This window comes from Variovorax sp. GW458-11-26-14-LB1 (genome assembly GCF_059423965.1).
This window is the reverse complement of record NZ_JBWKYW010000025.1, coordinates 1-55,632: the sequence shown is the minus strand read 5'-3', so window position 1 is coordinate 55,632 and position 55,632 is coordinate 1. Positions and strand designations below refer to the sequence as shown.

Genomic DNA, 55,632 nt, shown 5'->3' with positions numbered 1-55,632 from the left:
GCATCCTGGTGCTGGCGCTGGGGCCGGCGCCCGCACGGGCGGACAGCGTGGGCTCGCTCGCCGAATGGCGCCATACCGAAGCCCGCGCGCGGCCCTCGCAGGCCGACCCCGAAGGCCGCCGCACGCGCCCCCTGAATCCGCGCAAGGGCATGAGCGAGGCGCGATGCGCAGGGGGTGTCGCATGACCCTCTTCACGCCGCTCATGTTCGGGCCGGCCTCGCGCCAGGTCTTCGGCGCGTTCCACGCCGCCGACGACCACCGGGGCGAGCCCACCGCGGTGCTGCTGTGCCCGCCTTTCGGGCAGGAGGGCCTGCGCACCCACCGCTTCTTCAAGGTGCTGGCCGAACGCCTCGCGCGCGCCGGCATCGCCACGCTGCGCTTCGACTTCTACGGCTCCGGCGACTCGCCGGGCGACGAGAGCGAGGGCGAGCTCGACGGCTGGCGCCGCGACCTCTGCGCGGCGCACGAGGAGCTGCGGCGGCACGCACCCCATGCCGCCATCGTGTGGATCGGCGCGCGGCTGGGTGCCACCCTGGCCGTGCTGGCCGCGCGCAACGGGCGCTGCGACCCGGCGCGGCTGGTGCTCTGGGAGCCGGTGATCGACGGACCGGGCTACGCGCGCCTGCTGCGCGAGCGGCACGTCGAGGCGATCGACACGACCTTCTGCATTCCCGACCTGTCCTGGCGCCGCAGCCTCGCGCGGGAACCGGACGCGCTGCCCGAGGAGGCGCTGGGCGTGCGTCTCTCGCCGGCGCTGCAGGCGCAGTTGCGCGCCCTCACGCCGCAGTCGCTGCCGCTCACGGCCCTGCACGACACCCTGGTGCTGGCCCCGCCCGACGACACGTCCACCGCGCAATGGGCGGCCGAGCAGCAGTCGCGCCACATGCCGGTGCGCCTGGCCTACCTGAGCCACCCGCTGGACTGGACGTCCGACCCCTTTCCCCACAGCGCGATGGTGCCGGCCGATGCGCTCAACCGCCTGCAGGGAGCCATCCATGAATGACATGACGCAGACCCCGGTGTGCTTCGGCCCCGGCAACGCACTGATGGGCATGCTCACCGTCCCCGCGCAGCGCGCGGCGGCGCCGGTCGCCTGCCTGATGTTCAACATGGGCGCGAACCACCGCGTCGGGCCGCGCCGCATCAACGTGAAGCTGGCGCACCTGCTGGCCGCGCGCGGCGTGGGCAGCCTGCGCTTCGACCTGGGCGGCATCGGCGACAGCGAGGCGCTGAACACCGGGCCCGACCTGCAGACGCGCGCGGTGCACAGCCTCCAGGCCGCCATGGACCTCGTGCAACGCATGCAGGGCATCGGCCAGTTCGCGACCGTGGCCATGTGCTCGGGCGTGGAGCACGCCATGTCGGCCGCCGCGGTGGACGCGCGCATGGTGGCGCTCTCGCTGTTCGACGGCTTTGCCTTCCCGCAGCGGCGCACGCGCTGGGAGCTCACGGTGCGCCGCGCGCTCGCGGCGCCGCTGCACCCGTCGTTCCCGGGCAAGGCGCGGCGCTGGGTGCTGCGCCATCTGCCGGGCAGCACGGTGGGCAAGCCGCTGCCGGGCTACTTCGTGGACCGGCGGCCGCCCAACGTCAACGCGATCTGGTTCGAAGCCACGATGAAGCGGCTGGTCGAACGCGAGGTGGCGGTGCAGCTGCTGTATTCGGGATCGCTGCATGTCTGCGACCGCGACCGCGACCAGCTCGGCGCCCTGCGCCGCGAACCGTTCATGCAGGGCCTGCAGTACGAGTTCATGCGGGACGTGGACCACACCGTCTGCACGGTGAAGGGCCAGCAGCTCTTCCTGCAGTCCGTCGGCGACTGGGTCGTCGAGCACTGTCTGGCCACCGGCAGCCCGCAGCGGCAGGACCGCCCGGCGACAGGCACCCCGCGCGCGATCCCGGCCACGCTCGCCGCGCCCTGAAACAACAACCGAAGCCAAGGAGATTGCCATGACATCCGCAACCCCAGCGAACCCGCGCGGCGAGCGCCTCCTCGCCACCGAGGGCGCCCGCGCCCTTCCCGGTGGCCGCTTCCGGTCGCGCGCCATGGCGCTGCTGCTGTCGCTCGGCTTGTGCGGCTGCGCACCCGGCTTCGGCACGCCGGGCCCGCTGCAGTCGGCCGACGGCACGGCCGGCGGCAGGATCGCGGCCATCACGCCGGAGCTGGTCCGTGCGCAACTCGCCGGCAACACGGGCATCCCGCCCGACGTGAAGGCGCTGTTCGGCCGGCCCGCGCCCTACACCATCGGGCCGGGGGACGTGGTGGGCATCACCGTCTACAACAATCCCGAGCTGCAGCCCAACCTGGGCGCGGTGATCGCGCAGCAGAGCGACCCGACCGGCGTCACCGTGGCGCCGGGCTTCATCGTCGATGCCGCAGGCGAGATCAGCTTTCCCTACATCGGCCGCACCCGGCTGCAGGGCCTGACGGAAAGCGGTGCGTCCGAACTGATCGCCAAGCGCATCGGCAGCATCATCAAGGCACCGCTGGTGAGCGTGCGCATCCAGTCGTTCCGCAGCCAGCGCGCCTATGTCGAGGGCGAGGTCCGCACGCCGGGGCTGCAGATCTTCACGGACATCCCGATGACGCTGTCCGAGGCGCTCAACCGCGCGGGCAGCATCACCGCCGGGGGCGACCGTTCGCATGTGACGCTCACGCGCGGCGACCGCACGGTGGTCATCGACCTGATGCAGCTCAAGCGCTTCGGCGCCGACGCCAACAACATTCCGCTGCGCAACGGCGACATCGTGTACGTCGGCAGCCGGGACGACAGCCGCATCTACGTGATGGGCGAGATCCTGCGGCCCTCGGCGCTGCTGATGCGCAACGGCCGCATGAGCCTGAACGAGGCCCTCGGCGATGCGGGCGGGCCCGACCTGCTCACGGCCGACCCCGGGCAGATCTACGTGATCCGCAACTCGCCGCAGACGCCCGACACGCCGCAGATCTTCAGCCTGAACGCGAAGAACCCGGCCGCGCTCGCACTGGCCGACCGCTTCGAGCTGCGGCCGCGCGACGTGGTCTACGTCGACCGCGTGCCGCTGGTCTCGTGGAACCGGGTCGCCAACCTGATCCTTCCCGCCGCCCAGGTGATCAACCTCGCGCGCGACACCGCCCGCAGCAGGTAGGCCGCGCAGCCCCGGCCCGAACACGACAAAGAAGGTGAAGCCCATGAATGCGCGTTGGTACCCCCCGCTTCCCGCACCGTACAGCCCGGAACCCGAGCGCCCGCACTCGCGGTTCAAGGAATACGTCGACCTGATGCTGGACAACCGATGGCTGATCGCCTCGGTCACCGCCGCGGTGCTGGTGCTGGGCGCGGGCTACGCGCTCTTCGGGCCGCGCGTGTACGAAGCGAACGTGCTGATCCAGCTCGAGGACGCCGAACGTTCGCCCGGCGGCGCGGGCGATGCCGCGGTCAACGGCGTGGGCGTGAAGACGCCGACCTCGGGCGAGGCCGAGATCCTGAAGTCGCGCATGGTGCTCGGCCAGGCGATCGAGAACACCAAGCTGTTCATCAAGGCACGGCCGCACTACATCCCGGTCGTGGGCGCCTTCATCGCACGGCATTCGAAGACGCTGTCCAGGCCGGGCTTCCTCGGCATGCGCGGCTACGTGTCGGGCACCGAGCGGATCGCGGTCGCGCAGATGGACGTGCCGCCGGCCCTCGAGGGCAAGAAATTCCTGCTGACCACTGGCAAGGACGGCACCTACACCCTCACGCACCCCGACCTCGACACCCCGCTGCACGGCCGGGTCGGTGAGCCGCAGGACAGCTCGGTGCCGGGCGGCACGGTCCACCTGCTCGTGGCCTCGATCGACGCCCGGCCCGGCGGCGCCTTCGAGCTGACGCGGCATTCCACGCAGCTCACCATGCTCGAGCTGCAGCGCGAGCTGCGCGTGATCGAGAAGGGCAAGCAGTCCAGCGTGATCGACGTGAGCTGGCAGACCGACGACCGCGAGCATCTGGCAAACCTGCTCAACGAAGTGGCGCGCCTGTACATGCGCCAGAACATCGACCAGAAGACCGCGCAGGCCGAGCGCACGCTGAACTTCCTGGGCACCGAGCTGCCCAAGTTCAAGCAGCAGCTGGAACAGTCTGAAGAGGCCTACAACCAGTACCGCAACCAGAACGGAACCATCAGCCTGGACGACGAGGCGCGCAACGCGCTGTCGCAGAACGTCGACCTGCAGGCCAAGCTGCTCGACGCGCGCCAGAAGCGCCTGGACCTGGCGAGCCGCTTCACCAGCCAGCACCCGATGCTGATCACGCTCGACGCGCAGATCGCCTCGTTGCGCAAGGAGCTGGGCGGCGTGGACAACCGCATCCGCCGCATGCCGATGCTGCAGCAGAACTCGCTGCGCATGCAGCGCGACATCAAGGTCAACACCGAGCTCTATTCATCGCTCTTGAACAGCTCGCTGCAGATGCGCCTGGCCCGCGAAGGCCGCATCGGCAACGTGCGCGTGCTCGACCAGGCACTGTCGCCCGAGAAGCCGGTGCGGCCCAAGGCGGTGATCGTGATGGCGCTGGCGCTGGTCGTGGGGCTGTTCCTGGGCGCGGTCACGTCGGTGCTTCGCAAGGTGCTCAAGAACACGGTCGCCACCCCCGACGAGATCGAGATGCGCACCGGCCTGAACGTCTACAGCACGATCGCACTCAGCACGCGGCAGGGCACGCTCGACCGCGCCATCCGCCAGGGCAAGCCCGGCGTGAAGCTGCTGGCGGCCTCGCACCCGGACGACCCGGCGCTCGAAGGCGTGCGCAGGCTGCGCACCGCGCTGGGCTTCCTGATGGCGGGCGCGCAGAACAACCGCATCCTGCTGACCAGCGCCACGCCGGGCGCGGGCAAGACCTTCCTGTCGGCGAACTTCTCAGCCGTGCTGGCGGCCTCCGGCAGGCGCGTGCTGCTGATCGACGCCGACATGCGCCGCGGCAAGCTGGCGAGCCAGTTCGGGCTCAAGGCGACCACCGGCCTGTCGGAGCTGATCGCCGGCACCGCCACGCTCGCGCAAGCGGTGCATGCGCAGGTGCTGCCGCACCTGGACGTGATCACCACCGGCAAGCTGCCGCTCGATCCGGCCACGATGATGGGTTCCAGTGCGTTCACGCGGTTGCTGGAGACCCTCTCGGCGCTGTACGACGCCGTGGTCATCGATGCGCCGCCGATCCTGCTGGCGACCGAGACCGTGGCGATGTCACCGGACGTGGGCACCCTGATGCTCGTGGCCCGCGCCGGCGACAGCGAACTGGGCGACCTGGTGGAGAGTGCCAAGCGGCTGGCGCACGTGGGCGCGGCGTTCCACGGCGTGGTGCTCAACGCGCAGGACGCGCGGCAACGCCACAACGCCTACGGCTACGACTACGGGCCCTACGGCCTGCCGCCGAACATCTATCCGCCCGCGCTGGGGCACACCCCCCGCGCCGAACCGGAGCGCGCGACATCATGAGCACGCACCTTTCACGCACGCCGCACCGCAGCGCCGCCCGCCCCGTGCCGGTGGGCGGCTCGCGGCTCCTGCAGGCCGCCAAGCGCGCCATGGACATCCTCCTGGCGGGCGCCTTCTTCCTGTTCCTGGGTTGGGCCTACGCGCTGATCGCCCTCGGCGTGCTGCTGACCTCGGGCGGCCCGGCCATCTACGTGCAGCCGCGCTACGGCCGGGACGGGCGAATCTTCCGCTTCTACAAGTTCCGCACCATGGCGCCCGACGCCGATGCCCTGCTGGCCCGCCACCTGCGCGAGAACGACGCAGCGCGGCGCGAATGGGAGAAGTTCCAGAAGCTCGAGCACGACCCGCGGATCACCCGCTTCGGCGCCTTCCTGCGCCGCTACAGCATCGACGAGTTCCCGCAGTTCTGGAACGTGCTCAAGGGCGACATGAGCATGGTCGGCCCGCGCCCGTGCATGTTTGCGCAGAAGGAACTCTACGGCCCCTACTGGGCGTACTACTGCGCGGTGCGCCCGGGCATCACGGGCCTGTGGCAGATCAGCGGACGCAACGAGGTGAGCTACCGCCGCCGCGCCGCCATGGACGCCGAGTACGTCGCCACGCTGTCGCTGCTGCGCGACGTGGTGATCCTGCTGAAGACCTTCCGCGTCGTGCTCGGGGCGCGCGGTTCGCGCTGAGACCCGCAGTCCCCTCTTCCTTCACTGAAAGAACGCCATGCGAATCTATGTTGCAGGTCATCGCGGAATGGTCGGCCAGACGCTCACGAGGCGCCTGGGCGAACTCGGCCACGAGGTCGTGACGCGCAGCCACGCCGAGCTCGACCTGCTCGACCAGGCGGCGGTCGCGCGCTTCTTCGCGACCGAGCGCATCGACCAGGTCTACGTGGCGGCGGCCAAGGTCGGCGGCATCCACGCCAACATGACCTACCCCGCGCAGTTCATCTACGAGAACCTGCTGATCGCGGCCAACCTCACGCACCAGGCCTTTCTCGCCGGCGTCAAGCGGCTGCTGTTCCTCGGCTCGAGTTGCATCTACCCGCGCCTGGCCGAACAGCCGATCCGCGAAGAGGCCCTGCTCACCGGCAAGCTCGAGCCCACCAACGAGCCCTACGCGATCGCCAAGATCGCGGGCATCAAGCTGTGCGAGAGCTACAACCGGCAGTACGGCGCCACGCACGGCGTCGATTTCCGCAGCGTGATGCCGAGCAACCTCTACGGGCCCGGCGACAACTACCACCTGGAGAACAGCCACGTGGTGCCGGCGCTGATCCAGCGCTTTCACCTGGCCAAGATCAGCCGCACGCCGAGCGTGCTGATCTGGGGCAGCGGCCGGGCGCGGCGCGAATTCCTCTACGTGGACGACATGGTCGAGGGCTGCCTGGACGTGATGAACCTGTCGCGCGCCGCCTACGACCAGCACACCGATCCGATGCGCGGCCACATCAACCTCGGCACGGGCGAGGACGTCTCGATCGCCGAGCTGGTGGAGCACATCCGCGAGGTGGTGGGCTACGAAGGCAGCATCCACTACGACCTGGCACAGCCCGACGGCGCACCGCGAAAGCTGCTGGACGTGTCGCGCGCAGCCAGCTTCGGGTGGCGCGCCACGGTGCCGCTGGCCGAAGGGCTGCGCCGCACCTATGCGGACTACCAGACGGCGCGCCGGACCGCCGCCGAGGCTGAGCACGCCTGAAGCAGAAACGGACCTCGCCATGAGAACCCTCGTCTTCTGGTCCGGCATCGTCTGCGCCGCGCTGTGCGGGCTGATCGATCCTGTCTGGGGCTACGGGGTGGTGTTCGTGCTGACGGTGGTGCAGCTGTCGATGCTGGGCACCGCCAGCGACAGCGTGTTCCTGCTGATCCATTACACGGCGGTTCTCATCTACTTCTCGCTGGCGCCGGCGATGCAGATCGCGACCGACACCGACTTCTGGGAGGTCGGCATCGTCGGGCAGGCCGCGCACACGCAGGGGCTGATGCTCGTGCTGCTGTACATGGCCGGCGTGGAAGCCGCCCGGCTGGGCCTGCCCGAGCCGCCCGCCACGCCCCGGCCGGCGCAGCGCGCGCTCAGTGCCGGCGTCGCCCACCCCTTCCTGCTGCTGGCCTGCCTGGAGGTGGCGTTCGCCATGCTCTTCCTGCGCCCCGACATGAACTTCACGGCGCGCGGCGTGATTTCCGAAGAAGAAAGCGCGCCGGTCCAGTACATCGTCTATTCCACGCTGCCCAAGCTCATGGTGCTGCTGTGCTGCGTGGCGCTCGCGATCCACGCCACGCGCCAGCGCACGCTGTGGGCCTGGTGCGTCGCGGGCCTCGCCTTCGCGCTGGCCGCCATCGCCGCGAACCCGGTCAACACGGCGCGCCAGGTCATCCTGATCGGGCTGCTTCCGCTGCTCATCCACGCCCTGGGACGGCGCCACCGGTGGACGCTCGCCGCCGTGATCTTCGGCGCCATCGCGGGCCTGGGCCCGGTGCTGAACCTGATCTCGCGGGACGCCATGTGGGGCGCGGAGCTGGCGTCGTACCCCTTCAGCCAGGACTTCGACGCGATGTTCGTCGTCGCGGGCATCCTGGAGCGCGCGCCCTCGCCCGACCTCGGCTACGGGCGCTACCTGCTCTCGGCCTTCTCCTTCATCCTGCCGCGCGAACTGAAGATGTTCCCGGGCTACGACCCGCTCGGCTGGCCGGCCGTGCTGGGCAACTTCTCGCAGAGCAACCTGTCGCTGCCGCCCTTCACCACCGCCTACTTCGACTTCGGGCTGGCGGGCCCGGCCCTGCTTGGCTTCGCGGTCTCGGCGCTCTTTCGCCTCGTCGACAAGGCTGTCGACCCGCAACGCACGCTGACGGCCGGCTACCTGTGCGCGCTGGTGCTGCTGGCGGCCTACGTGCCGTTCCTGCGCGGGCCGATCCTGGGCTGGGGACCGTTCGCCGTCTCGGGGCTGGTCGCGGCCGTCGTCGCCGGCAGCCTCGCGGCGTGGTTCCGCAGGCCGGCCCCCCGCCCGGCGCGCGCCAGCCTGCCGACCGCATGAGAACGCACGCACGCAGGAGCGACCATGGCCACCTACCTCTTCTACGACACGATCCGGCTCAACGCGTCGGCGGGCGGGGTGCTGAACGTGTCCGAGGTGCTGCTCGAGAGCATGCGCGACGCGCCGGGCCACGAGGTGCAGCCGATCAGCGAGCGCCATCCGCACCTGTACGCGGCCGCACGGCGGCTGAAGATCAGCCGCTTCATCCTCGACACACTGCTCTACAACATCCACCTGATGCGCGGGTGGCTGCGCGGGGAGCGCGTGTACTCGCTGTTCCCGAACTACTTCCTGCCCTTCTCGCTGCTGGCGCCCTTCGGCCGCCACCGGGATTCGATCGTGGTGGTGCACGACGTGCAGTACAAGTCGTACCCGCAGTACTTCAGCGCGCGCAAGCGCCTCTGGCTCGACTGGAACCTGCGCCGCGTCGCGCGCAGCGCCGCCGACGTGGTCTTCATCAGCCGCAGCAGCCAGGAAGATTTCGAGCGGCACTTCAGGCGCTGCGAGCACCCGGCGGTGATCTTCAATCCCGTGGATGCGGGTGCCGTCGCCGCTAGCGCCGACAGCACGGCAGCGCCCGACGGGCGCTACCTGATCGCGGCCTACCACTACTACCCGCACAAGAACTTCGAAGGCATCCTGAAGCTCTTCGTGCGCATGAAGCGCCAGGGCCTGGTCGACTACCTCGACATCACCGGCAACGGCGCCAAGGAGGTCGAACGCATGATCTCGGCCATGGCGCCCGCGTTCCGCGGCTGCGTGCGACACCGCGGGCTGGTGTCGCGGGACGAACTCCTGCGGCTGTACCGGGGCGCGACGGCCTTCATCTCGCTGTCCACCTTCGAGGGCTTCAACCTGTCGGCCGCCGAGGCGGCCACGCTGGGCGTGCCGCTGCTGCTCTCGGACCTTCCGGTGCACCGCGAGCTCTTCGCGGGCTACGCGTTCTTCATCGGCAACGAATTCGTCGGCCTCGGCAGCATCGAGCGCTACCTGGCCGCGCACCAGCGCACACGCCCCGCATGGTCGCTCTCCCGGGCCTGCACGCCGGGCGCGGTGGCCGCGAGTTACCTCAGGCTGAAGCGCGGCGACGCGTCGCTGGCGAGGGCCACGCCATGACGAACCGCGCACGCTCCCTGCTTCGCGCGCTCGCGGCGCTGGCGCTCGGGCTGGCCGCGTGGGCGCGGCCGGCCGTCGCCGCACTGCCCGAAACGCAGGGCGTGCCGGGCTTCGGCGTGATGGTGCATTACCTGCCCGACAAGCAGTCCATCGCCGGCATCGGGCGCTTCGACGTCGACGCCTTCGCCGCCGAACTCGCCGGGATGCGCGCCAGCCATCTCATCCTCACGCTCGGACAGAACAACGGCCAGTTCATCGCGCCGAACGCCGCCCTCGAAGCGCTGTGCCCGCGCAGCGCCGCGCACCGTTCGCCGCGCGACCTGCCGATGGAGATCGGCCGCGCGCTGCGCCGCCACGGCATCGCGCTGATCCTCTACCTGCCGTTCCGTGCGCCGCAAGGGGATGCCTACCTGATGGAATGCCTGGGCGACGTCTCCGAGCAGCAGCCACCGCCGACGCGCTTCATCGCCGCCTGGTCGGCGGTGATCGACAGCTGGTCGCAGCACTACGGCCCACTCGCCACCGGCTGGTGGTTCGACGGCGTCTACAACACGACGGGCATGACGGCGCGCGACTGGGAGCGGTTCTGCGCTGCCGCGCGCAGCGGCGCACCCACCCGGTGGCTGGCCTTCAACGCCGGCGAGGGGGCGGCGCGCTTCAGCCTCAAGAGCGCGCCGTGCCAGAACCTCATGGCGGGCGAGTACCTGCAGCCCGCCGCACGCCTGGCCTCGCCGCCCTCCGAACTCCGGCTGCATGTGCTGACGCCGCTGGGCGCCTCCTGGGCCCAACCGAGTGCGCCGCGCTTCTCGGCCGCGCAGCTGCGCAGCTGGATCGGCGACGCGAACGCGCGGGGCGGAATGCTCACGCTCGACATGCCGCTGGACGCCGACTTCCACTTTCTTCCCGCCCACGTCGCGCTGGTACGCAGCGCCACCGCGCCGCGGCCCTGACCCGTACCAACCCGCTTGCCCGACCATGGACCACGCCCTCCCCTTCATCGTTGTGGAAGACCGCCAGAACACGGCCCTGCGCCTGTGCTGCGAATCCGCGGCCATGGCGCAGGAGCAGCTGGTCGTCCTGTCGGATACGGACGCTGGGCCCGCGTACGAACGCTTCTGCCAGGCCTACGTGCACCTGTCGAGCAACACGCCGGCGTTCGAGAAGATCTGCTTCCGGCGCTACTTCCTCCTGGCGAACCATCTCGCAGCGCACCCCGATTGCCGTGCCTTCGTGCTGATCGACAGCGACGTGCTGCTGTTCAACGGCGTCGGCGCCCACATTGCGCGCCTGGTGGGCAGTGCCGATTTCTCCGGCTCCAGCATCCTGCCCACGGACGGCTGGAACCCCTGCCAGATCTCGCCGCACGTGAGCTACTGGACGGCGGCCGGCCTGCAGGACTTCGTCGCCTGCCTCCTGCGCATGTACAGCACGCCCGCCGGCCTGCACCAGCTGCGCGAGATCGCCGAGCGCTTCGCGACCCGCAGCGTGCGCGGCGGGGTGTCCGACATGACGCTGCTGTACCTGTGGGCGCAGGCCAGCGGCAACACGGTGCCGATCAACCGGGTGTTCGACGGCCAGGTGATCGACCACAACGTCAACGGCGGCACCAACCACTTCGTGCGCGAGTTCCGCGTGCGCGGCGGCGCCAAGCGCCTGGCCTTCGTCGACGGCCAGCCCTGCCTGCAGACGCCGGCGGGCGACACGGTGCGCGTGCTCGCGCTGCACTTCCAGGGCGCCGCCAAGCTGGCGATGCAGCCCGCGCTGCATCGCCGCGTGTACACGGTCGCGGCGCTGACCTGGGCACTGCAGATGGCGCGCCGGGCCAAGAACAACGCGCACCGGATCGCCTCGCGCGCGCGCCGCATGGCCGACACCCTGGGCTTCGCAGACGCGCCGGCGGCCAAGCACCCTGCGGACGGGAGCACGCCATGAAGCCAGCCGCCGGCACCTCGTTCGCCCTGCCCGGCATCCGCCTGGCGCAGCGCCTGGGGCTGGGGGCGCTCGCGTCGCGGCTGTATGTGTACCTGTCGGGTTTCCTGGCGATCTTCCTGATCGCGGCGCAGGTGGCGCCCGCGCGCTTCGGCGAGTACTCCGTCTACCAGTCGGTGCTCGAAGTGGCGCTGGTCGTGGGCACGCTGGGCAGTTCGCTGCTGTTCTCGCGCAATGCCGCGAGCGTGCCGCCCCGCGTGACCCGCGGCGACCTGGTGCGCACGCTGGCGATCGGGCTGCCGCTGGCCGCACTGCTCGCGGCCGGCGTCGTGGGGGCGCAGCGCCTGCCGGTGGCCGGTGCGCCCTTCGTGCTGATCGTGCTGTCGCTCGCGGTCTTCGCCTTCAACAGCCTGCGCCTGTCGTACAGCCGGGGCCTGGGCCATGCGGGCCTGCTCAACCTGGAGTCGGGCGTGCGCGCGACCGTGCTGGTGCTGGGCGTGGCGACGCTCGCTGCGCTCGGCCTGGAGATCGGCGTGGCGCACCTGCTCGCCATCAACCTGCTGGCCTTGGTGCTCGTGGGCGCGGCCATCTTCCTGCCGGCGAACGGCGCGGCGCCGCCGGCCGGGCCGCCCGTGCTGGCGCTCGCGTCGCAGGCCAGCGCCACGGTGTATGCGCTGCTGACCTTCCTGCTGCGCAAGTCGGACCTGCTGCTCGTGGCGCTCTTCATGCCGCTGGGCTACGTGGGCGCGTTCAAGCTGGCCTTTCTTCTGGCAGAGGCGCCCTCGCAGTTCGTGCAGGCCTTTCTCGTCACGAAGACGCCGGCGATGCTGGACGCCAACGCGGGCAACCTGACGATCGAGAAGCTGCGGCTGGCGCGGCATTCGTTCCTGCTCGGCTGCGTGCTCTTCGTGGGGCTGGCGGGGCTGATGGCGGTGGCCGCGCCGCTGCTGAAGCTCGGCCCCGATGCGCGCGACATCTTCGTGTGCATCGCGCCGTACTTCCTGCTGAGGACCTACACGGTCCATCACGAAACGATGCTCGCGCTCAACGCCACGATGGGCTCGCTCGGGTGGTGGACGCTGCTGGAGTTCGCGCTGCGGCTGGCCTCGTATGGCGTCGTGATCTCGCTCTTTCCGGACAAGCCGCACTACGTCTTCTTCATCGCCTTCGTCACCGACTTCGTGCTGTACGAGCTGCGCATGCGCGCGCTGTTCGGCTTCTTTCCGATCGTGCGCCTGCTGCGCCCGGCCATGGGGAGGTCGCCGTGAAGATCCTGCTGTACTCGATGAACTTCGCGCCCGAGCTGGCCGGCATCGGCAAGTACTCGGGCGAGATGGCCGACTGGCTCCAGGCCCGGGGCCACGACGTGCGCGTGATCGCGGCGCCGCCCTTCTTCCCGCACTGGGCGGTGTTCGAGGGCCATTCGGCCTGGGCCTATCGCAAGACCACCGGGCGCAACGGCCTCACGGTCTGGCGCGCGCCCACCTGGGTGCCTTCGCAACCGCGTGCGCTGGCGCGCGTGGCGCACCTGTGCTCGTTCATGCTGTCGAGCATGCCGCTGCTGCTGGCGCAGGCGCGCTGGAAGCCCGATCTTGTGTTCGTCGTGGAGCCGCCGCTTTTCTGCGCGCCCGCGGTGCTGTGCTTCGCGAAGCTGCTCGGCATCAGGTCGTGGCTGCACATCCAGGACTTCGAAGTCGATGCGGCGTTCGGCCTGGGCCTCGTGCGCGGCGCGGGCGTGCGGCGTGTCGCGCTGTCGCTGGAGCGATGGCTGCTGGCGAGGTTCGACCGCGTTTCGACCATCTCGGCGGCCATGGTCGACAAGGCCAGGAGCAAGGGCATCGGCGAAGGCCGGCTCGTTCTCTTTCCGAACTGGGTGGACGTCTCGGCGATCCGTCCCGCCCCCCGCGCGGCCGATGGCTACAGAGCCGAGCTGGTGGGCATTGCGCCCGATGCCGTGGTCGTGCTCTATGCGGGCAGCCTGGGCGCCAAGCAGGGCATCGAACTGCTGGCCGAGGCGGCGGGCCTGCTCGCCGACCGGCAAAACATTCACTTCGTCATCTGCGGCAACGGCCCGAGCCGCGCCTCGCTGATGTCGGCCTGCGCCGGCCTGGACCGCGTGCACTTCCTCGACCTGCAGCCCGCCGAACGGCTCAACGAACTGCTGGGCACGGCCGACATCCACGTGCTGCCGCAGCGCGCCGATGCCGCCGACCTCGTGATGCCCTCGAAGCTGGCCGGCATGTTCGCGAGCGGCAAGGCCGTGATCGCCACGGCGCACCCCGGCACCGAACTCGCCCGCGTGGTCGCGGACCGTGGCGTCGTGGTGCCCCCGGGCGATGCGGCCGTGCTGGCCGACGCGATCGCGCAGCTCGCGTGCTCGCCGGGCCTGCGCCAGGCGCTCGGTGCGGCGGGCCGCGCGTTCGCGCAGACGGAACTCGACCAGGACGCCATCTTGTCGCGCCTCGAACAAGAGCTGCTTCGCTGCGTGGCGGACCGAGGCACGGCCACGCCATCCCCACTGCGCGAGTCCCAACCATGACCCACTCAAAGATTCTGGTGACGGGTGGCGCCGGCTTCGTCGGAAGCCACGCCTGCGTGGCGTTGATCGCGGCCGGCTACCTGCCGGTGGTGCTGGACACGCTGGTCAACAGCGACCCGCGCTCGCTGGAGCGCGTGGCACGCATCTGCGGCGTGCAGCCGCAGCTCGTGCGCGGCGACGTGCGCGACGCGGCGGTGCTCGACCGCGTGTTCGCCGAGCACGGGGTCGACGCGGTGCTGCATCTGGCGGGGCTGAAGGCGGTCAGCCGCTCGGTGAGCGACCCGCTCGGCTACTACGACGTCAACGTGGCGGGCAGCCTCGCGCTGGCGCGGGCCATGGAGCGCGCCGGCGTGCGCACGCTGATCTTCTCGTCCTCGGCCACGGTCTACGGCGACATCCCGCGCTCGCCGATACGGGAAAGCGCGTCGTACGCGGCCGTGAACCCCTACGGGCGCTCCAAGGTGATGGTGGAGCGCATGCTCGCGGACCTCGCCCGCTCCGATCCGCGCTGGGGCATCGCGTGCCTGCGTTTCTTCAACCCCATCGGCGCGCACGAGAGCGGCCTGCTGGGCGAACACCCGCAGGGACCGCCCGACAACCTGGTGCCGTATGTCTCGCAGGTCGCGGTGGGCGAGCGCGGGCACGTCGTCGTGCACGGCAACGACTACGAGACGCACGACGGCACCGGTGTGCGCGACTACGTGCACGTGATGGACGTGGCCGAAGGCCATGTGGCGGCCCTGCGGTACGCGACGCTGCATCGGGGCCTGCTCACCGTGAACCTGGGCACGGGACACGGCGCGTCGGTGCTCGACGTGATCGCGGCCTTCGAACGCGCATGCGGGCACCGCATCGCGGTGCACATCGGTCCGCGCCGTCCCGGCGATGCCCCGGCCTACTGGGCGGACGTGCAGCACGCCCAGGACCGGCTCGGCTGGCGCGCGCAGCGCAGCCTGGACCAGATGTGCGCCGACAGCTGGCGCTGGCAGCTGGCGAACCCGCGCGGCTTCGACGAACCGGTGCCGGGCTTCCCGGTCCGCGCCGCCGACGGCACCGCACCGACCGCCGTTCCTCACTTACTTCAACCGGGGCAAGAACATGGCTGAAAACACGCTCACACCCTCTGGCGACCCCACCCCCGCCGTGATGGCGCCGCGCCGCCCGGGCCCGTCCGCCCCCGTATGCGCGCCCGCCGCGAGGCTATGGCCGGACTTCATGACGGGCCAGGAAAAATCGCCGGTGCGCGTGCTGCTCATCGACGACGACGAGTACATGCGCCGGGTGATCGCCCAGGAGTTGCTGTCGGACCTGCGCATCCAGCTCGAAGGCCAGGCCGACAGCATCCGCGAGGGGCGCAAGCTCTTGGCCACGCATGCGTTCGACGTGCTGATGGTCGACCTGCGGCTCAGCGACGGCATGGGCTTCGAGCTGATCGCCGAGGCGCGCCGTCACCATGGCAACGGCGAGATCATCGTGATCTCCGCGCTCGAGGACGATGCCCACGTGCTGCGCGCCTTCGAGCTGGGCGCCACGGGCTATCTGCTGAAGAACGCCTGGCTGCAGAGCTTTGCCGATGCCGTGCTGCACGTGGTGAACGGCGGCGCCGTCATCACGCCGCGGCTCGCGCGGCGCCTGCTGCACCGCCTGAACCACCAGCCCCGCGAGCCGCAGCCCGCCGACGACGCATCGCCGCCGCGCGACACGACGCTGACACCGCGCGAGAGCCAGGTCCTTCGCCACGTGGCGTCGGGCTACGTCTCGGCGGAGATCGGCGCCAAGCTCGGCATCACGGGCCAGACGGTCAACGTGCACATCAAGAGCATCTACAAGAAGCTGCATGTGCATTCGCGCGCCCAGGCGGTGAACCTCGCCGTTCACACGGGCCTGATCTGAGCGGCACATCCACGAAGCGATCCGGTTCGTCACCCACTGCACACACAAAGGCTGGTCACCATGAACACCCCCACCATTCATCCCGTGGTCCTGTGCGGCGGCAGCGGCACGCGGCTGTGGCCGCTATCGCGCAAGGCCTTTCCCAAGCAGTTCGCACCGATCGTGGGCAACAAGAGCCTGCTGCATCTCACGCTCGAACGGCTCGCGACCCTGAACCGGACGATCACCTGCGTTGCGTCGGAAGAGCACCGCTTCCTGGTGCGCGAGGCGATCGAGAACGCGCACGCGCAGGGCCGCCAGATCCTCGAGCCCGTGCCCCGCAACACGGCCGCCGCGATGGCCGCGGCGGCCCTGCTGGCCGAGCCCGACGACCTGCTGCTCTTTGCGCCCGCGGACCACCACATTCCCGACGTGGCGCTGTTCGAAGCCACGATGCGCAGCGGCGTCGAAGCAGCCCTGGCAGGCAAGATCGTCACCTTCGGCATCGCGCCCAGCTTTCCGAGCACGGCCTACGGGTACATCGAGGCGGCCGGGGCCACGGGCCATGGCCCCAGCCACGCGGTGGCGCGCTTCGTCGAGAAGCCGACGGCGGCGGTGGCCGCGGCGCTGATCCTGCAGGGCAACTACTGCTGGAACGCGGGCATCTTCCTGGTCCAGGCGCGCACGCTGGTCGCGGCCCTGCGCACGCATGCGCCCGACATCCTCGCCACCTGCGAACGCGCGACCGCCGCGGTGTCGGTCGACGGCAGCTTCGTGCGGCTGGACCGTGAGGCCTTCGAAGGCTGCCGCAGCGACAGCATCGACTACGCGGTGCTCGAAAAGCACGCCGACGTCGCGGTGGTGCGCTTCGAAGGCGCCTGGAGCGACGTGGGCAGCTGGAACGCGGTGGCCCAGCTGCACCCGGCCGACGAGGCGGGCAACCGCGTGAGCGGCGCGGGCAGCGTGCTGAACTCGCGCAACACCTTCGTCCACGCGCCGCACCGGCCGGTGGTGGCGCTGGGCACCGAGGACCTGATCATCGTGGACACGCCGGACGCGGTGCTGGTCGCCGGCGCGGACTGCGCCGAACAGGTGGCCGAGGTGGTGCGCATGCTGGCGCGCGAGGGCACGGTCGAGGCCACCGAGCATCGCCGCGTGGTGCGGCCCTGGGGCGCCTACGACAGCATCGACACCGGCGAGCGCTTCCAGGTAAAGCACCTGACCGTCAAGCCCGGCGGCAAGCTGTCGCTGCAGATGCACCACCACCGCGCCGAGCACTGGATCGTCGTCAAGGGCACGGCCAAGGCCACGCGCGGCGGCGAAGTGCTGCTGGTGCGGGAGAACGAGTCGATCTACCTGCCCTCGGGCACCATCCACCGGCTGGAGAACCCCGGCAAGACGATGCTGGAAGTGATCGAGGTACAGACCGGCAGCTATCTCGGCGAAGACGACATCGTGCGCTTCGATGACACCTACGGCCGCTGCCCCGCGGCCGAGAAGCGCGAGGCGCTCGCGCTGCAAGCGGCCCTGCAGCCCGCGGCCGAGCGCGGCGTCGATGCGCCGGCCTGACCCGTCCCTTCCCTTCCTCTCACCTCATTGAAGCCATGAAAAAACGTGCTGTCGTCACTGGCATTACCGGACAGGACGGGGCGTACCTGGCCGAGCTGCTGCTGGGCAAGGGCTACACCGTCTACGGAACCTTCCGCCGAACCAGTTCGGTGAACTTCTGGCGCATCGAGTCGCTCGGCATCCAGGACCATCCGGAGCTTCATCTCGTGGAGTACGACCTGACGGACCTGGGCAGTTCGATCACGCTCATTCGCGATGCGCAGCCCGACGAGGTCTACAACCTGGCGGCGCAGAGCTACGTGGGCGCGAGCTTCAACCAGCCCGAAGCCACCACGAACATCAACGGACTGGGCACCCTCCACCTGCTCGACGCGATCCGCCTGACGGACCGCGGCATCAGGTACTACCAGGCCTCGACGTCGGAGATGTTCGGCAACGTCCAGGCCATTCCGCAGAAGGAAGACACGCCCTTCTATCCACGCAGCCCGTATGGCGTCTCCAAGCTCTTCGCCCACTGGATGACGATGAACTACCGCGAGAGCTACGGGCTCTTCGCTTGCTGCGGCATCCTCTTCAACCACGAGAGTCCGTTGCGCGGCCGCGAATTCGTGACACGCAAGGTCACCGACGCGGCGGCCAAGATCCGGCTCGGCAAGCTCGATGTGCTCACGCTGGGCAACATGGACGCCAAGCGCGACTGGGGCTATGCGAAGGAATACGTCGATGGCATGTGGCGCATGCTGCAGGCCGACAAGCCGGACAACTATGTGCTCGCCACCAACCGCACGGAAACCGTGCGGGATTTCGTCGACATGGCGTTCAGGGCCGCGGGCTACGAGCTCCGGTTCGAAGGGTCGGCGCAGGAAGAGGTCGCCATCGACCGCGAGACCGGCAAGGTCCTCGTGAGGGTCGACCCGAAGTTCTATCGCCCGGCGGAGGTGGAACTGCTCATCGGCGATGCGTCGCATGCCAGGAGGACGCTGGGCTGGGAGCCGCGGACGACGCTGGAGGAGCTGTGCGCGATGATGGTGGAGGCCGACTTGCAGCGCAACCGCGAAGGCCGCTCCTTCTGAGCGCGGCAGACCCGTCCTGAATGGCATCAGGATTTGCGCGGGACCCACAAAAACGGCACCCGAAGGTGCCGCCTGAAACGAAAACGGCACCTGATGGTGCCGTCTGTCGTAGGTCTGAAATGGTGGGCGGTGGAGGCTTCGAACCTCCGACCCCAGCAGTGTGAATGCTGTGCTCTACCCCTGAGCTAACCGCCCTGAGACACTGCTTTTGAGTTCAGTGTCTTGAACACGTATCGCGTTGTGCGAAGCCTCAGATTATGCCATAGCTTTTCAGCTGTTTTGGCGAAATAAAGTTTTTCCGCCGCTGGATTTGTCGAGTTGCGACAACACGGCCTCGTGCGCGCTGAGTTCATGCTCGGCCGCCGCGATCACCGGCAGCTCGAACTGGCTCAGGTCGATGGCCACGACCGTCGTGCCCTGCGCGGGCTCGTTCGAGGCCACGTCGATCAGCAGTGCGTCCTGCCCGCGCGTGAGGTTGATGTAGACGTCGGCGAGCAGCTGCGCGTCGAGCTTGGCGCCGTGGAAGGTGCGGTTCGAGCGGTCGACACCGAAGCGGTCGCACAGCGCGTCGAGCGAATTGCGCTTGCCCGGGTAGACCAGCTTGGCCATGGCCAGCGTGTCGGTCACTTCGCTCACGAAGGTCTTGAGCGGCGGCAGGCCGGCGCGCTCGAATTCCTTGTTGAGGAAGCCGACGTCGAAGGCCGCGTTGTGGATGATGAGCTCGGCGTCGCGCAGGTACTCGATGATGTCCTTGCCCAGCGTGGCGAACTTCGGCTTGTCGCGCAGGAAGTCGGTGGTCAGGCCGTGGACCTTGAGCGCGTCCTCGTGGCTCTCGCGCTCCGGGTTGAAGTAGATGTGCAGGTCGTTGCCGGTGAGCTTGCGCGCGAACAGCTCCACGCAGCCCAGTTCGATGATGCGGTCGCCGTTCTCCGCAGACAGCCCCGTGGTTTCGGTATCGAGAACGATCTGGCGCGACATCAGTGGTTTTCCTTGGCGTGGTTGATCGAGTACTTAGGAATCTCGATCGTCACATTCTCCTGCGCCAGGATCGACTGGCAACTCAGGCGCGATTGCGGCTCCAGGCCCCAGGCGCGGTCGAGCAAATCTTCTTCGCCCTCTTCCGCTTCGTTCAGCGAGTCGAAGCCCGCGCGCACGATCACGTGGCAGGTGGTGCAGGCGCAGCTCATCTCGCAGGCGTGCTCGATGTTGATGTCGTGGTCGAGCAGGGCCTCGCAGATCGAGGTGCCGGCGGGCGCGGTGATCTCGGCGCCTTGCGGGCAGTACTCGGGATGCGGGTAGATCTTGATCGTGGGCATGAAGGATTTGTTCTGTCTACAGGGATTCGACCTTGCGGCCCGCGAGCGCGCGTGCAATGCCCGCGTTCATGCGCTGGGCGGCGAAGGCTTCGGTGTCGTTGGCCAGTGCCTTCGTGGCGGCTTCGATCACGGCGGCTTCGTTGCTGCTCTTGGCAACTTCACGCAGCCGCGCCATCGAGGCGTCGATGGCAGCGCGTTCTTCGGCGCTCAGCAGGCCGCCGTCGGCATCGAGCGCGCTCTGCGTGGCCAGCAGCATGCGGTCGGCATCGACGCGCGATTCCACCAGCGCACGGGCCTGCATGTCCTGCTGGGCGGTGGAGAAGCTTTCCTGCAGCATGGTCGCGATCTGGTCGTCCGACAGGCCGTACGACGGCTTGACTGCCACGCTGGCCTCGACACCGCTGCCCTGCTCCTTGGCGCTCACGCTCAGCAGGCCGTCGGCGTCGACGGTGAAGGTCACGCGGATGCGCGCCGCGCCGGCCGCCATCGGCGGGATGCCGCGCAGCGTGAAGCGCGCGAGGCTGCGGCAGTCGGACACGAGGTCGCGCTCGCCCTGCACCACGTGCAACGCCAACGCGGTCTGGCCGTCCTGGTAGGTGGTGAAGTCCTGTGCCATCGCGGTCGGAATGGTCTGGTTGCGCGGTACGATGCGCTCGACCAGGCCGCCCATGGTCTCGATGCCGAGCGACAGCGGGATCACGTCGAGCAGCAGCAGTTCGCCCGCGCCGTTGTTGCCGGCCAGTTGGTTGGCCTGGATGGCGGCGCCGAGCGCGACGACCTCGTCGGGGTTCAGGTTGATCAGCGGCTCGCGGCCGAAATAGGCGGCCACCGCGCTGCGGATCTGCGGCATGCGCGTGGAGCCGCCGACGAGCACGATGCCCTGCAATTCCTCGGGCTTGAGCTTGGCGTCGCGCAACGCCTTGCGCACGGCCGCGAGGGTGCGGTCGGTGAGCGCCTGCGTGGCGGCAAAGAACTGCGCGCGCGTCAGCGTGAACTCGGCATGGCCGCCCGCCAGCGCGGCGCTGAAGAGGGTCGACTCGGCATCGGTCAGTGCTTCCTTGGCGGCGCGCGCGGCCACGAGCAGCGCGGCGCGGTCGTTGTCGCTGCCGGCCTGGCGACCGGTCTGCGCGAGCACGAAGTCGGCGATGGCATGGTCGTAGTCGTCGCCGCCCAGGGCCGAATCGCCACCCGTGGCAATCACTTCGAACACGCCCTGCGTGAGCCGCAGGATCGAGATGTCGAAGGTGCCGCCGCCCAGGTCGTAGACCGCGTAGACACCTTCGCTCGCGTTGTCCAGGCCGTAGGCGATGGCGGCGGCGGTCGGCTCGCTGATCAGGCGCAGCACGTTCAATCCCGCGAGCTGCGCCGCGTCCTTGGTCGCCTGGCGCTGGCCTTCGTCGAAGTACGCCGGCACGGTGATGACGGCACCGTAGAGCTCGTCGTCGAAGGTGTCTTCGGCGCGGTAGCGCAGCGTGGCCAGGATCTCGGCGCTGATCTCGACGGGCGACTTCTCGCCGGCCGAGGTCTGCACCTTGACCATGCCGCCGTCGTCACCGCCGATGCGGTACGACATGGCATCGCGGTTCGCGATGTCGGCCAGGCCACGGCCCATGAGCCGCTTGACCGAGGTGATGGTGTTGGCGGGGTCCTGTGCGCGTGCAGCCACGGCCTCGAAGCCGATCTGGCGGCGGTCGCCGTCGAGGTAGCGCACGGCCGAGGGCAGCAGCACGCGGCCCTGGTCGTCGGGCAGGCATTCGGCCACGCCGTTGCGCACCGAGGCCACCAGCGAATGCGTGGTGCCAAGGTCGATGCCCACGGCGATGCGGCGCTGGTGCGGATCGGGCGCCTGGCCGGGTTCGGAAATCTGAAGAAGAGCCATAAGGGCTTATTGTCCCAACTGATCGAGTTTTGTTTCGACGTCCTGGCTGAAGCGCTCAATGAACATGAGGGCTCTCACCTGCTGCACGGCGCCGGGGTAGTCGCCCTTTTCGTCGATCAGCCAGTCGAGCGACGAGAGTGCGCGGGCGCGCGTGGTTTCGACGTCCGCCTGCAGCACCTCGACGGCGGCGATGTCGCGGGCGTCGTCGAGCGCTTCGCGCCACTCCATCTGCTGCATGAGAAAGGCACCCGGCATCGCCGTGTTGTTCTCCGCATTCAGCGGTGCGCCGTTGAGTTCGCAGATGTAGCTCGCGCGGCGGATCGGGTCTTTCAACCGCTGGTAGGCCTCGTTGATGCGCACCGACCACTGCATGGCCACGCGCTGCGCGGCGGCACCCTGCGCGGCAAAGCGGTCCGGGTGCGCCTCGCGCTGCAGCTCCTTCCAGCGCGCGTCGAGCACGGCGCGGTCCTGCGCGAAGGTCGCCGGGACGGCGAACAGTTGGAAGTCGGTGTCGTTCAGGTTCATGGCAAGAAAAAACCGCCAGCACATGACATGGTGGCGGCTGTGGTCGCGGTCAGCGACGACGCATCAGATGCGAAAACTTTCGCCGCAGCCGCAGCGATCACGTTCGTTCGGGTTGATGAACTTGAAGCCCTCGTTCAGGCCTTCGCGCACGAAGTCGAGCTGCGTGCCGTCGATGTAGGCCAGGCTCTTCGGGTCGACCAGCACCTTCACGCCGTGGTCTTCGAACACCACGTCTTCAGGCGTGAACTCGTCGACGTACTCGAGCTTGTAGGCCAGGCCCGAGCAGCCGGTGGTCTTCACGCCCAGCCGCACGCCCACGCCCTTGCCTCGTTTGCCGAGGTAGCGGGTGACGTGGCGCGCAGCGGCTTCGGTCAGCGTGACGGCCATCTCAGTGAACAGCAGCTTCGGCGGTCGACTCGGGGGTCTTGGCGCCGTGCTTGGCCTTGTAGTCGCTCACGGCCGCCTTGATGGCGTCTTCCGCGAGGATCGAGCAGTGGATCTTGACCGGCGGCAGTGCCAGTTCTTCGGCAATTTGCGCGTTCTTGAGGGCCGCCGCTTCGTCGAGCGTCTTGCCCTTGACCCATTCGGTCACGAGCGACGACGAGGCGATGGCCGAGCCGCAGCCGTAGGTCTTGAAGCGCGCGTCTTCGATCACGCCGGTTTCGGGGTTGACCTTGATCTGCAGCTTCATCACGTCGCCGCAAGCCGGTGCGCCGACCATGCCGGTGCCCACCGAGTCGTCGCCCTTTTCGAAGGAGCCGACATTGCGGGGATTTTCGTAGTGGTCGATGACCTTGGAAGAATATGCCATGGTGTACCTCTCAAACTTTGTTCAATCGTGGAGCCTTGGGCTGGCCTGGGTCAGTGGGCCGACCACTGGATCGTGCTGATGTCGACGCCGTCCTGGAACATCTCCCACAGGGGGCTCAGCTCGCGCAGCTTGGCGACGTTGTGCTTGATGGTCGAGATGGCGTAGTCGATTTCTTCTTCGGTCGTGAAACGGCCGATGGTCATGCGCAGGCTGCTGTGGGCCAGCTCGTCGCTGCGGCCCAGGGCGCGCAGCACATAGCTGGGCTCCAGGCTGGCCGAGGTGCAGGCCGAACCCGACGACACCGCCAGGCCCTTGATGCCCATGATCAACGACTCGCCTTCGACGTAGTTGAAGCTCATGTTCAGGTTGTGCGGAACGCGGCGCTCGAGGTCGCCGTTGATGAAGACCTGCTCGACATCCTTCAGGCCGTCGAGCAGGCGCTTCTGCAGGCGGGCCGCATGGGCGATGTCGTCCTTCATCTCGAGCTTGGCGATGCGGTAGGCCTCGCCCATGCCAACGATCTGATGCGTGGGCAGCGTGCCCGAACGCATGCCGCGCTCATGGCCACCGCCGTGCATCTGCGCTTCGAGGCGGATGCGCGGCTTGCGGCGCACGTACAGCGCGCCGATGCCCTTGGGGCCGTAGGTCTTGTGCGAAGCCAGGCTCATCAGGTCGATGGGCAGCTTCGTGATGTCGATGTCGATCTTGCCGGTGGCCTGGGCCGAGTCGACGTGGAAGATCACGCCCTTTTCGCGGCAGGCATTGCCCAGCGCGACCACGTCCTGGATCACGCCGATTTCGTTATTCACGAACAGCACGCTGGCCAGGATGGTGTCGGGACGGATGGCCGCCTTGAACTTCTCGAGATCGACGAGGCCGTTTTCCTCGACGTCGAGGTAGGTCACTTCGAAGCCCTGGCGCTCGAGTTCGCGCATGGTGTCGAGCACGGCCTTGTGCTCGGTCTTCAGGGTGATCAGGTGCTTGCCCTTGCCCTTGTAGAAGTGGGCCGCGCCCTTGAGCGCCAGGTTGATCGACTCGGTGGCGCCCGACGACCAGACGATTTCACGCGGGTCGGCGTTGATCAGGTCGGCCACCTGGCCGCGCGCCTTCTCGACCGCCTCTTCGGCTTCCCAGCCCCAGGCGTGGCTGCGCGATGCCGGGTTGCCGAAATGTTCGCGCAACCAGGGAATCATGGCGTCGACCACACGCGGGTCGACCGGCGTGGTGGCGCCGTAATCGAGATAGATCGGGAAATGAGGAGTGACGTCCATGGCTGGCTCGGGCTGGCGTGGGGGGTTGTGTTCTGGGATCAGGGCAAACTCAGGGCGATGCCCGCAGACATCGCCGGACTCATCGGGGTCAGGACTTCGCGAAGACGTTGCCGAGGGCGAAGACCGAATTCGGTGCGTTCACGCGGATGGGCTTGACCACCGGCTGGGCCGAGATGGCGCGCTTGACGACCGGCTTGTTCTCGATCTGCACGCCCTTGGCGATCTGGTCGTCGACCAGCTTCTGCAGCGTGACGGAGTCGAGGAACTCGACCATGCGCTGGTTCAGCGAGGCCCAGAGTTCGTGCGTCATGCAGCGACCCTGTTCACCGAGGCAGTTTTCCTTGCCGCCGCACTGGGTGGCATCGATCGGCTCGTCGACGGACACGATGATGTCGGCGACCGTGATGTCCGCCGCCTTGCGTCCGAGGCTGTAGCCGCCGCCGGGTCCGCGGGTCGACTCGACCAGCTCGTGGCGGCGCAGTTTGCCGAACAGCTGTTCGAGGTACGACAACGAAATCTGCTGCCGCTGGCTGATCGCAGCCAGCGTGACCGGACCGGTGTTCTGACGCAACGCCAGATCGATCATTGCTGTGACCGCAAAACGGCCTTTGGTAGTGAGACGCATCGCAAGCTCCTTCAAGTGCTTACCGTTGAAATGACACCACAGCCTTGGGCCGCGGTGACTTCGTCTCCGCCCTGCCCGACCCCGACGCTGGTGAACCAGCCGGTAGGAGTCGGTCCTTCATCGCGAAGTTCTTTGTTGTTGAGTATTTCGGTCAAGTATAGCAGAAGCCCCTGAGATCTGCTCGGGTAAACCCCAGCGCGGTTCGCTTGAAGAAAGCGAACTTATGGCCTAGCCGAAATCAGGACGCCAAACCGGCGATGTTGTCGCCGCCCGACGCCCCGAAAGCCTGCTCGCGCAGCAGCGCCAGCTGGTCGCGCACCCGGGCCGCTTTTTCGAACTCGAGGTTGCGGGCGTGCTCCAGCATCTGCTTTTCGAGCCGCTTGATTTCCCGGGCAATGTCCTTTTCGCTCATGTCCTCGACCTTGGCGCGTTCCAGGTCGAGCTTGGCCATTTCCTTGCCGGTCTTCTCGCTGTAGACGCCGTCGATCAGGTCGCGCACCTGCTTCACGATGCTGCGCGGCGTGATGCCGTTCGCCTCGTTGTGGGCGATCTGCCGGTTGCGGCGGCGCTCGGTCTCGCCCATGGCCTTCTTCATCGACTCGGTCATCCGGTCGGCATAAAGAATGGCCTTGCCGTTCAGGTTGCGCGCCGCGCGGCCGATGGTCTGGATCAGCGAGCGCTCCGCGCGCAGGAAGCCTTCCTTGTCGGCATCGAGGATCGCCACCAGCGACACCTCGGGAATGTCCAGCCCCTCGCGCAGCAGGTTGATGCCCACCAGCACGTCGAAGGTGCCCAGGCGCAGGTCGCGCAGGATCTCGACCCGCTCCACCGTGTCGACGTCGCTGTGCAGGTAGCGCACCTTCACGCCGTTGTCGCCCAGGTAGTCGGTGAGCTGCTCGGCCATGCGCTTGGTCAGCGTGGTGATCAGCACGCGCTCGTTCTTGTCGACGCGGATGCGGATCTCACCCAGCACGTCGTCGACCTGGTGCGTGGCGGGACGCACCTCGACCTCGGGGTCGATCAGCCCGGTCGGCCGCACCAGCTGCTCGACGACGTTGCCGGCGTGGTCCTTTTCGTACTGCGCCGGCGTGGCCGACACGAAGATGCACTGGCGCACCCGCTTTTCGAACTCCTCGAGCTTGAGCGGCCGGTTGTCCAGCGCGCTCGGCAGCCGAAAGCCGTACTCGACCAGCGTGACCTTGCGCGCCCGGTCGCCGTTGTACATGGCGCTGAGCTGGCCGACCATCTGGTGGCTCTCGTCGAGGAACATCAGCGCGTCCTTCGGCATGTAGTCGGTGAGCGTGGGCGGCGGGTCGCCGGGCTGCGCGCCCGAAAGGTGCCGCGTGTAGTTCTCGATGCCCTTGCAATGGCCGATTTCGGCCAGCATTTCCAGGTCGAAGCGCGTGCGCTGCTCCAGCCGCTGCGCCTCGACCAGCTTGCCGGAGCCGGTCAGTTCCTTGAGCCGGCCGGCCAGCTCGATCTTGATGGTTTCGACGGCCGCCAGCACCTTGTCGCGCGGCGTCACGTAGTGGCTCGACGGGTACACCGTGAAGCGCGGCACCTTCTGGCGGATGCGCCCGGTGAGCGGATCGAACAGCTGCAAAGATTCGATCTCGTCGTCGAACAGCTCGAAGCGGATCGCCAGTTCGCTGTGCTCGGCCGGAAACACGTCGATGGTGTCGCCGCGCACCCGGAACGTGCCGCGCGCAAAGTCCTGCTCGTTGCGCGTGTACTGCATGCGGATGAGCCGCGAGATCAGGTCGCGCTGGCCGACCTTGTCGCCGACGCGGGCGATCAGCCGCATCTCCATGTAGTCCTCGGGCGTGCCGATGCCGTAGATGGCGCTCACCGTGGCCACGATGACCGTGTCGCGCCGCTCCAGCACGCTCTTGGTGGCCGACAGGCGCATCTGCTCGATGTGCTCGTTGATCGAGGAGTCCTTCTCGATGAACAGGTCGCGCTGCGGCACGTAGGCCTCGGGCTGGTAGTAGTCGTAGTAGCTCACGAAGTACTCGACGGCGTTCTTCGGGAAGAACTCGCGGAATTCGCTGTACAGCTGCGCCGCCAGTGTCTTGTTGGGCGCGAACACGATGGCCGGGCGCCCCAGCCGGGCGATCACGTTGGCCATGGTGAAGGTCTTGCCCGAGCCGGTCACGCCCAGCAGGGTCTGGAACACCTCGCCGTCGAGCACCCCGGCCACCAGGCCGTCGATGGCCGCGGGCTGGTCGCCCGCCGGTGGATAGGGCTGGAACAGCTCGAACGGCGAATCGGGGTAGCGGATGAATTCGCCCTGCTTCGCCGGCCCGATGGGGTCGAGTTTCTTCAGGTCTGCTATGGCTTCGGTGTTCTCTGGCATGGCTGTTCCCGACAGGTGGCGTGGCGCCGGTAAAATTCAAGGCAACCGGAAAGGATAAAGCCTCCTCCGGTTGCCAGCGAAGCTTTCATCCCAAAGGACCTTTCCATGTCTATGTTCACCGCGGTCGAAATGGCGCCGCGCGACCCGATCCTCGGCCTCAACGAGCAATTTGCAGCCGACACCAACCCCAACAAGGTCAATCTCGGCGTCGGCGTGTATTACGACGACAACGGCAAGCTGCCCCTGCTCCAGTGCGTGCAGGCCGCAGAGCAGAACATGATGAAGGCCCCCTCGGCCCGCGGCTACCTGCCGATCGACGGCATCGTGGCCTACGACAACGCCGTCAAGGGCCTGGTCTTCGGCCCCGAGAGCGAGCCCGTCACCTCCGGCCGCGTGGCCACCATCCAGGCCATCGGCGGCACCGGCGGCCTGAAGGTCGGCGCCGACTTCCTCAAGAAGCTCAACCCCAACGCCACCGTGCTGATCAGCGACCCGAGCTGGGAAAACCACCGCGCGCTGTTCACCAACGCCGGCTTCACGGTCGAAAGCTACCCCTACTACGACGCCGCCCAGCGCGGCATCAACTTCGACGGCATGCTGGCCGCCCTGAACGCGGCACCGGCCGGCACCATCGTCGTGCTGCACGCCTGCTGCCACAACCCGACCGGCTACGACATCACGCCCGAGCAGTGGGACCAGGTGGTCGCCGCCGTCAAGGCCAAGGGCCTCGTGCCCTTCCTCGACATGGCCTACCAGGGCTTCGGCTACGGCCTGAAGGAAGACGGCGCGGCGGTTGCCAAGTTCGTCGATGCCGGCCTGACCTTCTTCGTCTCCACCTCGTTCTCCAAGAGCTTCAGCCTGTACGGCGAGCGCGTCGGCGCCCTGTCGGTGCTGTGCGAGAACAAGGAAGAAGCCGGCCGCGTGCTGTCGCAACTCAAGATCGCAATCCGCACCAACTACAGCAACCCGCCGATCCACGGCGGCGCCGTGGTGGCCGCGGTGCTCGGCACCCCCGAGCTGCGCGCCCTGTGGGAAAAGGAACTGGGCGAGATGCGCGTGCGCATCAAGGCCATGCGCCAGAAGCTGGTCGACGGCCTGAAGGCCGCCGGCGTGAAGGAAGACATGAGCTTCATCACCACCCAGATCGGCATGTTCAGCTACTCGGGCCTGACCAAGGACCAGATGGTGCGCCTGCGCAACGAGTTCGGCGTGTACGGCACCGACACCGGCCGCATGTGCGTCGCCGCGCTCAACAGCAAGAACATCGACTACGTCTGCGCGTCGATTGCGAAGGTCATCTAGGTGACAACCGGGTGTGAGTGAATCGACTTTTTGACGATTCGTTCACATTCGGCCACAGAAGCCGAATCCAGCCCGCTCCGGGCTAGGGTTCGGCCCCCTGCGCCGCGGCAAATGCACTGATATATTGCACTGCAACATCCACTCAAAGACCCGCGATGCTCTATCAACTCTACGAAGCCCAGCGTTCCCTGATGGAGCCCTTTTCGGACTTCGCCCAGGCCGCCTCCAAGCTCTACGGTCCCGGCGCCGTCTGGAGCCAACTGCCGATGGCACAGCGCATGGCCGCCGGCTATGACCTGCTGTACCGGCTGGGCAAGGACTACGAGAAGCCCGAGTTCAACATCAAGTCCGTCAAGGTCGACGGCGAAGAGGTCGTGATCCAGGAGGCCGTCGAGCTCGACAAGCCCTTCTGCGAACTGCGCCGCTTCAAGCGCTTCACCGACGAACCGCACATCCTCAAGACGCTCAAGAGCCAGCCCGTGGTGCTGATCGTGGCGCCGCTGTCGGGCCACTACGCCACGCTGCTGCGCGACACCGTGCGCACCATGCTGCAGGACCACAAGGTCTACATCACCGACTGGAAGAACGCGCGCCTGGTGCCGCTGTCGGACGGCGAGTTCCACCTCGACGACTACATCAACTACGTGCAGGAGTTCATCCGCCGCCTGCAGGCCGAGTACGGCAACTGCCACGTCGTGAGCGTGTGCCAGCCCACCGTGCCGGTGCTGGCGGCCGTGTCGCTCATGGCCAGCCGCGGCGAGCCGCTGCCCCTCACGATGACCATGATGGGCGGCCCGATCGACGCGCGCAAATCGCCCACGGCCGTGAACAACCTCGCGACCAACAAGAGCTTCGAGTGGTTCGAGAACAACGTGATCTACCGCGTGCCGCAAGGCTTCCCGGGCGCGGGCCGCAAGGTCTATCCGGGCTTCCTGCAGCACACGGGCTTCGTGGCCATGAACCCCGACCGCCACGCCAGCAGCCACTACGACTACTTCAAGGACCTGATCAAGGGTGACGACGCCAGCGCCGAAGCCCACCGCAAGTTCTACGACGAGTACAACGCCGTGCTCGACATGGACGCGGATTACTACCTCGAGACCATCCGCACCGTGTTCCAGGACTTCGACCTGGTCAACGGCACCTGGGACGTGAAGAGCCCCGCCGGCCAGGTGGAGCGCGTGCGTCCGCAGGACATCCACGCCACCGCCCTGCTCACCGTCGAAGGCGAGCTCGACGACATCTCCGGCTCGGGCCAGACCCAGGCCGCGCACAGCCTGTGCACCGGCATCGCCGACGGCAAGCGCGAGCACTACGAGGTCAAGGGCGCGGGCCACTACGGCATCTTCAGCGGCCGCCGCTGGCGCGACCTGGTCTACCCGAAGGTGCGCAACTTCATCGCCGCCAGCGACGAGCCCCAGCGCCGCGCCGGTGCGCGCGAAGAGCTGCCGGCCGAAGACAGCATCAAGCCCGGCCAGAAGCTGAAGGTCGTGGCTACCGCTGCAGCCCGCAAGACGCCGGTCGCCGCCAAGAAGGCGGTCGCCGTGAAGGCTGCGCCGGCCGCCAAGAAGCCGGCCGCAGCCAAGAAGCCCCGCGCCAGCGCCGCGCGCTGAGCCGCGCGCAGCACCCACCGTGAACGGGCTGGCCGCACGCATCAACGACGCACTGCCTCAGACGCAGTGCACACGGTGCGGCTATCCGGATTGCGCAGGCTACGCGCAGGCCATCGCCGACGGCGAGGCCGGCATCAACCAGTGCCCGCCGGGCGGCGCCGAAGGCATCGAACGCCTCGCGCTGCTCACCGGCCGCCCCGCGCTGCCGCTCGATCCGCAGTTCGGCACCGAAGGCCCACGCGCCATGGCCGTCATCGACGAGGCCTGGTGCATCGGCTGCACGCTCTGTCTCGACGCCTGCCCGACCGACGCGATCATCGGCATCCACAAGCGCATGCACACGGTGATCGAGGCGCACTGCACGGGCTGCGAGCTGTGCATCCCGGTCTGCCCGGTCGATTGCATCTCGCTCGAAGTCGAAACGCCCGGCCGCAGCGGCTGGCAGGCGTGGTCGCAGGCGCAGGCCGAGGCCGCCCTGCAGCGCTACAAGCTGCACGCCCAACATCGCGACACGGCAAAACGCGAAGCCGAACCGGCGCCCGCTGCCACCGAACCGCAAGCCGCCGACACGCGCAAGCGCTCCATCGTCGAAGCCGCCCTGGCGCGCGCCCGCGCTGCCGCGGAACAACGCCAGGCCGCCACCAAGCCATGACCCTCGACACCCTGCTGATCTATGCCGTCGCCTCGCTCGCCCTGGCGGTGATTCCCGGCCCGACCATGCTGCTGGCGCTGTCCAACGGCATCGACGGCGGCATGCGCCGCGCCAGCTGGGGCATCGCGGGCGCCTCGCTGGGCAGCGTCTCGCTGATCGCGGTCGTGGCGCTCGGGCTGGGCTCGCTGCTCGCGGCTTCGGAATGGCTCTTCAACGCGATCCGCGTCGCGGGCGTGGCCTACCTGGTGTGGCTCGGCATCAAGCTGTGGCGCAGCGAAGCGACCGACCTGGGCACCGCGCTGGCCAGGTCGGCCGTCGAGGTCCGTCCGCACGGGCGCATCGCCCTCGTGCGCAGCCTGATGGTGGCGCTGTCGAACCCGAAGACGGTGCTGTTCTTCGCGGCCTTTCTGCCGCAGTTCATCGACACCGCCAAGCCCCAGGGCATGCAGTACCTGGTGCTGGGCGCAATCTTCGTGGTGCTCGACACCTGCGTGATGCTGGCCTACGCCGGCGCCGGCACGCAGGCCGTGCGCTGGCTCTCGCGCCGCGGCCTCACGATGCTCAACCGCAGTTGCGCGGTCGGCATGTGGCTGCTGGCGGCCACCCTCGCCTTCTGGCGCCGCCCGGCCTGAGCTGCCCGATCAGCCCTTCTGCGGGCGCTTGAAGAGCAACAGCAGCACGCCCGCCAGCACCACGCCCACGGCGTACCACTCGAAGCGCGTGACCGTCTCGTGGGCGATCCACACGCCCAGCAGCATCGCGATCACCGGATTGACGAAGGTGTAGCTCGCCGCCAGCCCGGCCGGCGCCTGCGCGAGCAGCACCATGTAGGCATTGAAGGCGATCAGCGAGCCGAACACCACGAGGTAGACCCACGCCCCCAGCGCCACCGGCTGCGGCGGCCAACTCATCGTTTCGCCCGACGCCGCGGCCAGCACCATCAGCACCACGCCGCCGCACAGCATCTCGCTCGCAAAGCCCATCGCGCCGGGCGCCAGCGGCAGCTTACGCTGGCTCAGCACGCTGCCGAGCGACCAGCAGATGCAGGCCACGCAGATCGCCACCAGCCCTTCGGGCGAGGCCTTGAAGCCGCTGCCCTGCGTGAGCATCAGCACGCCGACCAGCCCGAGCGCAATGCCCGCCGCTTCGAGCCGCGCCGGCTTCACGCCCCAGATCAGGTTCAACAGGGCAATCAGCAACGGAATGACGGCAATGAACGCCACCACCAGCCCCGAGCCGATGGACACCTCGGCCAGTGCCGTGCCGCCCATGCCGCCGCCGAGCATCAGCGCGCCGACGACCAGCGCATTGCGCCACTGCAGGCGCGACGGCCAGGGCGTGCCGCGCCAGCGCATCCACGCCGCCAGCAGCACGCCCGCGACCAGGAAGCGCGAGCCCATCTGCAGGAACGGCGGAAAGCTGATCAGCGCGTACTTGATGGCCAGGTAGGTCGAGCCCCAGACCACCCAGGTGGCGGCCAGGCACAGCCACAGCAGCGGCGTCAGCCGGGGGCGCGAGGAGGAAGCGGCAGGCGCGGCCTGCGCGGGCGTGGCGAGTGTCGACATATCGAGGGTGTCTCTTCTTGGTATGGAATGCCCGTCATGGTATGAAAGCCATGGGCCGGCAGCCATGCGAAATTCATGGTTCTGCTCGCACCGCACCGTCGAATTAAAGGACTTCCATGGACTTCACCTTGACCCCCACGCTGGACGCCCACGACACCCGCATCCTGGCCGAACTGCAGGCCGACGCCCGCCTGAGCATGGCCGAACTGGGCCGCCGCGTGCACCTGAGCCAGCCGGCCGTGACCGAGCGCGTGAAAAAGCTGGAAGCCGCCGGCGTCATCACCGGCTACCGCGCCACCGTGAACCTCACGCGGCTGGGCTACGGCATCCGCGGGATCATCCGCGTCGGTCGCGCCGATTACGACCTCGTGGTGAAGCTGGTGCAGGAGACGCCCGAATGCGTCAATGCCTACAACGTGACCGGCGAGGACAGCTGGATCCTCGAGATCGCCGTGATCGACGTGCCGCACCTCGATGCGGTGCTCGCCAAGTTCTGCATCCTGACCGAGACCGCGACCTCGATCATCCTGAACCCGGCGCGCGAGCACCAGCCGATGCTGCCGCCGCAGCGCGCCGACGTGAAGCCGCCGGTGCGCAAGGCGCTCAGCGCGTAGCGGCGAGCGCGTTGAAGGCCGTCACCACCTCGGGCGGCGCCTGCACCATCTCGACCAGCACGCCCTCGCCCGAAATCGGGAACTCGTCGTTGGCCTTGGGGTGCAGGAAGCAGATATCGAAACCGGCCGCGCCCTCGCGGATGCCGCCCGGCGCAAAGCGCACGCCCTGCGCCGTGAGCCATTCGACGGCCTTGGGCAGGTCGTCGATCCACAGGCCGACGTGGTTCAGCGGCGTGGTGTGCACCGCCGGTTTCTTCTCGGGGTCCAACGGCTGCATCAGGTCGACCTCGACCTTGAACGGGCCGCTGCCCATCGAACAGATGTCTTCGTCGACGTTCTCGCGCTCGCTGCGGAAGGTGCCCGTCACCTCGAGCCCCAGCATGTCGACCCACAGCTTCTGCAGCCGCAGCTTGTCGGGGCCGCCGATGGCGATCTGCTGGATGCCCAGCACCTTGAAGGGACGCGGCGTGGTCATGCGCAGCCGCCTTCTTCCGCCTGCTCCTGCGTGCGGTGCGAGCGCAGGCCGAGCTTGCGCAGCAGCTGCACGTCGGCGTCGACGTCGGGGTTGCCGGTGACCAGCAGCTTGTCGCCGTAGAAGATCGAGTTGGCGCCGGCCATGAAGCACAGGGCCTGCACCGCCTCGCCCATCTGCTGGCGGCCGGCCGACAGGCGCACGCGCGCGGTCGGCATCGTGATGCGCGCCACGGCGATCATGCGCACGAAGTCGAAGGGATCGACCGGCTCCGAGTCGGCCAGCGGCGTGCCGGGCACGCGCACCAGGCTGTTGATCGGCACCGACTCCGGGTACGGGTCCATGTTGGCGAGCTGCGCGATCAACCCGGCGCGGTGCACCGGCTGCTCGCCCATGCCCACGATGCCGCCGCAGCACACGCTGATGCCGGCGCTGCGCACGGCCGCCAGCGTGTCCAGGCGGTCCTGGTAGGTGCGCGTGTCGACCACGTCGGTGTAGTACTCGGGCGCGGTGTCCAGGTTGTGGTTGTAGTAGTCCAGGCCCGCGGCCTTGAGCTGCTGCGCGTGGTGCGGCTCCAGCATGCCCAGCGTGGCGCAGGTCTGCAGGCCCAGGCCCTTCACGGCCTCGACCAGCACCGCCACCTTCTCGACGTCGCGATCCTTGGGCGCGCGCCAGGCGGCGCCCATGCAGAAGCGCGTGGCGCCGGCGTCCTTGGCGGCCTGTGCGGCGCGCACCACCTCGTCGACCTCCATCAGCTTTTGCGCCTTCACGCCGGTGTCGAACTCGGCCGACTGCGGGCAGTAGCCGCAGTTCTCGGGGCAGCCGCCGGTCTTCACCGACAGCAGCGTGGCCAGCTCGATGTCGCCTTCGGGGAAATGCCGACGGTGCACGGTCTGCGCCTCGAACAGCAGTTCCATGAAGGGCTTGTCCAGCAGCGCCTGGATGGCCTCCACGGACCAGGGGCCCTGGGGCGTCGCCACGGTCTTGGCCGGGCGGTGCAGCGTGATTGCCGCTTGTTGCAGGTCGTTGGCACCCATCAGTTGAACTCCAGAATGATTTGGTCGACGGCGAGCGATTCGCCCTTGGTCGCCGAGATCTTGCCCACCACGCCGTCCTGCGTGGCGAACAGCACGTTTTCCATCTTCATGGCCTCGATCACGGCCAGCTTCTCGCCGGCCTGGACCTGTTGCCCCGGCTGCACCGACACCTCGACCAGCAGGCCCGGCATCGGCGACATCAGGAACTTGCTCAGGTCGGGCGGTGCCTTGTAGGGCATCAGCTCGAGCAGGCGCGCGCCCAGCGGCGACAGCACCATGGTCTCGATCTGCGTGCCGTCGTGCGACACGCGCAGCGCCAGCGGGTTCTTGCCCGCGCCGCGCTCCACCTGCGCCGTGAAGGGCTTGCCGTTGGCCGTGCCCTGCACGCGCACCGCGCCGAGTGCGAAGTCGCTCTCGATCTGGTAGCGCTTGTCGCCCACCGTGACGCTGCTGGCGCCGGTCTTGTCCTGGAAGTCGCTCACCGACACCGCGTGGTGCACGTGCTTGCCCTCGGGGCCCAACTCCACCACCACGAACTGCTCGCCCACCTTCACGCCGTGGCCCGCGAGCTGCCCGCTGATGCCCGAGGCGCGCGCGCGGTAGCGGCGGTTGACGAAGGCGGCCAGCGCCACCAGGAACGCCGGATCGGCGTGCGGCACGTCTTCCGCGTGGAAGCCCTTGCCGTAGTGCTCGGCGATGAAGCCGGTGTTGAAATCGCCGGCCACGAACTTCGGGTGCGCCAGCAGCGCGGCCTGGAACGGGATGTTGCTGCTGATGCCGCGGATCACGAAGCCGTTGAGCGCCTCGCGCATCAAGGCGATCGCCTCGTTGCGGTCCTTGCCGTGCACGATGAGCTTGGCGATCATCGAGTCGTAGTACATCGGGATCTCGCCGCCGTCGTACACGCCGGTGTCCACGCGCACGCCGTGCAGGTGGCCGGTGTCGCTCGCGAACATGCTCTCGGCCGGCGGCTGGAACTTCACCAGGCGGCCCGTCGAGGGCAGGAAGTTGCGGAACGGGTCTTCGGCATTGATGCGGCACTCGATGGCCCAGCCGTCGCGCTTCACGTCGGCCTGCGCCAGCGGCAGCTTCTCGCCGGCCGCCACGCGGATCATCAGCTCGACGAGGTCGAGGCCGGTGATGCACTCCGTCACCGGGTGCTCCACCTGCAGGCGCGTGTTCATCTCCAGGAAGTAGAAGCTCTGGTCCTTGCCGACCACGAACTCCACCGTGCCCGCGCTCTGGTACTTCACGGCCTTGGCAAGCGCCACGGCCTGCTCGCCCATCGCCTTGCGCGTGGCATCGGTGATGAAGGGCGACGGCGCCTCCTCGATCACCTTCTGGTGGCGGCGCTGAATGGAGCACTCGCGCTCGTTCAGGTAGATGACGTTGCCGTGCGAATCGCCCAGCACCTGGATCTCGATGTGGCGCGGCTCCTCGACGAACTTCTCGATGAACACCCGGTCGTCGCCGAAGGAATTGCGTGCCTCGTTGCGGCAAGAAGTGAAACCCTCGAAGGCTTCCTTGTCGTTGAAGGCCACGCGCAGGCCCTTGCCACCGCCGCCGGCCGAGGCCTTGATCATCACCGGGTAGCCGATGTCCTTGGCGATCTCGACGGCGCGCTCGGCCGTCTCGATGGCGTCGTTCCAGCCGGGAATGGTGTTGACCTGGGCTTCGTTCGCGAGCTTCTTCGAGGCGATCTTGTCGCCCATGGCCGCGATCGAATAGTGCTTCGGGCCGATGAAGGCAATGCCCTCTTCCTCGACCTTGCGCGCAAAGGCTTCGTTCTCCGACAGGAAGCCGTAGCCCGGGTGCACGGCCTCGGCGCCGGTCTTCTTGCAGGCCGCGATGATGCGGTCGGCCTGCAGGTAACTCTCACGGCTGGGCGCGGCGCCGATGTGCACGGCCTCGTCGGCCAGCTCGACGTGGCGGGCTTCCTTGTCGGCGTCGGAGTAGACGGCCACCGTCAGGATGCCCATCTTCTTGGCGGTCTGGATCACACGGCAAGCGATTTCGCCGCGGTTCGCAATCAGGATCTTCTTGAACATGTTCTTCTTTCTCCGTGCGGCTCAGAGTGGAATGTTTCCGTGCTTGCGCCACGGGTTCTCGAGCTTCTTCTCGCGCAGCATCACGAGCGAGCGGCAGATGCGCTTGCGCGTCTCGTGCGGCAGGATCACGTCGTCGATGTAGCCGCGCGCGCCGGCCACGTAGGGGTTGGCAAAGCGGGCCTTGTACTCGGCCTCGCGGGCGGCGAGCTTCTCGGGGTCGTTCTTGTCTTCGCGGAAGATGATCTCCACCGCGCCCTTGGCGCCCATCACCGCGATCTCGGCGCGCGGCCAGGCCAGGTTGACATCGCCGCGCAGGTGCTTGGAGGCCATCACGTCGTACGCGCCGCCGTAGGCCTTGCGCGTGATGACGGTGATCTTGGGCACCGTGCACTCCGCGTACGCGTACAGCAGCTTGGCGCCGTGCTTGATGATGCCGCCGTACTCCTGGCCGGTACCGGGCATGAAGCCGGGCACGTCGACGAAGGTGATGACGGGGATGTTGAAGGCATCGCAAAAGCGCACGAAGCGCGCCGCCTTGATGCTGCTCTTGATGTCCAGGCAGCCCGCCAGCACCAGCGGCTGGTTGGCCACGATGCCGACCGTCTGACCTTCCATGCGCGCGAAGCCGATCACGATGTTCTTCGCGTAGTCGGGTTGCAGCTCGAAGAAGTCGCCGTCGTCCACCACCTTCAGGATCAGTTCCTTGATGTCGTAGGGCTTGTTCGGGTTGTCGGGCACCAGCGTGTCCAGCGAATAGTCGGGCCGGTCGGCCGGGTCGCCCTGGCCGTCGTTGCCCAGGCGCACCGGCGGCTTCTCGCGGTTGTTCAGCGGCAGGTAGTTGTACAGGCGGCGCAGCATCATCAGCGCCTCGACGTCGTTCTCGAACGCCATGTCGGCCACGCCGCTGCGCGTGGTGTGGGTGATGGCGCCGCCGAGCTCTTCGGCCGTGACGCTCTCGTGCGTCACGGTCTTCACCACTTCGGGGCCGGTGACGAACATGTAGCTGCTGTCCTTCACCATGAAGATGAAGTCGGTCATGGCGGGCGAGTACACGGCGCCGCCGGCGCATGGGCCCATGATCATGCTGATCTGCGGCACCACGCCCGAGGCCATCACGTTGCGCTGGAACACGTCGGCATAGCCGCCCAGCGAGGCCACGCCTTCCTGGATGCGGGCGCCGCCCGAATCGTTCAGGCCGATGACCGGTGCGCCGACCTTCATGGCCTGGTCCATCACCTTGCAGATCTTCTCGGCGTGGGCTTCGCTGAGCGCGCCGCCGAAGACCGTGAAGTCCTGGCTGAACACGAACACGAGGCGGCCGTTGATCATGCCGTAGCCCGTGACCACGCCGTCGCCGGGGATCTTCTGCTCGGCCATGCCGAAGTCGACCGAGCGGTGCTCGACGAACATGTCCCACTCTTCAAACGTGCCGTCGTCGAGCAGCAGCTCGATGCGCTCGCGCGCCGTGAGCTTGCCCTTGGCGTGCTGCGCGTCGATGCGCTTCTGCCCGCCGCCGAGTCGCGCCTGGGCGCGCTTCTTTTCGAGTTGTTCGATCAGTTCTTGCATGGTGTGCTTCCGAAGCTGTGGTTCTGGATTGCTGGGAGGGTCTTGTGGGGGCCGGGGTGTCACACCCGGGCGGTGATGGCGGCCGCGGCGAGCAGCTGGCGCGCCGCCGTCGAGGCCGGCAGGCTGCCCTGGGCCACCTGCTGCGTGAGTTGCGGCAGCAGTTCGCGCACCTGCGCGTGCTGGCGAAACGCCTGCTTGAGCCCGGCGTCGATGCGTTCCCACATCCACGCGGTGGCCTGCTTTTCGCGGCGCTTCGCGAGCTTGCCGTTGGCGGTCTGCAGCGTCTTGAATTCGAGCACGGCGTCCCAGAAGGCGTCGACGCCGGTGCCGGCGAGCGCGCTCAGCTGCAGCACCTTGGGCAGCCAGAAACGGCGCTCCACGCCGCTGTGGGCGTCGTGCACGGCGTGCGCGTGGTCGGGGTTGCCCTGGTGGCCGAACAGGCGCAGCGCCGAGGTGATCTGGGCCTGCGCGCGCGTGGCGGCGTCGCGGTCGATGTCGGCCTTGTTGATGGCGACCAGGTCGGCCAGCTCCATCACGCCCTTCTTGATCGCCTGCAGGTCGTCGCCCGCGTTGGGCAGCTGCAGCAGCACGAACATGTCGGTCATGCCGGCCACCGCCGTTTCGCTCTGGCCCACGCCCACGGTCTCGACGATGACGATGTCGTAGCCCGCCGCCTCGCAGACCAGCATGGCTTCGCGCGTCTTCTCGGCCACGCCGCCGAGCGTGCCGCTCGAGGGGCTGGGCCGGATGTAGGCACGCTCGTGCACCGACAGGCGCTCCATGCGCGTCTTGTCGCCCAGGATGGAGCCGCCCGACACGGTGGACGAGGGGTCGATGGTGAGCACCGCCACGCGGTGGCCCTTGCCGATCAGCAGCAGGCCCAGCGTTTCGATGAAGGTCGACTTGCCCACGCCGGGCACGCCCGAGATGCCGAGGCGAAACGAGGCGCCGGTGCGCGGCAGCAGCGCCGTGAGCAGTTCGTCGGCCTGCGCGCGATGGTCGGTGCGCGTCGATTCGAGCAGCGTGATCGCCTTGGCGATGGCACGCCGCTGCGCCATGCCCGGCGCATCGGCGAGCGCGCGTTCGAGCGCGCCGACGGTGTTCAGCACGCGGCCTCCGACGCCACGCGCCAGCGGTAGTGCAGGTCGACGCCCTCCTCGCCTTCGAGCACGAAGCCGTGTCGCTGGTAGAAGCGGTTGGCGTCGCTCTGCACGAGCGCGGTGAGCTTGATGTCCAGCTTCTGTTCGCGCGCCTGCGCCTTGGCCCAGCGCAGCGCCCATTCGCCGATGCCGCGCCCCTGGAAGCCGGTACGCAGGTACAGGTGATCGAGGCGCAGCGCATCCGCGTCCTCGGGCTTGAGCGTGATGAAGCCCAGGCGCTGCTCACCGTCGAGCACGATGTGGTGCATGTACGGCACCACGAAACCGGCCGACAGGCGCTCGCGCGAGCGCGTGAGGTCGAAACGGCCGACGCGCTCCAGGCTCGGACGCATCGCATCGATGCGCACGGCCAGCATGTCTTCGAAATCGCTGGAATCCACGGGCTGCAGCGACAGCCGCGACAAGAGATCGCCCACGTCGCTTCGTCTCAGACTGCGACGGCCGCGCGGATCTGCTCCAGCACGTCCTTGGCGCTGGCCGGGATGGGCGTGCCCGGGCCGTAGATGCCCTTGACACCGGCTTCGTACAGGAAGTCGTAGTCCTGGCGCGGAATCACGCCGCCGACGAAGACGATGATGTCGTCCGCGCCCTGCTTGCGCAGTTCTTCGATGATGGCCGGCACAAGCGTCTTGTGACCGGCGGCGAGTGTGCTCACGCCCACGGCATGCACGTCGTTCTCGATGGCCTGGCGCGCGCATTCTTCGGGCGTCTGGAACAGCGGGCCCATGTCGACGTCGAAGCCCAGGTCGGCGAACGCGGTGGCCACCACCTTCGCGCCGCGGTCGTGCCCATCCTGGCCCAGCTTGGAAATCATCACGCGCGGGCGACGGCCCTGTTCTTCTGCAAAATCGTTGATCTCTGTCTTGAGCGCTTCCCAGCCTTCGGCCGAGTCATAGGCGGCAGCGTACACACCGGTCACCTTCTGCGTGTCGGCGCGATGGCGGCCGAAGGATTTTTCAAGGGCGTCGGAAATCTCGCCGACGGTGGCGCGCGCACGCACCGCGTCGATGCTCAGCGCCAGCAGGTTGCCGGTGTTGTTCTCGGCGGCATCGGTGAGCGCATCGAGCGCGGCCTGCACCTTGGCGTTGTCGCGCGAGGCGCGGATGCTCTGCAGGCGCGCCACCTGCTGCTCGCGCACCTTCACGTTGTCGATCGACAGGCTGTCGATCGCATCTTCGTTCTTGAGCTTGTACTTGTTGACGCCGACGATCACGTCCTTGCCCGAGTCGATGCGCGCCTGCTTCTCGGCGGCGGCGGCCTCGATCTTGAGCTTGGCCCAGCCGCTGTCGACGGCCTTGGTCATGCCGCCCATCGCCTCGACCTCTTCGATGATGGTCCAGGCGGCGTCGGCCATGTCCTGCGTGAGCTTCTCCATCATGTAGCTGCCGGCCCAGGGGTCGATCACGTTCGTGATGTGCGTCTCTTCCTGGATGATGAGCTGCGTGTTGCGCGCGATGCGGGCGCTGAACTCGGTGGGCAGCGCAATGGCTTCGTCGAGCGCGTTGGTGTGCAGCGACTGCGTGCCGCCGAACACCGCAGCCATCGCCTCGATGGTGGTGCGCACCACGTTGTTGTACGGGTCCTGCTCGGTGAGCGACCAGCCCGAGGTCTGGCAGTGCGTGCGCAGCATCAGGCTCTTGGGGTTCTTGGGGTTGAACTCCTTCATGATGCGGCACCACAGGAGGCGCGCCGCGCGCATCTTGGCCACCTCGAGGTAGAAGTTCATGCCGATGGCCCAGAAGAAGCTCAGGCGCCCGGCAAAGCCGTCGACGTCCAGGCCCTTGGCCAGCGCGGTCTTCACGTACTCCTTGCCGTCGGCCAGCGTGAACGCGAGCTCCAGCGCCTGGTTGGCGCCGGCTTCCTGCATGTGATAGCCGCTGATCGAGATCGAGTTGAACTTGGGCATCTTCTGCGCCGTGTACTCGATGATGTCGCCAATGATCCGCATGCTCGGCGCCGGCGGAAAGATGTACGTGTTGCGGACCATGAACTCCTTGAGGATGTCGTTCTGGATGGTTCCGCTCAGCTGGTCTTGCGCCACGCCCTGCTCTTCCGCCGCGACCACGTAGCCCGCCAGCACCGGCAGCACGGCGCCGTTCATCGTCATCGAGACGCTCACCTTGTCGAGCGGGATCTGGTCGAACAGGATCTTCATGTCCTCGACCGAATCGATCGCCACGCCGGCCTTGCCGACGTCGCCGGTCACGCGGGGATGGTCGCTGTCGTAGCCGCGGTGGGTGGCCAGGTCGAAGGCCACGCTCACGCCCTGCCCGCCGGCGGCCAGCGCCTTGCGGTAGAACGCGTTCGATTCTTCGGCGGTGGAGAAGCCGGCGTACTGGCGGATGGTCCAGGGGCGCACCGCATACATGGTGGCCTGCGGGCCGCGCAGGTAGGGCTCGAAGCCGGGCAGCGTGTCGGTGTACTTCAGGCCTTGCAGGTCGGCCGCGGTGTACAGCGGCTTCACGCTGATGCCGTCGGGCGTGATCCAGTTCAGCGCATTCACGTCGCCGCCGGGCGCCGACTTGGCGGCGGACTTGGCCCAGGCGTCGAGATCGGCCGGCTTGTAGGTGGGTTCGGGTGTGCTGCTGCTCATGGAAGGCGCCGCTCCAGGCGGTGGTCTGACGGGATTCGCAAGGTCGCTTGCACGGATTTGCAAGCCGTTCACAAGTCTAACCCATCCGTAATTATTAATTCAAACGCATTTTTTGAAGTACAGTGCAGCCCATGTCCGCCGTCACCCTGACCCCCCGCGCCCTCTATGAAGAGGTGGCCGAGCTCCTGCGCCAACGGATCTTCCGCCGCGAGCTGGAGCCCGGCAGCTGGATCGACGAACTCAAGCTGGCCGAGGAATACGGCATCAGCCGCACGCCTTTGCGCGAGGCGTTGAAGGTGCTGGCCGCCGAGGGGCTGGTGACGATGAAAGTGCGCCGCGGCGCGTACGTCACCGAGGTGTCGGAGCAGGACCTGGCCGACGTGTACCACCTGCTCTCGCTGCTGGAAAGCGACGCCGCCGGCGTGGTGGCCGAGCGCGCCACCGACGCCCAGCGCGCCGAGCTGAAGGCGCTGCACGCCGAGCTGGAAGCCGCCGCCGCCCCCGGCAAGGAAGACCGCGAGCACTTCTTTGCGGTGAACGAGCGCTTCCACATGAGCCTGCTGGCCATCGCCAACAACAAGTGGCGTGACCAGATGGTGGCCGACCTGCGCAAGGTGATGAAGTTGAATCGCCACAACTCGCTGCTGAAGGCGGGGCGCATTGCCGAATCGCTGGCGGAGCACCGCGCGGTGATGGCGGCCATCGAGGCGCGCGACGCCGCCACGGCCATGGCTCGCATGCGCGAGCACTTCCTCAACGGCCTCGAAGCCGCTGTATAAGTTCACCCCCAGGCTGCGCGCACTTCGTGTCGCTTCGCCAACCCCCTTCCGGGGGCGACGCCTGCGGCCCGGCGAAGCCGGTTCCGCGGCGTCCCACGAAAGGGCCTGCGCCTCTGGGCGCGGCCTCGTTCAGCCTAGCGTGAGGGTGCCTGCCTCTGTCGCGATGCGCTGGGCGATTTCCAGCATGCGCGGGGCGACACGGCTGAGCATGGCTTCCCTCGGCAACAGGTAGGCGGGGCCGCCGCAGCTCACGCCGTAGCGTTCGCCGCGCGGGCCTTCGAGTGCGAAGCCCAGGGCGTGGATCTGGGGGTTCCATTCGCCGAAGGAGGTGCAGTAGCCCAGGCGGGCGTGCTCTTCGAGGCTGGCGATGAGGCGCGGCTCGATGGCGTGCCAGTTCTCGCCGGTTTCGAGCCGGATCTGCTCCAGCAATGCCGACTGCTCGGGCCCGGGCAAGGCGCCGATGTAGGCGCGGCCGGAGGCCGAGGTGGCGATGGACATGCGCGAGCCGACGTCGATGCGGGAGCTGATGAGCGCCGAGCGCGGGCGCAGCGAATCGATGACCAGCATGTCCAGGTCGTCGCGCACCGCCATGTGGATGCTGGCGCCCGACAGTTCGGCCAGGTTGCTCAGATGGGGACGCGCCAGCGCCCTCAGGTCGAAATTGCGCAGGTAGCGGCTGCTCATGTCGAGCAACACCGGCCCCAGGCTGAAACGCTCGCTGTCTTGCGACTGCCGCAGATACCCCGCCCCCACCAACGTCGCCGTGAGGCGCGACACCGTGGCCTTCGGAATGCCGGTGGTGTCGGCCAGCTCCCGGTTTCCGACGGGCGCTGCCGCCATCCCGATGACCTTCAGCAGCGACAACCCCCTGGCAAGCGCACTGACTTCTTCCTTGCTGCCTGCAGCTTCACTCATAAGACAGAACCTTTTTCTTGTTTCCCTGACCGCCTTATTCTTGAGCAAAAACAGGTGCTTCGCTCACACTTGTTGTTGCATTGTCATGAAACTGTGTTCCATCGAGCGTCAACTTCGCTCAATTGTGTTGACTGTCTACAAAGTCGGGGCGGCGAGGCCGGCATTCAGGCGACCTGGGCGGCAGGTTCGTGCGCCAGCGCCATCACTTCGTGCGGCGGGCGGGTCTTCAGGCGGTGGTCGCTCCAGACCTGGCGCCAGCGGCGGGCGCCGGGCAGGCCGTTGCGCAGGCCCAGCATGTGGCGCGCGATCGACCACCAGTTGGTGCCGTGTTCGGCCGCCTCGCGGACCATGTAGTCGCACATCCGCGCCTCGATGTCCTCGCGCGTGAGCGTCTGCGGGGCGTCGCCGTAGAACTCGGCGTCCCATTCGGCCAGCCACCAGGGGTTGTGGTACGCCTCGCGGCCGATCATGGCGCCGTCGAGCAGCCGCAGGTGCTCGTGCACCTGCGCGTTGGTGGCGATGCCGCCGTTGATCGAAAACTGCAGCGCCGGAAAGTCGTGCTTCAGGCGGTGCACCAGCGCATAGCGCAGCGGCGGAATTTCGCGGTTCTGCTTCGGGCTCAGGCCCTGCAGCCAGGCGTTGCGCGCATGCACGATGAACGTGCCGCAGCCCGCCTCGCTCACCGCGCCGACGAAGTCGCGCACGAACTCGTAGCTCTCGATCTTGTCGATGCCGATGCGGTGCTTCACCGTGACCGGCACATCGACCACGTCGACCATCGCCTTCACGCAATCGGCCACCAGTTGCGGCTCGTTCATGAGGCAGGCCCCGAACGCGCCGCGCTGCACGCGCTCGCTCGGACAGCCGCAATTCAGGTTGATCTCGTCGTAGCCCCACTCCTGCCCGAGCTTCGCGCAGTGCGCCAGGTCGTGCGGCTCGCTGCCGCCGAGCTGCAGCGCCACGGGGTGTTCTTCTTCATGAAAGCGCAGGTGGCGCGGCACGTCGCCGTGGATCAGCGCGCCGGTGGTCACCATCTCCGTGTAGAGCAGCGCGTGGCGTGTCATGAGGCGGTGGAAGACGCGGCAATGCCTGTCGGTCCAGTCCATCATGGGGGCCACGGACAGGCGCATGGCCTCAGTGGCGCTTGCCTTTCGAGGCAAATCGGCCTGAAGCTCAGTTTTCATGTGGTTCTCTTTTGGTGTCATTCGATCTCGTCCAGCGCTGTTTCTCCTGCACCGCTGGCACATACCCTCCAGACGAAGGGCTTGTACCAACGAAAGGGCATCCCTTAGGCAGCATCACGAAACGCAAGCGCGCAGATGGGAGCGTAGCGCACAGTCGTAGGAGCTGGGCGGCACATCCGGCCGAGGCCGGATAGCTCGCAAGCCTTCATGCCCACTTGGCGATGTCGCTGGGGAAGGCGTCGATAGCCCAGATCGAGGCCTTCGGACTGTCGAAGGAGCGGCGGACATTTCCAAACCAAAGCGTGTCGTGCTACGAGGAAGGGAGGAAATCCGAATTCTCCAAATTGGACTTTTTGCTGACGAACACAAGGCACGGACGGCCAGTAAGTGCGGCGCGCCGAGGCTCGGGGCGCATCGAAGCAAATTCGCGATCGCCCATTCGCTCGATCCACATCACCCCGCTTGTCAAGATATCACAAGCAGTTACAGTTAGAAGCAGACTCTCGTTGAGCGTCCTTAACCCACAGAATAATCGAGGGAATTTAATTGGACATTGAAAAAATACTGACGCTTGCTCGCTACCACAAAAGGGCATTCATTGCCCTCATTGCAGCGATCTATATTATATTTTTAACCATTGCTCATTTCGCATTCAAACAGCCCATCGCCGACATTGGCCTAGATCAAATAAAATCAATTTCATCTGCACTAATCACCGCAATTTTCACATTCTTTCTAATATTGGCATTCATTCCGAGTGAAGACAAAGGTGAAATCGAAGAAATTCCACCACAAAAAATCACTACTGAGTTCGATAAGCTCCTAGCAAACGCAGGGCGCTGGAGGTACAAAGGGAATTTTGGCAGATATTTACGCGGCAGAGTGCTTCCCGTGCTCGCTTCAAAACAAAACGTACACATTACTGCGTGCTTGATTGATCCTAGAGACGCCGAACTTTGCAAAAAACACGCTTCTTACCGTGGCAGCATAAATTCCATTGACAAGGGCGCCAAATATGATGCCGACATGGTTGCCAAAGAAGTAATAATAACAATCGTGATTGCCGCATGGTACACGGCAAACACTGGAATGAAAATTGACATCTATCTAAGCAAAGCATTTGATCCAATTCGAATTGACTCAAATGATCACGCAATGATTTTAACCGTTGAAGATCGTCGCAGCCCCGCGTTAAAAATCACAAAAGATCACTTTACCGCAAAACACTTTGAATTGCAGATGAGAACCGCAAGGGACCAAGGAGATCTCGTTGATCTTAGCGGCATGAGAAATGGCATTCAATTGGCAGAGATGAATGAAGCGGACGTTGTCGATGTCCTTACACAAGCAAAAATGCCTGCCTTGTGTACTCGCCTCTCCTCTGCAGCGATTTTAAAGGGCTGCCAACAATCAAGGAATCCATATGAAAATTGATGCCGCCAATCAGTTGTCTTATCTGATAGATAATTTCGATGTTCTGCAAAAAGAATGCACGCCACTCTGGCATCCCCTTGGATTCTCTTCGTGCCTCATTCTTAACAAGGCAGGCGAACTGAATTTGAGGGTTCACTACTGGCCAGAGAATCAAAGACGAACAAAAAACCCCGACTGGCCAATTCACACTCACACTTATCATTTGTCGAGCCTTGTGCTAGCAGGGACTATTCGAGACACACAATACACCACAACGACTGGGGACGATTACTCAGTCTATCGTGTAACATACAAAAACGAAGATTCCGAAATAACGAAAACAGACAGAAAAGTTGCAATTCTTCAGGAAATAGATATTGCTCGCGAAAGAGGCGAAAGCTACACAGTGGAAAGAGGCACCTTTCACCAAAGCCAAGTTGAATTCGGAAAAAGTGCAATCACGCTTGTTGCCTTAAGTGACTTCGCCAACGAAGCACCGTTAGTTTTGGGCAAGGACATGCTCGAAGAGCGTTTTCCGTACGATCGTGCACCGTTCGATTCGCAGATATTTTGGCGTGCTGTGCACGAGGGAATTTTTCACAACGAATCTGGTGGTTTTTAACCGAGCGCCTTACCTACTCGGTCATCGGAATTTGCTCCGTAATATTTACGAGATGGGCGCCCCAGCACAGGGAGATGTGTCCCTTAATTTATTTAGTTGAGCTTTTTATGGGGGTCTATCCTGCCCTTCACGACCCAATAGAGATAGTTTTCTTTCAGGTCCAAGGATTTGTCATTCGTACGCGGAGCACTCTTTTGGAACAAGAAGCTTCACGCGGCGGTTTTTGGCGAGCCGCCTGCCCGGTAGTTCCCCGGCGTCACGCCGAAGCATCGGCGGAACCAGCGCGAGAAATGCGCTTGGTCGGCAAAGCCGCATTGCGCGGCCACCTCGGCGGGCCCGTGGCCTTCGCGCAGCAGCACCTTGGCGCGGACGATGCGCGCCAGCCGTGCGTACTGCGCCGGCGCCATGCCGACCGCCGCGCGGAACAGGCGATGGAAATGCTCGCGCGACACGCCGAGCCGTTCGGCGAGCGACATGGGCTCGATGCGGCAGGCGTCCTCGGTCGCGAGCAGGTCGCACACCGCCTCGACACGCGCATCGCCCGCGGCCCGCGCGACCGCCACGAGCGGCTCGGTCGTCTGCGTGCGGAAGATACCGTCGAGCAGCGCGTCGATGCGCGCACCGTCCTTCGCCGATGCCGCCTGCGCGAGCGCATCGACGCTCGCCTCGTCACGCCAGACCTCCTGCCGCATCGACCCGCGCCGACCCGCTGGCCACCCCATTCGCGCCGCCACCCAGGCGTGCGGCACGTACAGCATCACCATGCGAAAGCCCTGCGCGCTCACGCCGGCCGTGTGCAGCGCGAACGGCGGCATCAGCACCAGCTCGCCCGCCTGCGCCGAGCGGGGCGCGCCGGCGCAGACGAACTCGCAGCGGCCTTCGACGATCGCGCCCACGCTCCACTCCGCATGCCAGTGCAGCGCGAAGTGCGCCTTGGGATCGCCCGCGAACATCACCTCGACCGGCGTACCGTCGGCCAGCGGCAGGCCGATCACATGCGAGGTCGTCGGGGCGGGAAGCGTCATGGCCCGCCGAGGGTAGCGCAGCCACCCGCCGAAGGCAGCGCCCGCCTCACACCGCGATCGCGCCGCGCACCGTGAGGCCCATCCAGCCCGCGCTGGCCTGCGTCGCCTGCACGGGGCCGAGCAGCGCCAGTTCCTCGACCGGATGCTCGTGAAAGCGCAGCGTGGCCTCGCCCTGCACCCAGCCCGTTTCGACACGGTCGATGATGTCGGCGCGCAGGTAGCGCGGCACCGCCACGCTGCCCGGCTGTGTCAGGTCGGGCCAGCCGATGGCGCCGATGGTGGGCGCGGCCAGGAAGCCGAGCGGCCCGCTCGCCTCGCCCGACAGCGTGACCGTGGCATCCACCAGCCGCCGCTCCTTCACGCTGAGGCTCGCGCCGAGCCGGCTGCCAGCCGCCATCGGCGCGGCGGCCGGATGGATCAGCGGCAGGCTGCGCGTCAGCCAGGTCTGGCCGATCTTCTTGGGCCAGCCCTGCAACCAGCCGCGCAGCATCGAGATGTCCTGGTCGACGTAGATGAGCGGGCAGTAGAAGCAGCGGCGCGACGTGTCGCCGCGCGCCGGTTCGATCTCGAGCACCACGATGGTCTCGCGGTACTGCGCGTACACCGGGTCGAGCATTTCGCGCCCGTCGTCGCCGCACGATTGCCAGTCGGCGAAATGCACGCAGCCGTTACCCGTGGCCACGCCGACCTCCGGCGGCACCAGCGCCGCGCCGCGTGCGGCATCGAACGAGAAACCCACGTTGACCAGCCACCCGGCGTAGTGCCACGGCGGCGCCTGCACGAGCGCGCTGCGGCCCGAAGCGGTGAAGGGTGGAGCGAAGGAAGACGAAGAAGAAGGCGACATCAAACAACCTGTCGTGACGGAGTCAAAGAAGCCCCGCAAGATAGGCACGCCCCGCGCCCGCGTCTTGTACGCCAGTGATGCAATGCACAAACAGCGCTTTCGCGTGCGCGGGGGACGCCATGTGGCGGCGTTGTCCGACTCCGCCCCGCCCTCGCCTCGTGACAATGGACCGGCCCGGCAGACCCGCGCCACAAGCGCAGACGAGCCGACGCATTTCATTTCCAGGCTACGCACCGATGACCCGCATCTACCTCATAGAAGACAACCCCCTGATCGCCACCACCCTGACCGATGGACTGAGGGAATTCTCCGGATGCGAAGTCGTCGCCACCGCCAGCAGCAGCGACGAAGCCATCGACTGGCTCGACGCCAACCCCGACGCCTGGGACGCCGCAGTGATCGACGTGTTCCTCGCGCAAGGCAACGGCCTGACCGTGGCCAACCACCTGAGGGAACGCAAGTCGCCCGCGCAGCGCACCGTGGTGTTCATGAACCACGCGACCTCCGAGGTGCGTGAAGGCGCGCTGTCGGCGGGCGTGGATGCGGTGTTCGACAAATCGCTGCAGCTCGAAGACTTCTACGACTTCTGCCGCACGCTCGGCATTGCGCCGCGCCGTTAGTCGTTCAGACGTTGGCCGCCCAAATCGATTCGGCCAGCAGCCCCAGCCCTTCTTCAAAGACCGCTTCCGGAATGGTGAGCGGAAACAGGAAGCGCACCACGTTGCCGTGCACCCCGCAGGTCAGCAGCAGCAGCCCACGCTCGAGCCCCGCCGCATGCACGCGCTTCGTGAACTCGGCATCGGGCTCGCCGCTGCGTGGATCGCGAAACTCCACCGCCACCATCGCGCCCAGGCCGCGCACGTCGCAGATGCGCGGCACCTCGGTGCGCAGTGCCGAGAGGCACGCCGTCAGCCGCTCGCCGAGCATGCGGGCGCGTGCGACCAGCCCTTCGTCCTCGATCACGCGCATCGTCTCCAGCGCCGCCGCCACCGCCAGCGGATTGCCCGCGTAGGTGCCGCCGAGGCTGCCGACGCGCGTGGCGTCCATGAGTTCGGCGCGCCCCGTGAGCGCCGACAGCGGAAAGCCGCCGGCCAGGCTCTTGGCGGTCGTCACCAGGTCGGCCTCGATGCCGTAGTGCTCCAGCGCGAAGAGCTTGCCGGTGCGCCCGAAGCCGGTCTGGATTTCGTCGACGACCAGCAGGATGCCGTGGCGGTCGCACTCCGCGCGCAGGTGCTCCATGAGCGCGGGCGGCGCCACGTAGAAGCCGCCCTCGCCCTGCACCAGCTCGATGACGATCGCGGCCACACGCTGCGGATCGACGTCGGTCTTGAACAGCCGGTCGAGTGCCGCGATGCTGTCGTCCACCGTCACGCCCAGCGGCGCGGCCGGAAACGGCACGTGCCACACATCGCCCGGCATCGGACCGAAGCCCGCCTTGTATGGCGCGACCTTGCCGGTGAGCGCCATGCCCATGAAGGTGCGGCCGTGGAAGGCGCCCGAGAACGCCACCACGCCGCTGCGGCCCGTGGCGGCGCGCGCCACCTTCATCGCGTTCTCGATGGCCTCGGCGCCGGTCGTGAAGAGCGCACTCTTCTTGGCACTCGGGCCGGGCACGACGCGGTTCAGCTGCTCGCACAGCGCCACGTACTCCTCATACGGCGTGACGTGGAAGCAGGTGTGGTGAAAGTCGTCGAGCTGCGCGCGCACGGCCGCCACGATGCGCGGATGGCGGTGGCCGGTGGCGAGCGTGGCGATGCCGCTGGCAAAGTCGACAAAGCGCCGGCCTTCCACGTCCCACAGCTCGGCGTTGTCGGCGCGGGCGGTGAAGTGCGGCGTGAGCGTGCCGATGCCCTGCGCGCAGGCGGCGTTCTTGCGGGCCTGCAGGCTCGCGTTGGTCGTGACTTGGGTGAGCATGAAGAAGAAAAAAATAGAAAGGAGAAGAGCAGGAAATCAGCCGCGCATCAGGTGCTCGGCCAGCGCGCGAAAGGCGGGCATCGAGGTCGGCAGGTGCGCGTTGGCGGCCAGCGGGTGCGAGGCAAAACGCACCACCACCATCTCGGCCTCGGGGTCGATGTGCAGCGCCTGGCCGTGGATGCCTTGTGCGGTGAAAGTACGGCGCGCGTCGTGCGCCACCCACCACATGTTGCGATAGCTCCAGCCGGCCAGCCGCGTGTAGCCCGCGAACGCAAAGCGCGCCGGATCGGCGCCGCGGCGGATGTCGGCCACCACGGCCTCGGGCACGATCTGCATGCCGTTGAACGCGCCGCCCAGCCGCATCATTTCGCCCAGCCGCGCGAGGTCGCGCAGGCCGGTGCACAGACCGCCGCCCGCGAACTCGGCGCCCTGCCCGTCCACGGCAAAGGCCGCGTCCTGCTCGGCACCCAGGCGCGACCAGATGCGCTCACTCAACACCCGTGCCAGCGGCTGCCCTGCCACGCGGCTGATGAGCCAGCCCAGCACATCGGTGTTGACGGTGCGGTAGGCAAAGGCCTCGCCGTGCGTGCCCTGCCCCTGCACGGTCTGCAGGAACTGGCGGTAGCCCTCGGCGCCCGCGTAGCCCGCGGGGCGCGGCAGCAGCTGGCCCGCGCGCGCATGCTTCCACACGCCGGCCTCGGGGTCGGTGTAGTCCTCCGAGTAGTCGATGCCCGTCGTCATGTCCATCACCTGGCGCACGGTGGCGTGGCCGAAGGCGCTCGTCGCCAGCTCGGGGATGTAGTGCCGCACCTGCGCGTGTTCGTCGAGCGCGCTCTCGGCCGCGAGCATCGCGCCGACCGTGCCGACGACCGACTTGGTGACCGACATCGCCATGTGCTGCCCGTGTTCGTCGAGCGCGCCGAAGTAGCGCTCGTACACGATGCGCCCGCGGTGCAGCACCACCGCGCCGTCGGCGCAGATCGTCGTGAGCGCGCTGCGCCAGTCGGTGCGCGACCCATCGGCGGGCAAGGTGAAGGCCAGCGTGTCGAGCTCGGGCCGCTCGGCGCGCGGCAGCACCGACACCGGGCCGGTGCCGCGCGACACGTTGCGCGTCGGTTGCAGCTCGCGCAGGTGCGAGAAGGCCCAGCGGTTCTCGGGGGCCTGGAAGATCGGGCGTTCGCGCGGGCGCTGCACCTCGGTGCCGGCCGTGGGAAAACCATCGCGCCAGCCGTCGGCCAGCGCGGCGTTGGGAGCCGTCGTTTCTTGGGTGGTCATAGGGTGTCGTGGCTCATTCGCCGAGCGCATCCAGGTCGCCCATCACGCGGCGCTCCAGGATGTCGCTGGCACGGCTCAGGTGGGCGTGCATGTGTTTCGCGGCGACTTCGAGCTTGTTCTCCTCGACCGCGTCAAGAATCTGCAGGTGCTCGCGGCACGACTTGCGCAGCAGGTCGATGTTCACGAGCGGGTAGTCCGACAAGTCGGAGATGCGGCGCAGCCGGTTCTGCTGCTTCACCGCATCGAGGATGAAGCGGTTGCCCGAGGCGCTGGCCAGCAGCTCGTGGAACTGCGCGTTGGCTTCGAAGAACTCCATCCACGAATGGCGCGAGGCGTGCGTGAGCAAGGTCTGCTGCTGTTCGCGGCAGGCCAGCAGCCGCTCGTGCTCGACCTTGAAGCCCGGCTCGCGCAACGCCGCGCATTCGACCACCAGCCGGAAGCGGTAGCTCTCGCGCTCGCTCTCGACCGAGTCGAGGGTTTCGGTGAACTCCCAGCGCTGGTAGTGGCGCCCGCGCAGCACGCCGTCCTGCAGCAGCGTGGTCATCACGTTGCGCAGCAGCGGGCGCGGCACGCCGTAGGTCTGGGCCAGCTCGAGTTCGTTGACGCGCGTCGGCAGCTTGCCCGCGAGGCGGTCGCGCAGCACGCGGTAATAGAGCGTCTTCTCCTCGTCCTCCGGCATCTCGCGGCGTGCGCGGTCGAGCGCCTCGCGATCGGCCACCAGCGTGTAGCCGCGGTTGGGCACATGCGCCAGCAGCGCACGCTCGTGCAGCAGGCGCAGCGCGGCGCGCACCGGCGTGCGCGAAATGCCGAGCCGGCCCGCGAGGTCGGTCTCGGTCATGTGGCGGCCGTTCTCGTAGCCGCCGGCCAGGGCCTGGTCGAGGATGTAGCGGCTCACGCGCTGGGTGAGCGGCGGGACCGACTTGTTGTCCATCTGCGTCTGCATCTGCATCTGCTGCTGCGGGGCCATCCATGGGTCTCCGGAAACACGGGCTGGGTGCCGATCATCGCGGGTTCTTTGTATTTTTGGCCCTAAAAAACCATGTACATCTCACGCCAAAAATACAATTTGGATTTCAAGATCGGCCCCACGCCGACCCGGACGACGGGTCGTTTCCCAAGGAGAAAAAACCGTGGCTTCCGCCGATACCCTGACAACGCCACCCGGTTCGCTCGACGCGTTCTGGATGCCCTTCACGCCCAACCGCAAGTTCAAGCAAGCGCCGCGCCTCATCGTCGGCAGCGAGGGCCTGTACTACGACCTGGCCGACGGCCGCCGCGTGCTCGACGCCATCGCCGGCCTGTGGTGCGTGAACGCCGGGCACCGCAATCCGCGGGTCAGCGCGGCGATGAAGGCGCAGATCGACGTGCTCGACTACGCCTCCAACTTCCAGATCGGCCACCCCGCCGCCTTCACGCTGGCGCAGCGCCTCACGCAGATGGCGCCGGCCGGCATGGACCACGTGTTCTTCACCAACTCGGGCTCCGAGTCGGTCGACACCGCGCTGAAGATCGCGGTGGCCTACCACCGGGCGCGCGGCGACGCGGGCCGCTACCGGCTCATCGGGCGCGAGCGCTCGTACCACGGCGTGGGCTTCGGCGGCATCTCGGTGGGCGGCATCGGGCGCCAGCGCAGCACCTTCGGGCCGCTGCTCAACGGCGTGGACCACCTGCCGCACACGCTCGACCTGGCGCGCAACGCCTTCTCGCGCGGCGAGCCGCCGCACGGCATCGACAAGGCCGACGCGCTCGAGGCGCTGGTCTCGCTGCACGACGCCTCGACCATCGCCGCCGTGATCGTCGAGCCCGTGGCCGGCTCCACCGGCGTGCTGCCGCCGCCGCGCGGCTACCTCAAGCGCCTGCGCGAGATCTGCGACAGGCACGGCATCCTGCTGATCTTCGACGAGGTCATCACCGGCTTCGGTCGCGTGGGCAGCAACTTCGCCTCCGACCTGTTCGGCGTGACACCCGACCTCATCACCACCGCCAAGGGCCTGACCAACGGCGCCGTGCCGATGGGCGCGGTGCTCATGCGCGGCGCGGTGCACGACGCCTTCATGCACGGCAGCGTGAGCGCGGTCGAGCTGTCGCACGGCTACACCTACTCGGGCCATCCGCTGGCCTGCGCCGCCGCCATGGCCACGCTCGACGCCTACACCGAAGACGGCCTCATCGCCCGCGCCGCCGAGCTGTCGCCCTATTTCGAAGACGGCCTGCACAGCCTGCGCGGCCTGCCGGGCGTGATCGACGTGCGCAACGTCGGCCTGCTGGCCGGCATCGAGCTGCAGGGCTGGGCCTCGGGCCCCGGCACGCATGCGCAGGCCGTGGCGCAGCATTGCCTGGACGAAAGCGGCGTGCTGGTGCGCTCGGTGGGCGACACCATCGCGCTGTCGCCGCCGTTCACGCTGGAGCGCCGGCACATCGACCAGATCATCGACAGCCTGCGCGCCGCCATCGCGCAGACCGCACAAGCCACCGACACCGCGGCCTGAGCACCTCACGCCGCATCGCACACACAAGACAAGCCCCGGAGACAAGACACACCATGGACATCGAATCGTTCCCCCTGTACGACATCGAAGGCGACGCGCAGCAGCGCGGGCGCCAGTACGGCCGCGCCGCCGGCGACCGCATCGACCTGAGCCTGCGCACCTACCGCGCCGCCTTCGAGCGCGTGGGCCTGAGCTGGGAGCGCACGCGCGCGCTGGCGCGCCGCTTCATGCCGATGGTCGAGACCTTCGACGCCGGCATGCTGCGCGAGATCGAGGGCGTGGCCGAAGGCGCGGGCGTGCCGGCCGAGGACATCGTGGCACTCAACGCGCGCAGCGAAATGCTCTACGCCTTCCAGCAGCTCGAAGCGACCGAGCCGCCCGACGGCTGCACCGGCGTGGTCGTCATGCCCTCGGCCGCGCGCGACGGCAAGCTCATCCATGCGCAGAACTGGGACTGGCGCGTCGAGAGCCTCGAACTCGGCGTGGTGCTGCGCATCCAGCCGGACGAAGGCCCGGCCATGCTCACCTTCGCCGAGGCCGGCACGCTGGCGCGCGCGGGACTCAACAGCGCGGGCATCGCCGTCACCGGCAACTTCATCAAGGCCGACAACGACGGCAAGCAGCAAGGCGTGCCGCTGGCGCTGATCCGCCGCGGCATCCTGCAGTCGACGCTGTATGCCAACGCGCTGGGCGTGGTGTGCCGCAGCGCGCGCTCGATCTCCAACAACATGATCATCACGCACGCCGAGGGCGAGGCCGTGAGCCTGGAGACCTGCCCCGAGCAGGTGTTCTGGCAGCAGCCCGAAGGCGGCATCCTGGTGCACGCCAACCACTTCAAGACCCCGGCGGCGCTGGCGCGCGTGGTCGACCGCAGCCTGGAGACCACGCCCGATTCGCTCTACCGCGACCGCCGCGTGACCGAGGCGCTGCACAACAAGCGCGCGGCGGGCCTGCTCACCGAGCAGGACGTGCTCGACGCGCTGCAAGACCGCTTCGGCGCGCCGCGCGCCGTGTGCCGCAGCCCGAGCGCGGGCCCCGGCGGTGCCTCGTCGGCCACCGTGGCGACCATCGTCATGGACCCGGCGGCACGAAAGATGCGCATCGCGCCGGCGCCCTTCAAGGCGCACCGCTTCACCGAGTATTCCCTCTGATCCGCCCGCCCCGCCCAGCCATCGCCAGGAGTGTTGCCATGAAC

The 55,632-nt window shown here is 67.5% G+C and carries 52 protein-coding genes and 1 tRNA gene (1 of these 53 only partly in view); 28 read left to right on the top strand and 25 right to left on the bottom strand.

The window, feature by feature from the left end; all coding sequences use genetic code 11:
* The 17 genes in view from AC07YS_RS17770 to gmd are tightly spaced (at most 60 nt apart) and all read left to right on the top strand, a layout consistent with a single transcriptional unit that may run on beyond the window.
* Positions 1-185, top strand: partial view of a 4'-phosphopantetheinyl transferase family protein gene (locus tag AC07YS_RS17770; RefSeq protein ID WP_495268576.1) — the 3' portion only. It extends 589 nt beyond the left edge of the window; 185 of the gene's 774 nt are visible here — the last part of the coding sequence; its start codon lies beyond the left edge, outside the window; its stop codon occupies positions 183-185.
* On the top strand, positions 182-1,003 hold the full coding sequence (locus AC07YS_RS17765; protein WP_369629150.1) for a serine aminopeptidase domain-containing protein: 822 nt from the start codon (positions 182-184) through the stop codon (positions 1,001-1,003). The genes AC07YS_RS17770 and AC07YS_RS17765 overlap by 4 nt, the downstream gene beginning before the upstream one ends.
* The gene (locus AC07YS_RS17760) at positions 996-1,919 is read left to right on the top strand and encodes an alpha/beta hydrolase family protein (RefSeq protein WP_495268577.1); all 924 of its coding nucleotides are present in this window, start codon (positions 996-998) and stop codon (positions 1,917-1,919) included. Before AC07YS_RS17765 ends, AC07YS_RS17760 begins: the two co-directional genes overlap by 8 nt.
* Positions 1,920-1,947: 28 nt before the next feature.
* The gene (locus AC07YS_RS17755) at positions 1,948-3,126 is read left to right on the top strand and encodes a polysaccharide biosynthesis/export family protein (RefSeq protein ID WP_062473261.1); all 1,179 of its coding nucleotides are present in this window, start codon (positions 1,948-1,950) and stop codon (positions 3,124-3,126) included.
* Between the two features lie 43 nt (positions 3,127-3,169).
* On the top strand, positions 3,170-5,449 hold the full coding sequence (locus AC07YS_RS17750; protein WP_495268578.1) for a polysaccharide biosynthesis tyrosine autokinase: 2,280 nt from the start codon (positions 3,170-3,172) through the stop codon (positions 5,447-5,449).
* Positions 5,446-6,126, top strand: a complete 681-nt coding sequence (locus tag AC07YS_RS17745) for a sugar transferase (RefSeq protein ID WP_095947192.1) — start codon at positions 5,446-5,448, stop codon at positions 6,124-6,126. The genes AC07YS_RS17750 and AC07YS_RS17745 overlap by 4 nt, the downstream gene beginning before the upstream one ends.
* Positions 6,127-6,163: 37 nt before the next feature.
* Complete coding sequence (locus AC07YS_RS17740) at positions 6,164-7,141, top strand: GDP-L-fucose synthase family protein (protein ID WP_139704932.1); 978 nt, start codon at positions 6,164-6,166, stop codon at positions 7,139-7,141.
* Between the two features lie 19 nt (positions 7,142-7,160).
* Positions 7,161-8,474, top strand: coding sequence for a hypothetical protein (locus AC07YS_RS17735; protein WP_495268579.1), 1,314 nt, complete (start codon positions 7,161-7,163; stop codon positions 8,472-8,474).
* Positions 8,475-8,498: 24 nt separating this feature from the next.
* On the top strand, positions 8,499-9,590 hold the full coding sequence (locus AC07YS_RS17730) for a glycosyltransferase (protein WP_495268580.1): 1,092 nt from the start codon (positions 8,499-8,501) through the stop codon (positions 9,588-9,590).
* Positions 9,587-10,540 (top strand): hypothetical protein, encoded by a 954-nt coding sequence (locus AC07YS_RS17725; RefSeq protein ID WP_495268581.1) that lies wholly within the window; start codon positions 9,587-9,589, stop codon positions 10,538-10,540. Before AC07YS_RS17730 ends, AC07YS_RS17725 begins: the two co-directional genes overlap by 4 nt.
* 25 nt (positions 10,541-10,565) lie before the next feature.
* Positions 10,566-11,522, top strand: coding sequence for a hypothetical protein (locus tag AC07YS_RS17720; RefSeq protein WP_495268582.1), 957 nt, complete (start codon positions 10,566-10,568; stop codon positions 11,520-11,522).
* The gene (locus AC07YS_RS17715) at positions 11,519-12,787 is read left to right on the top strand and encodes a polysaccharide biosynthesis protein (RefSeq protein ID WP_495268583.1); all 1,269 of its coding nucleotides are present in this window, start codon (positions 11,519-11,521) and stop codon (positions 12,785-12,787) included. The genes AC07YS_RS17720 and AC07YS_RS17715 overlap by 4 nt, the downstream gene beginning before the upstream one ends.
* A complete protein-coding gene (locus AC07YS_RS17710) occupies positions 12,784-14,058 on the top strand; it encodes a glycosyltransferase WbuB (RefSeq protein WP_495268584.1) in 1,275 nt (424 codons plus the stop codon). The genes AC07YS_RS17715 and AC07YS_RS17710 overlap by 4 nt, the downstream gene beginning before the upstream one ends.
* Positions 14,055-15,164, top strand: coding sequence for a UDP-glucose 4-epimerase GalE (gene galE / locus AC07YS_RS17705; protein ID WP_495268585.1), 1,110 nt, complete (start codon positions 14,055-14,057; stop codon positions 15,162-15,164). The genes AC07YS_RS17710 and galE overlap by 4 nt, the downstream gene beginning before the upstream one ends.
* Positions 15,165-15,204: 40 nt before the next feature.
* A complete protein-coding gene (locus AC07YS_RS17700; protein ID WP_070061303.1) occupies positions 15,205-15,951 on the top strand; it encodes a LuxR C-terminal-related transcriptional regulator in 747 nt (248 codons plus the stop codon).
* Positions 15,952-16,011: 60 nt separating this feature from the next.
* The gene (locus tag AC07YS_RS17695; protein ID WP_495268586.1) at positions 16,012-17,499 is read left to right on the top strand and encodes a mannose-1-phosphate guanylyltransferase/mannose-6-phosphate isomerase; all 1,488 of its coding nucleotides are present in this window, start codon (positions 16,012-16,014) and stop codon (positions 17,497-17,499) included.
* 35 nt (positions 17,500-17,534) lie between these two features.
* Positions 17,535-18,572 carry a GDP-mannose 4,6-dehydratase gene (gene gmd / locus AC07YS_RS17690; RefSeq protein ID WP_495268587.1) on the top strand — a complete coding sequence of 346 codons (1,038 nt, stop codon included), beginning with the start codon at positions 17,535-17,537 and terminating at the stop codon, positions 18,570-18,572.
* A 120-nt stretch (positions 18,573-18,692) separates the two neighbouring features.
* Here the strand turns inward: gmd and AC07YS_RS17685 are convergent.
* The 10 genes from AC07YS_RS17685 to uvrB form a co-directional block, all read right to left on the bottom strand.
* A tRNA-Val gene (locus AC07YS_RS17685) sits at positions 18,693-18,767 on the bottom strand.
* Between the two features lie 75 nt (positions 18,768-18,842).
* The gene (gene dnaQ, locus AC07YS_RS17680; protein ID WP_095745690.1) at positions 18,843-19,550 is read right to left on the bottom strand and encodes a DNA polymerase III subunit epsilon; all 708 of its coding nucleotides are present in this window, start codon (positions 19,548-19,550) and stop codon (positions 18,843-18,845) included.
* Positions 19,550-19,888: an ISC system 2Fe-2S type ferredoxin gene (gene fdx / locus AC07YS_RS17675; protein ID WP_070061051.1), complete on the bottom strand. Its 339-nt coding sequence runs from the start codon at positions 19,886-19,888 to the stop codon at positions 19,550-19,552. Before fdx ends, dnaQ begins: the two co-directional genes overlap by 1 nt.
* A 16-nt stretch (positions 19,889-19,904) precedes the next feature.
* Positions 19,905-21,767 (bottom strand): Fe-S protein assembly chaperone HscA, encoded by a 1,863-nt coding sequence (gene hscA, locus AC07YS_RS17670; protein ID WP_495268589.1) that lies wholly within the window; start codon positions 21,765-21,767, stop codon positions 19,905-19,907.
* A 6-nt stretch (positions 21,768-21,773) separates the two neighbouring features.
* Positions 21,774-22,292 carry a Fe-S protein assembly co-chaperone HscB gene (hscB, locus tag AC07YS_RS17665; RefSeq protein WP_495268590.1) on the bottom strand — a complete coding sequence of 173 codons (519 nt, stop codon included), beginning with the start codon at positions 22,290-22,292 and terminating at the stop codon, positions 21,774-21,776.
* Between the two features lie 63 nt (positions 22,293-22,355).
* A complete protein-coding gene (gene iscA / locus AC07YS_RS17660; protein WP_007828190.1) occupies positions 22,356-22,679 on the bottom strand; it encodes an iron-sulfur cluster assembly protein IscA in 324 nt (107 codons plus the stop codon).
* Position 22,680: 1 nt separating this feature from the next.
* Positions 22,681-23,103: a Fe-S cluster assembly scaffold IscU gene (gene iscU / locus AC07YS_RS17655; RefSeq protein ID WP_062473231.1), complete on the bottom strand. Its 423-nt coding sequence runs from the start codon at positions 23,101-23,103 to the stop codon at positions 22,681-22,683.
* Between the two features lie 50 nt (positions 23,104-23,153).
* Entirely contained in the window at positions 23,154-24,374 is a 1,221-nt protein-coding gene (locus AC07YS_RS17650) for an IscS subfamily cysteine desulfurase (RefSeq protein WP_062473230.1), read from the bottom strand.
* An 88-nt stretch (positions 24,375-24,462) separates the two neighbouring features.
* Positions 24,463-24,999 carry a Fe-S cluster assembly transcriptional regulator IscR gene (iscR, locus tag AC07YS_RS17645; RefSeq protein ID WP_056580055.1) on the bottom strand — a complete coding sequence of 179 codons (537 nt, stop codon included), beginning with the start codon at positions 24,997-24,999 and terminating at the stop codon, positions 24,463-24,465.
* Positions 25,000-25,237: 238 nt separating this feature from the next.
* Positions 25,238-27,355, bottom strand: a complete 2,118-nt coding sequence (gene uvrB, locus AC07YS_RS17640) for an excinuclease ABC subunit UvrB (RefSeq protein ID WP_495268591.1) — start codon at positions 27,353-27,355, stop codon at positions 25,238-25,240.
* 105 nt (positions 27,356-27,460) lie between these two features.
* Between uvrB and AC07YS_RS17635 the strand changes: the two genes are divergently transcribed.
* The 4 genes from AC07YS_RS17635 to AC07YS_RS17620 all read left to right on the top strand — a co-directional run bounded on the left by AC07YS_RS17635 (position 27,461) and on the right by AC07YS_RS17620 (position 31,554).
* Positions 27,461-28,657 (top strand): amino acid aminotransferase, encoded by a 1,197-nt coding sequence (locus AC07YS_RS17635; protein WP_495268592.1) that lies wholly within the window; start codon positions 27,461-27,463, stop codon positions 28,655-28,657.
* 155 nt (positions 28,658-28,812) lie between these two features.
* Positions 28,813-30,270, top strand: a complete 1,458-nt coding sequence (locus AC07YS_RS17630; protein WP_495268593.1) for a polyhydroxyalkanoate depolymerase — start codon at positions 28,813-28,815, stop codon at positions 30,268-30,270.
* Positions 30,271-30,289: 19 nt separating this feature from the next.
* Positions 30,290-30,922, top strand: a complete 633-nt coding sequence (locus AC07YS_RS17625) for an RnfABCDGE type electron transport complex subunit B (RefSeq protein ID WP_495268594.1) — start codon at positions 30,290-30,292, stop codon at positions 30,920-30,922.
* Complete coding sequence (locus tag AC07YS_RS17620) at positions 30,919-31,554, top strand: LysE family translocator (protein ID WP_495268595.1); 636 nt, start codon at positions 30,919-30,921, stop codon at positions 31,552-31,554. Before AC07YS_RS17625 ends, AC07YS_RS17620 begins: the two co-directional genes overlap by 4 nt.
* A 9-nt stretch (positions 31,555-31,563) precedes the next feature.
* Here the strand turns inward: AC07YS_RS17620 and yedA are convergent, their stop codons facing one another.
* A complete protein-coding gene (gene yedA, locus AC07YS_RS17615; RefSeq protein ID WP_495268596.1) occupies positions 31,564-32,487 on the bottom strand; it encodes a drug/metabolite exporter YedA in 924 nt (307 codons plus the stop codon).
* Between the two features lie 116 nt (positions 32,488-32,603).
* Between yedA and AC07YS_RS17610 the strand changes: the two genes are divergently transcribed.
* Positions 32,604-33,101 carry an Lrp/AsnC family transcriptional regulator gene (locus AC07YS_RS17610; protein ID WP_062473217.1) on the top strand — a complete coding sequence of 166 codons (498 nt, stop codon included), beginning with the start codon at positions 32,604-32,606 and terminating at the stop codon, positions 33,099-33,101.
* Here the strand turns inward: AC07YS_RS17610 and AC07YS_RS17605 are convergent.
* The 7 genes from AC07YS_RS17605 to scpA are packed head-to-tail and all read right to left on the bottom strand — an operon-like array spanning position 33,091 to position 41,977.
* Complete coding sequence (locus AC07YS_RS17605; protein ID WP_495268597.1) at positions 33,091-33,576, bottom strand: VOC family protein; 486 nt, start codon at positions 33,574-33,576, stop codon at positions 33,091-33,093. The two genes, AC07YS_RS17610 and AC07YS_RS17605, sit on opposite strands and share 11 nt — an antisense overlap.
* A complete protein-coding gene (gene bioB / locus AC07YS_RS17600) occupies positions 33,573-34,610 on the bottom strand; it encodes a biotin synthase BioB (RefSeq protein ID WP_369646669.1) in 1,038 nt (345 codons plus the stop codon). The genes AC07YS_RS17605 and bioB overlap by 4 nt, the downstream gene beginning before the upstream one ends.
* Positions 34,610-36,658, bottom strand: coding sequence for an acetyl-CoA carboxylase biotin carboxylase subunit (accC, locus tag AC07YS_RS17595; RefSeq protein WP_495268598.1), 2,049 nt, complete (start codon positions 36,656-36,658; stop codon positions 34,610-34,612). Before accC ends, bioB begins: the two co-directional genes overlap by 1 nt.
* Positions 36,659-36,679: 21 nt before the next feature.
* Positions 36,680-38,224, bottom strand: coding sequence for an acyl-CoA carboxylase subunit beta (locus tag AC07YS_RS17590; protein ID WP_062473211.1), 1,545 nt, complete (start codon positions 38,222-38,224; stop codon positions 36,680-36,682).
* Positions 38,225-38,283: 59 nt separating this feature from the next.
* Positions 38,284-39,333 carry a methylmalonyl Co-A mutase-associated GTPase MeaB gene (gene meaB, locus AC07YS_RS17585; protein ID WP_095745699.1) on the bottom strand — a complete coding sequence of 350 codons (1,050 nt, stop codon included), beginning with the start codon at positions 39,331-39,333 and terminating at the stop codon, positions 38,284-38,286.
* A complete protein-coding gene (locus AC07YS_RS17580) occupies positions 39,327-39,800 on the bottom strand; it encodes a GNAT family N-acetyltransferase (RefSeq protein ID WP_062473207.1) in 474 nt (157 codons plus the stop codon). Before AC07YS_RS17580 ends, meaB begins: the two co-directional genes overlap by 7 nt.
* A gap of 11 nt (positions 39,801-39,811) precedes the next feature.
* Positions 39,812-41,977 carry a methylmalonyl-CoA mutase gene (gene scpA / locus AC07YS_RS17575; RefSeq protein WP_495268599.1) on the bottom strand — a complete coding sequence of 722 codons (2,166 nt, stop codon included), beginning with the start codon at positions 41,975-41,977 and terminating at the stop codon, positions 39,812-39,814.
* A gap of 131 nt (positions 41,978-42,108) precedes the next feature.
* On the opposite strand from scpA, the gene AC07YS_RS17570 reads away from it, so the two are divergent.
* Positions 42,109-42,756, top strand: a complete 648-nt coding sequence (locus AC07YS_RS17570; protein WP_095947169.1) for a GntR family transcriptional regulator — start codon at positions 42,109-42,111, stop codon at positions 42,754-42,756.
* 129 nt (positions 42,757-42,885) lie between these two features.
* On the opposite strand, the gene AC07YS_RS17565 is transcribed toward AC07YS_RS17570, so the two are convergent.
* Positions 42,886-43,671, bottom strand: coding sequence for an IclR family transcriptional regulator (locus AC07YS_RS17565; protein WP_062473201.1), 786 nt, complete (start codon positions 43,669-43,671; stop codon positions 42,886-42,888).
* Between the two features lie 164 nt (positions 43,672-43,835).
* Complete coding sequence (dusA, locus tag AC07YS_RS17560; RefSeq protein ID WP_495268600.1) at positions 43,836-44,855, bottom strand: tRNA dihydrouridine(20/20a) synthase DusA; 1,020 nt, start codon at positions 44,853-44,855, stop codon at positions 43,836-43,838.
* Between the two features lie 546 nt (positions 44,856-45,401).
* Here dusA and AC07YS_RS17555 point away from each other — a divergent pair.
* Together AC07YS_RS17555 and AC07YS_RS17550 are read left to right on the top strand one after the other, a co-directional pair.
* On the top strand, positions 45,402-46,289 hold the full coding sequence (locus AC07YS_RS17555; protein WP_495268601.1) for a hypothetical protein: 888 nt from the start codon (positions 45,402-45,404) through the stop codon (positions 46,287-46,289).
* On the top strand, positions 46,279-46,890 hold the full coding sequence (locus AC07YS_RS17550; RefSeq protein WP_495268602.1) for a hypothetical protein: 612 nt from the start codon (positions 46,279-46,281) through the stop codon (positions 46,888-46,890). Before AC07YS_RS17555 ends, AC07YS_RS17550 begins: the two co-directional genes overlap by 11 nt.
* A gap of 209 nt (positions 46,891-47,099) precedes the next feature.
* On the opposite strand, the gene AC07YS_RS17545 is transcribed toward AC07YS_RS17550, so the two are convergent.
* Together AC07YS_RS17545 and AC07YS_RS17540 are read right to left on the bottom strand one after the other, a co-directional pair.
* Entirely contained in the window at positions 47,100-47,915 is an 816-nt protein-coding gene (locus tag AC07YS_RS17545; protein WP_495268603.1) for a helix-turn-helix transcriptional regulator, read from the bottom strand.
* Positions 47,916-47,961: 46 nt separating this feature from the next.
* Positions 47,962-48,759, bottom strand: coding sequence for an acetoacetate decarboxylase family protein (locus tag AC07YS_RS17540; protein ID WP_495268604.1), 798 nt, complete (start codon positions 48,757-48,759; stop codon positions 47,962-47,964).
* A gap of 236 nt (positions 48,760-48,995) precedes the next feature.
* Here AC07YS_RS17540 and AC07YS_RS17535 point away from each other — a divergent pair, with 236 nt between their 5' ends.
* Positions 48,996-49,379 carry a response regulator gene (locus AC07YS_RS17535; RefSeq protein ID WP_062473196.1) on the top strand — a complete coding sequence of 128 codons (384 nt, stop codon included), beginning with the start codon at positions 48,996-48,998 and terminating at the stop codon, positions 49,377-49,379.
* A 4-nt stretch (positions 49,380-49,383) separates the two neighbouring features.
* On the opposite strand, the gene gabT is transcribed toward AC07YS_RS17535, so the two are convergent.
* The 3 genes from gabT to AC07YS_RS17520 are packed head-to-tail and all read right to left on the bottom strand — an operon-like array spanning position 49,384 to position 52,915.
* Positions 49,384-50,673, bottom strand: a complete 1,290-nt coding sequence (gene gabT, locus AC07YS_RS17530; RefSeq protein WP_495268605.1) for a 4-aminobutyrate--2-oxoglutarate transaminase — start codon at positions 50,671-50,673, stop codon at positions 49,384-49,386.
* Positions 50,674-50,709: 36 nt separating this feature from the next.
* A complete protein-coding gene (locus AC07YS_RS17525; RefSeq protein ID WP_495268606.1) occupies positions 50,710-51,948 on the bottom strand; it encodes a serine hydrolase domain-containing protein in 1,239 nt (412 codons plus the stop codon).
* A gap of 13 nt (positions 51,949-51,961) precedes the next feature.
* Positions 51,962-52,915: a GntR family transcriptional regulator gene (locus AC07YS_RS17520; RefSeq protein WP_495268607.1), complete on the bottom strand. Its 954-nt coding sequence runs from the start codon at positions 52,913-52,915 to the stop codon at positions 51,962-51,964.
* A 163-nt stretch (positions 52,916-53,078) separates the two neighbouring features.
* On the opposite strand from AC07YS_RS17520, the gene aptA reads away from it, so the two are divergent.
* Complete coding sequence (gene aptA, locus AC07YS_RS17515) at positions 53,079-54,437, top strand: omega-aminotransferase AptA (protein WP_260685262.1); 1,359 nt, start codon at positions 53,079-53,081, stop codon at positions 54,435-54,437.
* 53 nt (positions 54,438-54,490) lie between these two features.
* On the top strand, positions 54,491-55,588 hold the full coding sequence (locus AC07YS_RS17510) for a C45 family autoproteolytic acyltransferase/hydrolase (RefSeq protein WP_495268608.1): 1,098 nt from the start codon (positions 54,491-54,493) through the stop codon (positions 55,586-55,588).
* The last annotated feature ends 44 nt before the right edge of the window (positions 55,589-55,632 follow it).

What these genes read in the sequence shown, in the direction of transcription:
- dusA (WP_495268600.1), bottom strand. Translation starts at nt 44,855, where the DNA reads ATGAAAACTGAGCTTCAGGCCGATTTGCCTCGAAAGGCAAGCGCCACT.
- AC07YS_RS17540 (WP_495268604.1), bottom strand. Translation starts at nt 48,759, where the DNA reads ATGTCGCCTTCTTCTTCGTCTTCCTTCGCTCCACCCTTCACCGCTTCG.
- iscR (WP_056580055.1), bottom strand. Translation starts at nt 24,999, where the DNA reads ATGCGTCTCACTACCAAAGGCCGTTTTGCGGTCACAGCAATGATCGAT.
- AC07YS_RS17620 (WP_495268595.1), top strand. Translation starts at nt 30,919, where the DNA reads ATGACCCTCGACACCCTGCTGATCTATGCCGTCGCCTCGCTCGCCCTG.
- AC07YS_RS17730 (WP_495268580.1), top strand. Translation starts at nt 8,499, where the DNA reads ATGGCCACCTACCTCTTCTACGACACGATCCGGCTCAACGCGTCGGCG.
- accC (WP_495268598.1), bottom strand. Translation starts at nt 36,658, where the DNA reads ATGTTCAAGAAGATCCTGATTGCGAACCGCGGCGAAATCGCTTGCCGT.
- iscU (WP_062473231.1), bottom strand. Translation starts at nt 23,103, where the DNA reads ATGGCATATTCTTCCAAGGTCATCGACCACTACGAAAATCCCCGCAAT.
- yedA (WP_495268596.1), bottom strand. Translation starts at nt 32,487, where the DNA reads ATGTCGACACTCGCCACGCCCGCGCAGGCCGCGCCTGCCGCTTCCTCC.
- bioB (WP_369646669.1), bottom strand. Translation starts at nt 34,610, where the DNA reads ATGGGTGCCAACGACCTGCAACAAGCGGCAATCACGCTGCACCGCCCG.
- AC07YS_RS17525 (WP_495268606.1), bottom strand. Translation starts at nt 51,948, where the DNA reads ATGACCACCCAAGAAACGACGGCTCCCAACGCCGCGCTGGCCGACGGC.
- dnaQ (WP_095745690.1), bottom strand. Translation starts at nt 19,550, where the DNA reads ATGTCGCGCCAGATCGTTCTCGATACCGAAACCACGGGGCTGTCTGCG.
- AC07YS_RS17750 (WP_495268578.1), top strand. Translation starts at nt 3,170, where the DNA reads ATGAATGCGCGTTGGTACCCCCCGCTTCCCGCACCGTACAGCCCGGAA.
- AC07YS_RS17740 (WP_139704932.1), top strand. Translation starts at nt 6,164, where the DNA reads ATGCGAATCTATGTTGCAGGTCATCGCGGAATGGTCGGCCAGACGCTC.
- fdx (WP_070061051.1), bottom strand. Translation starts at nt 19,888, where the DNA reads ATGCCCACGATCAAGATCTACCCGCATCCCGAGTACTGCCCGCAAGGC.
- gabT (WP_495268605.1), bottom strand. Translation starts at nt 50,673, where the DNA reads ATGCTCACCCAAGTCACGACCAACGCGAGCCTGCAGGCCCGCAAGAAC.
- AC07YS_RS17545 (WP_495268603.1), bottom strand. Translation starts at nt 47,915, where the DNA reads ATGACGCTTCCCGCCCCGACGACCTCGCATGTGATCGGCCTGCCGCTG.
- AC07YS_RS17700 (WP_070061303.1), top strand. Translation starts at nt 15,205, where the DNA reads ATGGCGCCGCGCCGCCCGGGCCCGTCCGCCCCCGTATGCGCGCCCGCC.
- hscB (WP_495268590.1), bottom strand. Translation starts at nt 22,292, where the DNA reads ATGAACCTGAACGACACCGACTTCCAACTGTTCGCCGTCCCGGCGACC.
- AC07YS_RS17635 (WP_495268592.1), top strand. Translation starts at nt 27,461, where the DNA reads ATGTCTATGTTCACCGCGGTCGAAATGGCGCCGCGCGACCCGATCCTC.
- AC07YS_RS17590 (WP_062473211.1), bottom strand. Translation starts at nt 38,224, where the DNA reads ATGCAAGAACTGATCGAACAACTCGAAAAGAAGCGCGCCCAGGCGCGA.
- galE (WP_495268585.1), top strand. Translation starts at nt 14,055, where the DNA reads ATGACCCACTCAAAGATTCTGGTGACGGGTGGCGCCGGCTTCGTCGGA.
- scpA (WP_495268599.1), bottom strand. Translation starts at nt 41,977, where the DNA reads ATGAGCAGCAGCACACCCGAACCCACCTACAAGCCGGCCGATCTCGAC.
- AC07YS_RS17630 (WP_495268593.1), top strand. Translation starts at nt 28,813, where the DNA reads ATGCTCTATCAACTCTACGAAGCCCAGCGTTCCCTGATGGAGCCCTTT.
- AC07YS_RS17735 (WP_495268579.1), top strand. Translation starts at nt 7,161, where the DNA reads ATGAGAACCCTCGTCTTCTGGTCCGGCATCGTCTGCGCCGCGCTGTGC.
- AC07YS_RS17695 (WP_495268586.1), top strand. Translation starts at nt 16,012, where the DNA reads ATGAACACCCCCACCATTCATCCCGTGGTCCTGTGCGGCGGCAGCGGC.
- AC07YS_RS17520 (WP_495268607.1), bottom strand. Translation starts at nt 52,915, where the DNA reads ATGGCCCCGCAGCAGCAGATGCAGATGCAGACGCAGATGGACAACAAG.
- AC07YS_RS17605 (WP_495268597.1), bottom strand. Translation starts at nt 33,576, where the DNA reads ATGACCACGCCGCGTCCCTTCAAGGTGCTGGGCATCCAGCAGATCGCC.
- AC07YS_RS17720 (WP_495268582.1), top strand. Translation starts at nt 10,566, where the DNA reads ATGGACCACGCCCTCCCCTTCATCGTTGTGGAAGACCGCCAGAACACG.
- hscA (WP_495268589.1), bottom strand. Translation starts at nt 21,767, where the DNA reads ATGGCTCTTCTTCAGATTTCCGAACCCGGCCAGGCGCCCGATCCGCAC.
- AC07YS_RS17715 (WP_495268583.1), top strand. Translation starts at nt 11,519, where the DNA reads ATGAAGCCAGCCGCCGGCACCTCGTTCGCCCTGCCCGGCATCCGCCTG.
- AC07YS_RS17610 (WP_062473217.1), top strand. Translation starts at nt 32,604, where the DNA reads ATGGACTTCACCTTGACCCCCACGCTGGACGCCCACGACACCCGCATC.
- AC07YS_RS17760 (WP_495268577.1), top strand. Translation starts at nt 996, where the DNA reads ATGAATGACATGACGCAGACCCCGGTGTGCTTCGGCCCCGGCAACGCA.
- AC07YS_RS17565 (WP_062473201.1), bottom strand. Translation starts at nt 43,671, where the DNA reads ATGAGTGAAGCTGCAGGCAGCAAGGAAGAAGTCAGTGCGCTTGCCAGG.
- AC07YS_RS17755 (WP_062473261.1), top strand. Translation starts at nt 1,948, where the DNA reads ATGACATCCGCAACCCCAGCGAACCCGCGCGGCGAGCGCCTCCTCGCC.
- AC07YS_RS17550 (WP_495268602.1), top strand. Translation starts at nt 46,279, where the DNA reads ATGAAAATTGATGCCGCCAATCAGTTGTCTTATCTGATAGATAATTTC.
- AC07YS_RS17570 (WP_095947169.1), top strand. Translation starts at nt 42,109, where the DNA reads ATGTCCGCCGTCACCCTGACCCCCCGCGCCCTCTATGAAGAGGTGGCC.
- AC07YS_RS17765 (WP_369629150.1), top strand. Translation starts at nt 182, where the DNA reads ATGACCCTCTTCACGCCGCTCATGTTCGGGCCGGCCTCGCGCCAGGTC.
- AC07YS_RS17725 (WP_495268581.1), top strand. Translation starts at nt 9,587, where the DNA reads ATGACGAACCGCGCACGCTCCCTGCTTCGCGCGCTCGCGGCGCTGGCG.
- gmd (WP_495268587.1), top strand. Translation starts at nt 17,535, where the DNA reads ATGAAAAAACGTGCTGTCGTCACTGGCATTACCGGACAGGACGGGGCG.
- AC07YS_RS17745 (WP_095947192.1), top strand. Translation starts at nt 5,446, where the DNA reads ATGAGCACGCACCTTTCACGCACGCCGCACCGCAGCGCCGCCCGCCCC.
- AC07YS_RS17650 (WP_062473230.1), bottom strand. Translation starts at nt 24,374, where the DNA reads ATGGACGTCACTCCTCATTTCCCGATCTATCTCGATTACGGCGCCACC.
- AC07YS_RS17535 (WP_062473196.1), top strand. Translation starts at nt 48,996, where the DNA reads ATGACCCGCATCTACCTCATAGAAGACAACCCCCTGATCGCCACCACC.
- AC07YS_RS17510 (WP_495268608.1), top strand. Translation starts at nt 54,491, where the DNA reads ATGGACATCGAATCGTTCCCCCTGTACGACATCGAAGGCGACGCGCAG.
- uvrB (WP_495268591.1), bottom strand. Translation starts at nt 27,355, where the DNA reads ATGCCAGAGAACACCGAAGCCATAGCAGACCTGAAGAAACTCGACCCC.
- iscA (WP_007828190.1), bottom strand. Translation starts at nt 22,679, where the DNA reads ATGGCCGTCACGCTGACCGAAGCCGCTGCGCGCCACGTCACCCGCTAC.